Raw genomic sequence first — 57,671 nt, 5'->3', positions numbered from 1 at the left:
CTTCGAGGTCCCGCCGTCCGTCTCGTACTAAGCAGGTGCGCACGTAAAGCTCGTACACCGCATCTCCGACATAGGCCAGGACACCCGCAGGAAGTCTTTCCACGCTCTCAGCGCTGGACGAATTCAAAGGCACCATCATCTCTCACGTTTCCAAAGAGTGCCCGAGCTCGTGTCCTCAAGGACGAACCCCATCTCGCGCAGGCCGTCTCGTATGCTGTCAGCAAGCGCCCACTCCTTCTTGGCTCGCAGCTCCCCACGCACTCGCACGAGCAGCTCGACTAGCCCTCCTATCGTCTCCGCGTCGGCCGCAGCCTCCCCCTCCTCGCGGAAGAGGCCAAGAATGTCGCCGGTCTCCTGCATCACATCTACGGCTCGATTGAGCCCCTCGAGGCTGACCTCACGGCCCATCGAGTGCAGGGCTTCATTGACAGTCCTCGCCAGATCGTGGATGGCCGCGAGTCCTACGGCGGTATTGAAGTCGTCGTCCATGCCCTGGATGAATTTGTCCCGCGTTTGGCTCGCTGCGGCTGCGAGAACGTCTCCACCGGCGCTTCTCGACGGACCAGAGTCCTTTCCACTCGACGGTTGCCCGGACGCCGTATCGGACCCGAAAGATCCCCTCGTCCCATCGCCGCAACGCTCCCCGGCTTCCGCGACGCGTCGCTTCGCCGCCTGGAATGTAGACCGCAGCCTTTCGTAGGACCGCCGGGCCGCCTCGAGTTCCTCCGCGCTGTAGCTCGCGGGGCTTCGATAGTGCTTCGATGCGAAGTAGTACCGGATGACCCCGGGCTCGTATTGGCGCAGTACATCCCGCACGGCGAAGAAATTCCCGAGCGACTTGGACATCTTGGCGTCCCCGACGTTCAGCATGGCGTGGTGGACGAAGTAGCGTGCGAAAGGCGCCTCGCCCGTGTACGCCTCGGACTGAGCTATCTCGTTCTCATGGTGGGGGAACATGAGCTCGTCGCCGCCCCCGTGGAAGTCGAATCCGTTCCCGAGGTACTTCAGGGCTAACGCCGAACACTCGATGTGCCACCCCGGTCGCCCGTGGCCCCACGGGCTATCCCACGCGGGCTCCCCTGGCTTCGACGCTTTCCAGAGCGCGAAGTCCATGGCGTTCCTCTTCCTGGGGTCAACCTCGACCCGCGCCCCCGCTAGCATTTCGTCGAGTGACCGCCTCGACAACTTACCGTAGCCGGGAAAACGCGTCACCTCGAAGAACACGTCGCCATCCACTTGGTAGGCGTAGCCCTTCTCCACCAGACCCTCGATGACGTGGATTATGTCCTGTATGTGCTCGGTGACTTTGGGGAATGCGTCGGGCCGCAGGACGCCGAGCCTATCCATGACGTCGAGGAAATCCTCGTGATACTCGGCGGCGATATCAGCGGGTGAGGTGCCTCGCTCGTTCGCTTTGGCGATTATCTTGTCGTCCACGTCCGTTACGTTCTGAACGCAGAACACCTCGAAGCCCCGCCACTTGAGATACCGTCGCACCGTGTCCCAAAACACGTACTGCCTCGCGTGACCCATGTGAGTGTAATCATACGGCGTGATACCACATTGGTATAGATCAACCCGCCCCGGAGTACGTGGAATGAAGTCCTCTTTCGTCCTGGTAAGCGTGTTGTACACGCGCAACCCCATGCTGGCACCTCCTCGCGTGCCCTCTAGTTTTCAACCCACGGATTTGAGTTGGCGAATACTACAGGGATCCGGGAATTCCTCCTGCGCCGTTTCGTCGCCTCGCGTCCAGACGTCATCTCCCGGCCAGTACTTCGATGGTCACCGGCGCAACCCCCGGCTCGATGAGATCGATGGCCGCGGCTGCGGCTCTTGACAGATCGATGTCACGGCCGGCAACGTAAGGGCCTCTATTGTTGATCCTCACCGTAACTTGCTTTCCGTTGACGAGGTTGGTGACTCTGACGAGGGTACCGAACGGGAGCGTCCGGTGGGCGGCGGTAAGACTGTTCTGGTCATAGATCTCGCCGGTCGCCGTCGGCCTTCCATGCCACCGCCCCCCGTACCACGACGCCCTTCCCACGAGCGCCGAGCGCGCCCGCTCTCCGTCGAGGGATAGCAGATGGCCTCCCTGCCGGGACAACACCGGGGCACCTAGCGCCTCTCTGATATTGTTCGCCCATCGAAGGGCCAGCTCATAGCGAGAGCTTCTGTTCATCTCGGCGTGGTGAGAATCGACCGTGACGATAAGCCCGTCGCCAGCCGCCACCGCGAAATTCCCTCTCACAACGGCCGGCATGACCGCGTCAGCTCCAACCGTTTTCAGCCTGACGCGAAGTCTATCGACCACGGCGAGAGCTCTCTCCCTAGCGGAGATTCCCCCGGACGCCGCTCGTATGCGCATCACCACCTGGCCGCCAATCGTCACGTCCCACGCTCCAACGCAGACTGTCGACTCACGAGCCCGCACGTCGACTGCTGCGGGACCGGTAGGTCCGGCCGCTGATGCCTTGGGAGCGGTGAGGCCGGCCGCGATGAAGAGCACTGCCGCAACCAGGCACCCTGCCACCCTGCGTCCTGAGCGTCTCGGCGCCGCCACCGCCTGGCCTTGCTCAATACGGCGATGGTCACGCAAGCGCCCCGCACACCCACTTCCTGCATCACCACTCTGCCTCACGGATCATCCCCGTCCTTGAACCTTTTCACATTGGCCCCCAGCGACGCCAGCTTGACCTCGATACGGTCGTAGCCCCTATCTATGTGATGCACCTCGCGTATCTCCGTGTCACCCTCTGCGACCAGGCCGGCGAGCAAGAGCGCGACCCCGCCGCGTATGTCCCTTGGGCACTCTACCGGGGCGCCCGTGAGTTTCTCGACGCCGCGCACGATTATCGTGTCCCTGTCCACTTGAAGATCAGCGCCCAGCCTGCGGAGTTCATCCGCATACCCGAACCTGTTCTCGAATCGTGTTTCAGTGATAGCGCTGACCCCAGCGGCGCGCGTCATCATCGCGACAAACTGCGGTTGGAGGTCCGTGGGAAACCCCGGGTACGGCTGCGTCTCAACGTTGACCGCCTTGCAGCGCTCCGGGCCGCGCACTCGCACAACCGCCTGGCTCTCGTCGACCGTGACCCCAGCCGCCTGGAGCTGGATGATCACTGTCCTAAGGTGCTCCGGAACGGCGTTCTCGATGGTCACGTCTCCGCCCGTCATGGCTGCCGCGATAGCCAGCGTGCCCGCTTCCAGCCTGTCGGGGATGATCTCGTGTCTTGCGGAAGACAGGCGATCGACTCCGTCGATCCTTATGGTGCTCGTGCCCGCGCCCCGTATGCGCGCACCCATGGAGTTCAGAAGGATCGCGAGATCCACGATCTCCGGGTCGCGAGCTGCGTTTTCCAGGATGGTGGTGCCCTCTGCGAGGGTCGCGGCAAGCATCATGTTGACGGTCGTGCCGTGGCTCGCCTTGCCCACGTAAAAACTAGTGCCCCGAAGCCTCTTCGCGCGAAGCTTCACGTACCCGTGTTCGACCAAGACTTCTGCGCCCAGGGATCTGAAGCCCTCCAAATGGAAATTGATACCTCTAGTTCCTATCACGTCTCCACCAGGAAAAGGCACCTCCGCGATGCCAAGCCGCGCCAGCAACAATCCGGCGGCGTAAAACGACGCCCTCAGCCGACGCACGAGGTCGTATGAAGGTCGGTGGCCCGTTATGCTGGAGCCGTCTATCTCCGCCCTCCCCGGTCCCAAGAACCGGACCTTGGCCCCAAGTTCCTCCAGAATCTGGCATTGAGCCAGGACGTCGGTATAGTTGGGCACGTTGTCGAGAACGCATGGCTCAGCCCCCAGCGCAGCTCCGGCAAGGATCGCGAGCGCGCTGTTCTTCGAGCCGGTCAGCCGAACTGAACCGGAGAGCTTCCTTCCTCCGCTTACGACCAGTCTTGCCACCCGAACCCCTCCAGAGCCCAGCAGACTCCGCCGTCATCGCGCTCGCGATTCACGGCCCGAGCCAGCTCTCGGCCGCTTCAGAACAGGCACCCACAGAGCAGGCGCCCAGGCGCGTCTACAAAGCCTTGCGAGGCAGCCATTGAGCGCGTCCCGCCTGACGTCACACTACACTCAGATTACACTGTAGCCCACGGCAAGCTGCTCCGGTCCGTCGACCAGCGCGTGACCGAAGCGTCCGAATATGGCCACGGAGACCCGTCCATCGCCTCTCACGACTGCCATCTTGAACCCGCCACCGAGCCCGGGGTTGATCATGGAAAGCTGAATGTAAGCGTCCCTGACGGCGTTGGAGACCGCGATCTTCTCCCGCGCATCCTCGGAGATCACGCCGAGGGCCACGGCAGCCGCGATCATGCTCTCGCGCAGTTTCGCAGCGAGACGGTCGGAGCTCGCCCCCACTTGCGTTATGGCGCCTCTGTATCCATAACCTCGTACTTTCTCGAGCCAGTACTTTTCGTACTCCCGGCTTCGGGTCATCACGAGGTATATCGACGCAGCCTCCACCGAGATCTTGGTAACATCCTCGTCACCGGCCATTCCCTTGACAACGTCTCTCGGAGACACCACTCCCGCCAGTTCTCCCTCGCTGTCCAGCACTACCAAGGCAGGGGCATTTGAGTCACCGAGGAAGGAGCATGCTTCAGACACGGTGCATTCATCAGACACCTTTATCACGTTCGTATCCATCACGTCCCGAGCAGCCAGCCCTTCCCTCACCGGAGTGAGGAGATCCCTATCGGATATGATGCCAACCACCGTTCCGAGCTCGGTCACGAGAAGGAAGTTGGTGCCGCTGTTCAGCATCACCCTCCGAAGCTCTCCGACAGGCGTGTCAGGCCCGACCGTGACCGGATTCGCGTTCATTATCCGTCTTACTACCACGTGCTCTACCTCCCGGGTCTCTTGTATCGTGTCCGGACGAAGATCCACCGGTTCCTCCCAGTTTTTCACGCGCTCAACTCTTCCTTAGACATTCGGGTGTTTCCCTCGCCGCGCGAACTACCCTTCAACGCCCGTTTCAGACGGCTCCCGTGTCTCCCAGACACCGCAGGTTGCGAAACAAGCCATGCCCTCGCCACGCCCGACAAACCCCATCCCTTCCGCAGTCGTCGCCTTGATGCCCACCCTCTCCACCGGCAAGCGCAGGATGCGCGCCACGGTCGCGCGCATCTCGCCAATGTACCGGGATACCTTGGGGCGATCCGCGACGAGCGTGGCGTCCACGTTGATGACCGCGAACCCGGCCTCGCTGGAAACGTCTCGTACTTTCTCCAAGATGACGGCGCTGGATATCCCGGCGAACGCAGGGTCGGTGTCCGGAAAGAAGTGCCCGATGTCACCGAGCCCGCATGCCCCCAAGATCGCGTCGGCAATGGCATGGAGGATGACGTCCGCGTCGGAGTGACCCTCGAGTCCCAGGTCAAAGGGGATCTCGACCCCGGCCAGAACGAGCGGCCTACCTGCGACGAGCCTGTGCACGTCAAACCCGAGTCCGACCCTGATCGCAGGCACTCTACCAGGGCCAGGGCGTCGTTCCGGTGTCCACGGCTCTGCACCGGCCAGTCCACTCAACGGTCGCGACGGGCTCGCGTCGACCATGCGAGGCTGCTCGACGAATGCTCCTCGCGTGCTTTGTGAGTCCCGAGCTCCGAGGAGCGCTTCGGCGACGATCAGATCCTCCGGCGTGGTGATCTTGATGTTATCGCTTTCTCCCCTCACCACCCTGACCCTCGTCCCTGTCTTCTCCACCAACGAGGAGTCATCAGTCGCCTGGATGCCCTCGCGCGCAGCGGCCCTGTGCGCATCCTCGATTGTCTGCCTGAGGAACGCCTGGGGAGTTGCAGCCGCCCACAAGCTCTCGCGATCCAACGTGGCTACGACCTCCCCGTCGCGCACGGACTTCGTCGTATCCGTGACCGGGACCGCGACCACGGCTGCCCCGAACGTGCGCGCCGCCTCCACTACGCGCGCGATTGTTCGGGGACAAATCAAAGGCCGCGCGCCGTCGTGGATGGCCACGATCTCGCACGCGGCATCGAGATGCTGAATCCCGAGCCGAATCGATTCCTGTCGCGTGGCGCCTCCCGCCACGACCTTTCTGACCTTGGAGATCTCTCCCCAGCCGCCGATGACGGCCTGTGCCCACTTCACCTCGGCGGGGGCCGCTATGACGATGACGTCGTCAATGCGGTCACACACTTCGAACGCGCGAAGAGTGTGGCGCAGCACCGGCTCACCGCGAAGAGTCAGATACACTTTGTTGACGCCCGCCCCCATCCTGCGCCCGGCCCCTGCCGCAGCTATCAATGCGCACACGCTCACATGTCCACACCCTCACCTCATCGAGTCCGGTCATGCTTCCGGGGATGCCCCCGTCCCTGAAAGGGGTTGCCAGAGCCGGCGACTGCGTGAAAGGCGTTGAAGACGGGTCACCGGCCTGATGGACGGCATTCCCGCTGCTGTCACGTCGCTTTCGGTTTCGCGAATATCATCCTACCGGCGGCGGTCTGCAAGACGCTCGTGACGGTGACTCCGACATCCTCACCTATGTAGCGCCTTCCCCCGTCAATCACGATCATCGTACCGTCGTCGAGGTACCCCACGCCCTGGCCGATTTCCTTCCCGTCGCGGATAACGCGCACCGTCATCTCTTCACCGGGCAAGACCACAGGTTTCAGTGCGTTCGCGAGCTCGTTGATGTTAAGCACTTTCACGCCCCGTAGCTCCGCGACTTTATTCAGGTTGAAGTCGTTTGTGATGATCTTCGCACCGAAATCCGCCGCAAGTCTCAAGAGTCTCGAGTCGACGTCAGACCCATCGCCGGGCTCCGTGTCCACTATCTGTACGTGGACGTTCTCCTCCTTCTGCATGCTGTTTAGGACATCGAGTCCCCGGCGTCCCCTATTGCGCTTGAGTGGATCCGATGAGTCCGCTATGCGCTGTAGCTCCTCCAGAACAAATGTCGGGACAATGATGGTCCCTTCTATGAAGCCGCTCTTACAGATATCTAGGATCCGGCCGTCGATGATTACGCTGGTGTCGAGCACTTTCCAGCCGCACGCGCCCTGGTGCTTGACACTGCGTTCCCTCGACGTAGTCATGGCCCGCTCGACCGAACGCGGGACCGCCATGAATAGGTTCAAGAGGTCCTCCCTCTTCTTTATCGCCACATGCATCCCGAGGTACCCCATGAACAGCGTGAAACCTATTGGCAGATACACCCCTATGTAAGGTAGCTGCGAGAACGGCAAAGTCAAGAGGACAGCTATGAGAAGCCCGACTATGGCACCAAACGCGCCGACCACGAGGTCTTGAGTGGGGGTCTTGTGGAGATTAGACTCCAGCTTTGATGTGACCCTCCGAATCCACTGGGTGATCACGGGCGCGACTAGGAGACCGACCAGCCCGCCGCCTGAAGCCATGAGAACGAACGCACCCGCATCGCCGCTGCCGCCGAGAGTCGCTGGCGTTGACCCACCCGCTACGTTGTACACGAACACACCGAGGAATGACCCGCCTGCAAGGAGTAGTAGACGGATTATCCAATCAAGCACGAAGGTTCTCACCTCCATTCCGCTTGAAACAGTTGATCGCCCCCTGGGGCTCCGGGGGCGCAGGCAGTCTTCTGACGACTCATGCTGGTTTTCGAGGATATTATGGGGATTTCGCGTCATCGATATCCGCGCCTCTTTCTGAGGCCAAATGGCCCCTCGGCTGGGAGCCGCCACGATCGCGCCGGTTACCACCTCATCGTTCGTTCCGACCCAAATGAGCCTAGCAGGACGCGTTCATTTCGATGGATGGACTCGTCTTTGGGCTTGCCCGCCTGACTTGCCCGCCTCAAGGTCAATGCCTCGTCCCAAATTGAGAACGCGCGAAGGCGCTCCTAGGTTCCTCCGGATGTCCGTATGCTTACTGCAAAACCTGTTCGATCGCCTTTTGAACCTCGGCCTCTTCGGCCTCTTGAGCCACGACGAGCTCACTTATGAGGATCTGTTTCGCGTTGTCGAGCATGCGCCGCTCGCCGGTGGACAGACCTTTCTCTCTGTCCCGGTACGCAAGGTTCCTTACGACCTCTGCGACTGCGAACACATCGCCGCTTTTCATCTTCTCGAGGTTGGCCCGATACCTGCGGTTCCAGTTCGAGGACATCTTCGTCTTGGCCCCGCCGAGTATCTCGTATACCTTCTTGACGTCCTCTTCGCTTATCACGCTGCGCAAGCCCACTTCTCGCGCGCTATTGAGTGGAACCATGACTCTCATGTCGCCAAGAGGGATCCGGAGGATGTAGTACTTTTGTCTCTCACCGAGTACCTCCCTCTCTTCGACTGCCTCGATGACGCCAGCCCCGTGCATTGGGTAGACCACCTTGTCGCCGACATTGAACACGGCCATGCTCCCCCCAATCACACGTCGCTGCCACGATGCTCGCCGGCGCAGTCCGAAGATCGTCACCCTCATCCTGATCCATCTTGCGCGCCTCGCGCTTGCACATGCAACTCGCGCCGGCAGCCGAAAGCCTGCTCAACGCCAAATACGGCGATATCAGGCTGCTTCCGAGCTCTCATCGCTTTTCTTATTCTAACACGGACGCCCTTAATGTGTCAATTGAATGACATGTGCTACCATTACTAGCATATGTTGTCAGCCATCCGCATAGTTCCGGCTCCCCTCCAAGATTGACAACCTGCGAAACGCGCCGGTATAATTAAGTCGTGGCTGCCAGGCCGCGGCGCCTTTTGTGACATTCCACGAGGTGAGGTGACACGCGTGGAGCACGTCGATGTGCCATCCTTCCAGGAAGCGGTCTCGGAATACCTGATCAGGCACAGAAGCATTCTCGACTGCATCTCCAAGTTCGACGAGGCATCCGCGCGGGTGAACCGTGCCATAATCAAGGCGGTCACGACGTGCGGTTGCGTGAGGATCTCGGCCTCCCGTCAGACTTTCCCTCCGGACGCTTCCCTCGCAGACCTCAAGAAGTACACCACCTCGCATCTCGATGGAAGCCTGTGCCCCGAATGTCGTGAGGTGGTCGAGAGCGAATTCGGCAGGGCGTTGTTCTATATCGCTGCCCTATGTGATCTCCTGAGCCTCGATATGGAGCAAATCATGGAGATAGAACGCAGGAGACTATCGACCCTCGGAATCTTCAGCCTCACCTGAACCTCACGCGACAGCAACATGCGCGCTCGGAGATCCCTGTGACACGATCGGACAGCTTCAGCTTCCTCGTCCTTCAGCTTCCTCGTCGCAAGCCGTCCAGGAGAGCTTGGTCGCGCAACCGTTGGAGACCGTGCTTTATGGCTTGCGCCCGGGCAGCACCGATCCCGTCCACCTGGTCGAGCTCTTCGGTTGACGCCTCGAGAATCCCTTGAAGGCTCTTGAACCTAGTCACCAGATTGTCCGCGACTGATTTCGGAATCCTGCCGATCCTGGCGAGAGTCCGGTAGCCCCGAGGCGATACCGACGTGTCCAGGCCCGCGCCGCCCGTCGGATATCCAAGTATCCTTGCAACGGCGCCGGGGTCAAGAATCTCGTCCTGAGGTGAGGCACACAGCTCGCGTCTCGCGGCTTCCAAGGAACGCACGTCCAGCTTGGCGATGTAGTCTTCTACCAGAAGATCCCCCTCGTCTTCGATGTTCGCCACGAGCTCGGCAAGCTGCATCCGGACGAGACGGCCTTCGCTTCCAAGCTCGCAGATGTATTTCTCGATTTCTCTCGCCACGCAGCGCACCATGACCGTCCGGAGCAGAGCCACAGCGACATCCGCTAGCGTCACCATGTCCTCGAATTCCAAGGCGCTCAGGCTCTCCATGGCCTGGTCGCGCACGCTGCGGTACTTCTCCAACGTCTGAAGGGCTTGGTTCGCTCTAGCAAGGGTCACGCTGATTTCGGGGATCACGTACCTTATGCTCCCCTTGTAGAGTGTGATGACGTTCCTCTTCTGCGAGATCGCTATGACGAGTTCCCCTGTCTGCCTCGCGACTCTGTCAGCCGTCTTGTGTCGGGTGCCGGTCTCGCCGGATGGAATCAAAGGGTCCGGGACGAGGAGGGCGTTGGCCAAGAGTATCCTGCGCGCGTCGCCGCTCAGAATGATCGCCCCGTCCATTTTTGACAGCTCGTACAGGCGCGCCGGCGTAAGCTCGCAGTCGAGGCGAAATCCCCCGTCCGCGAGGGCCGTCACCTCGGGTGAGTCACCTACGACTATGAGAGCTCCCGTTCTTGCGCTGATGATGCCGTCCAAGCCTTCGCGAAGGGCGGTTCCCGGTGCAACCGTCTTTAGCATCTTGAGGAGCGTATCTTCAGAAGCCTTCGCATCCGATGCAGGCACTGGCCTATCCCCCCAACGCGATCTCGAGAGCTTCGCCGATGGTGGCTACACCCTCCACACGCAAGCCGTCGCGGCTCCTCACGGACCTGGCGTTGGCAAGCGGCACTATGCAGCGCTCGAAGCCAAGCTTGGCCGACTCCGCCAGGCGGGCATCCACGCGGCTCGCAGCGCGGACTTCGCCGGAGAGTCCTACCTCCCCTATGATAACCGTCTTCGGATCGCAGACCGCGTTCCTGAAGCTCGACGCGATAGCGCACGCGATTGCCAGATCGCTTGCTCGCTCATCAAGCCTCGCCCCGCCCGCCACGCTCACGTACACGTCGTGTGAAGAGAGGAGAAGGCCCGCGCGCTTCTCGAGCACGGCCAGGATGATGGCTACACGGCTTGCGTCAACCCCCGTCGTGGTGCGTCTCGGCGTTCCGAAAGGCGCGGAGCACACGAGAGCCTCTATCTCAACCAGGATCGGCCTCGACCCCTCCATGCTTGCGGTGACGCAAAGGCCGCTCACCTCGCGTACCCGGCCGGACAGGAAGAGCTCCGAAGGGTTCTCCACCTCGGCAAGGCCCAGATCGCCCATCTCAAACACGCCGATCTCGTTGGTGGAACCGAACCTGTTCTTCACCGCCCTTAGGATCCTGAAGCTGTGATGCCGCTCGCCTTCGAAGTATAGGACAGTATCGACCACGTGCTCCAGGACGCGAGGACCCGCAAGCATGCCAGATTTCGTGACGTGACCTACCAGGAACACGGGCACCTGCGCCTCTTTCGCTTTCCTGAGGAGGCGAGCAGCGCATTCTCTGACCTGGGACACGCTACCTGGAGCCGACTCAAGCTCACTGCTGTACACTGTCTGTATCGAATCCACTACTACGAGGCCGGGCCGGACGTCGTCAATGTGTCGCTCTATCCTGTCCATGTCTACTTCCGCCACGACGAGAAGCCCTGGCGAGCATACCCTGAGCCTCTCCGCCCGAAGCTTTATCTGCCTCGCTGACTCCTCGCCGGACACGTAAAGCACGGGAAAGCCCGCGCTCACGGCGTTCGAGACTTGTAAGAGCAAAGTGGACTTGCCTATGCCTGGATCGCCGCCCAAAAGAACCACGGAACCCGGAACGATGCCGCCGCCGAGGACCCTGTCAAGCTCCGAAGACCCGCTCGAGAACCGGTACTCCGATGCCGACTCTATCTCCGTTATCGGTAGAGGAGAGCTCGCTGCGAGCCCGCCTGCAGGCGAGGCAAAGACGGGTTTTGTCACGACTTCCTCCGCAAGGGAGCCCCACGCCCCGCACCCAGGGCATTTCCCGAGCCACCTCGGCGTCTCGTACCCGCATTCCTGGCACACGTACTTCGTTCTTGGCTTCGCCACGTTCCCCACCACTTCTCCCGCGTTCGATCTCCAAGCGTCGGCTCAGGTCGCCTTCGCCAGCTCTCACCGACCAACCTGGAGAGCGCGCCTATCCGTCGTCATTCGCCGCAGACGGCCTTCGTGAGGTCCCCCGGCGTCACGCCGGGCGAGTCGATGCCGGAGTCTTCATAGAAACGACACAGGGCCTCTTCCACCTCGAACGCTTCGTGCCTAACTCCAACCAACGCTTGTTCCAGACTGCCCAGCATTTCGCGGGGATAAAACGTAAAGTCCCCGGAAACTGAGATGTCGCGTATGGTCCCGTTCGAGACCGCGCACGTCACCGTTATGAGGCCGCCAGGGGCCTTGTAGTTCCTCTCGAGCACCGAGGCGCCTTCCGCGATCTTCACTCGATCGCCGGCGCTCCTGCCCTTCTTGAAGAGAAAGTCATCGGACATGAACTCGCTCTCCAGGTCGCGGGCGGCCGCCGTCACATCCGCATCGAGCGGCGACTCATCAAGCTGTCCGATCCGCTTGGCGAAGTGTTTGGCGAGTAGATCCTCGACCGTGTCTCGAGGCGGCACCGCCCCAGTCTCTCGAAGCACCGTCGTCAGATTCTCCTCGAGGGACTTGAAGACCTTGTCGCGGAACTTCTCGCTTGGAACCTTCAGGATGCTTACCATGGTCTTGTAGTCGAAATCCAGGATTATGTTCCCCACAAACACCATACATTCTCCGATGTCTGCGCCGCCCAGTCCCGACACCTTACGTCCTTCCCTCGTGACTACGTCGTTCACCGGACGGAAGACCGCGTCCACACCAAGATCCCGGTACGTGTCCACACATGGGCCCGCCACAAGCTCGTATAGGGCCGCGATTCTCCTGGGAAACTCGGGATTATCTCGTCTCACGACGAGTTGGAAGAAGACCTGGTTTTCGTCAAGCAGCGTGGTGCCGCCCCCGACCTCCCGCCGCATCACCGAAATGCCGTGTGCCCGGCAGTACTCGAGATCGGCCACCTTCCGGGCGTCCTGGAAGTAACCGATGCTTACTATCGGTTCCGACGGCGACACGAGTACGAGGCCCTCGCGCCCCATCCTCGCCATCGCGTGAAAGATGAGCATCGATTGCTGTCCTCGCAGGCTGCCGAGACGGTAAAGGCGCATGGTCAAGTCCCCTCCCTCGGTGCGACTTCCATCACTTCCTCGCCTTGAAGAACGCCCTCAAGGTCTCCACGACCTCGGCGGGCGAGCTCAGCCCATCCGTCATCTTCTCAAACGGGCACCTATCCGTGCCATCCCTGTTCAGAATCGCGGGCGCGGTGCCATCCACGATCACGGGAATGCCCGCAGCAGCCAACTCACCAAGAGCCGTCTCCGACGCGAGCGGAGTATAAACCGCTCTCACGCCGCAGTAGATGCAAAGCATCGCAGACGCCCTCCCCACGACCCGGTCTCCTATGACCGCTCCGCTAAGGTTCTCTCCGACGCTGGTAACAGCATCCAGAAGGGGACGCACCCCGTGCTCCCGCGAGCTTGCGATGACCTTGCCATGCTTGACAGCCGCCAGGCCGAGCCCCTCAGCGAGAATCATTCGGCGTGCGATATCGATGTCTCTCTGGACTTCAGAATCATGCCACGTGTACTTCAATCTCCAAACACCCCTATCAGACAGAACGATGGTCCGCGGGGACGGTCGCGTGACTCCCGTCCACCCACGAACCAATTCTACCACACATGCAGCGAATAGGGGCAGTTCCCGGACGCGTGTCAACAGGCTTTCGCGGTGCGCGCCGCTCATTCCGGATCTCCGACGTCGGGCTCTCTCACCGAACCTCGACAAGAGGCAATAAGCCGCCCGCCTCCGTCATGCTGAACGGCGGCGCACCTGACGCTCAGGCTCTGTGGATCATCGCAAGCCCTCACCCGAACAAAAGAGCCCGCAAGACTGGGACGGATATCTCCATCCAAGTGCGGAGCGTCCTTCCCAGGATCCTTTCTCCCGCCACGATGCCTGCGCCGTACGATTCCGGTTCGAGCAACCTGTTGTCGCCGAGTAGGAAGAAAGATCCCTCAGGCACGTTCACGGGCTTCACCGAGATGTCTCCCGCGACCTTCACGTACGGCTCGTCCAGCTCCTTGCCGTTCAACACCACCCTGCCGCTCCTCACTTCCACGGTGTCCCCGCCCAAGCCCACCACCCGCGCGATCCCGACATCCGCAACGAAATCCGAAGCGCCTCTTCCGAAGCCAATGCCCATGGAGATGAGCCTGGCGCTATGCTTGAGGTCGCTACGCGTGTGGTCGTCGCGGCAGAACACGACCATGTCTCCTCTTCTTGGCGGGTGCGCTCTCGCGTTAATCGGAACGTTCATCGTCCCGTCGTCGGAGCCCAGTCGAACAGCAAGGGACATCTGACCCTCGGAGATCGCGCGAACGTCGCGAGCCAAGCGCGGATCCATGGGGTCCATGAGCGCGGCCATGATTGGAGCCCTCACGCCCACGGTCTGCACGGCAAACTGCGCTGCTCCTCCCAAGACGCCGCTCGCAATTCCGAACAGGATCAGGACTATCGTGCACGTCAGCACACCGCGGTCGTATACCACCTTAACCGCCTGGATCCGCAAGATGATGGACCAAAGCGCGGTGATGAGAGCGACGACAACAATCCCGATGAGCCAGCCCACACCGGGACTGCGTTGTGCCAATCCGCTGAAAACCGTGACCTTCAGAATTGCTGCAAGGATCACGCCGGTCACCATTTCAGGCAGGTGGGTGTACCCCCAAACCCGGGCGAGGTCACGTATGTCGCCGCGCCCGCCCAGCACGCGGGCGACCACGTGAAGCACCGCGAGCAACGCCACAGCGATTGCTGCGCCCACTACCAAGCCCGAGGCGATGTAGGCGGGCAACCAGCTCACGTCGGGCGCTAGAGCTTCCGAAAGGTAGACGCCCGTTCCCCAGTGAGCAAGCGCCGCTATCGATAGGGAAGGCCAGACCGGCGAGCCCGCCTTCACGTCATGGAAGAAAACGTCGGGGTGCAGCACGAACCTGGTCAGCCAGAGCCGGACGCCCCGCATTCCTCGAACCCCTCCTCTTTTGTCTAGAACCCCGGCAGGCCAACGCGGACGAGCGCGAGCGCAGCCAGCCTTCCCGCGAGCTGATTGAGGCTCAAGGCGTGCGCCATGCCGGCCGCAGCAAGCCAGAGCACCAGCCCCGAGGCCACGAGCGCCTCAGCGGGGCATTCCACCACGGGGCCTATGACGTCATCTGCCCAACGGCTCACTTTCGCGGCCAAGCTGCGAAGCCCTCGCCCTTCCTCAGCCCTCCGCCGGGCGAGCCGTGCGATTTGCGCGGCGTCGAGCGCCGCAGGCGGCTCACTGCGCAGCGCCCTCACCGCAAGGGTCACCTCTCTCAGGTGCTCCGCAGCCTGCCTGCACGTCTCGCACGTCCTGATGTGAGCCTCCACAACCTCGCGCTCTGGTCCGCCGAGCCCTTCCTCCGCGTATGCCAGGACCGCTCGCTGGAGGTCGCGGCAACGCAGACGACTGCGTTTCCGCTGAATGAATCCGCCCACGCACTATCACCCTTGTACGTAACTTCGAAGTTTCTCTCGCAAAGCCTTCTTGGCATAGAACAACCTCGACATGACCGTGCCCTCCGGGCAGCCCAGCGCCAACGCTATCTCCCTGTAGGATAGACCCTCGATGTCGCGCAGGACGACTACAGACCGGTAGTACTCAGGCAGCGACAGCAGGGCCTGCTTTAGCCTGGCACGAAGCTCAGCAGCTTCCGCCTCCCGCAGCGGGCTCCCGGAAGGGTTATGCGTACCTGCGGGACTGCCCGAAGCGATCGGGATCTGCCTCCCCTGAACGCGGCCTTCCACGTCAACCGAGTCCAAAGACACCGTGTCAGGACGCCTTCGGCGCCGCCTCAGATAGTCGGCGCACAGGTTGATCGTGATTCGGTAGAGCCACGTAGAGAACGCCGACTCCTCACGGAACTTGTGAACCGACCGGTAGACCCTCACGAACGCTTCCTGCGTGATGTCATCGGCGTCATCAGGGTCCCCGCTCATCTGATACGCGATGCTCCACACTCGCCGGTGATAGGCCGCGACCACCTCCTCGAACGCCGCCTCGTCCCCGGCACGACATCGCCGTATGAGGGCTCCGTCGGGTGTTTCCACTCCCGCGACCCTCCCCACTCCTGCCCCACACCGCACCCATTTGTTTGGACGCAACGGGAGCCAGGTTATTCAAGAAAAGGGGGATCGGTCACGAGGTTCGCCGCTTCGAACAAGATCCCTGTCGCCAAAAAGCGCGAACCAGCGGGGCGACTCCTCACCCACAGAGGTGAGCGCGTGCCCGGCTGGTCCGCCTGGCGTCTCGCAGCGCGTTACGTGTCCAGATGTGTCGTGGTTCGTCGCGGCATGTCAGAAGCTGTCCCGCCTGGTCGGGAGGTGCGAACGGCCCTGGCTTCCCGAGACACGCCTTGTCCAGCGGACCCCCTCTTGGGCCCCGCCGGTTTCGAAGCGGCCCTCGCCGTCCGACCGACGAGCAGGCCGTCGTCCCTGCCTCACTCTACTCGCGGCCCACCGCAACCCCTTGCTTCTTCTCCACGACGATGGCCCCTTCTTTGACCGTCACTCTCACGGTGTCGCCGTCCTTGACGTACCCTTGGAGCAGCTCTTCCGACAGCCTGTTCTCGACCATGCGCTCGATGGTCCTCCTGAGCGGACGCGCTCCGAACTCCCTGCTGAAGCCCTCCTTGGCGAGAAGCTCCTTGGCTTCGTCTGTCACCTCCAGGTGAATGTCGTGATCTCTGAGCCTCGCTTCTACGTCTTTGAGCTGCAGGTCCACGATCTGCCTGATCTGCTCCGGCGTCAGCGCACGGAACACTATGACCTCATCCACCCTGTTCAGGAACTCGGGCCTGAAGGTCCGCCTGAGCTCCGACGTGATCTTCTCCTTCATCCGTTCGTAGCTGTAATCCTCGTCCTCGCGTGCGGTGAACCCCAGCTTGGACTCCCGGTCTATGAGGTTTGCGCCGACGTTCGAGGTCATTATGACGACGGTGTTGCGAAAGTCCACGGTCCGTCCCTTGCCGTCGGTAAGCCTCCCGTCTTCGAGCACTTGGAGCAAGACGTTGAAGACATCCGGGTGTGCCTTCTCGATCTCGTCGAACAGAACCACGGAGTACGGTCGTCTGCGCACCCTTTCCGTCAGTTGACCTGCCTCCTCGTAGCCGACGTAGCCCGGAGGAGCGCCGATCAGCCTGGAGACAGTGTGCCTCTCCATATACTCGGACATGTCGAAGGCTATCATGGCGTCCTCGTCCCCGAAGAGCGCCTCGGCGAGCGCCCTAGCTAGCTCCGTCTTGCCCACGCCCGTCGGACCGAGGAAGATGAACGATCCGATCGGGCGTCTGGGGTCCTTCAGCCCGGCACGCGCTCTGCGGATCGCCCTCGCGAGAGCCTCAACCGGCTCGTCCTGGCCGATGACCCTCTTGTGCAGAATCTCCTCCAGCTTGAGCAGGCGTCGGGTCTCTTCCTCCGCCAGCTGCGCGACGGGGACACCCGTCCACGAGGACACGACCTGGGCGATGTGCTCGGCCGTGACCGTGGCCTCTGCCATGCCGCGCTTGCTCTGCCATTCGTTCTTCCTCGCGTCGATCTCTTCCTTGATCTTCTGTTCCTTGTCCCTTAGGTTCGCCGCCTTCTCGAACTCCTCGTTCTTGATGGCCGCTTCCTTTTCCGTCCTTATCCTGTTGAACTCGTCCTCGAGCTTCTTCAGATCCGGCGGCTCTATCGTGGTCGCAAGCCTGACCTTCGAGGAAGCCTCGTCCACCAGGTCGATGGCCTTGTCGGGCAGGAACCTGTCTGTGATGTAGCGATCCGCAAGACGCGCCGCTGCCCGAAGCGCCTCATCGGTGATCTTCACGCGATGGTGGGCTTCATACCTGTCCCGGAGTCCTTCCAAGATGGCTATGGTCTCATCCACCGTCGGCTCACCGACCATGATTGGCTGGAACCGCCTCTCGAGGGCGGCGTCCTTCTCCACGTACTTGCGGTACTCATCGATGGTCGTCGCGCCGATGCACTGAAGCTCACCCCTGGCAAGCGCGGGCTTGAGGATGTTCGCGGCGTCAATGGCCCCTTCGGCGGCTCCCGCGCCGACTATCGTGTGCATCTCGTCTATGAAGAGCACGACATCCCCCGATGCCCTGATCTCGTCCACCACGCGCTTGAGACGTTCCTCGAACTCCCCCCTGAACTTCGTGCCAGCCACCATCGATCCCATGTCGAGGGCGATGACGCGCTTCCCGCGCAGCACTTCGGGCACGTCGCCGCGGGCCACGTTCTGAGCCAAGCCCTCAACGATGGCGGTTTTGCCGACTCCAGGATCGCCTATGAGGACCGGGTTGTTCTTGGTCCTCCGGCTCAAGACCTGAATGACCCGTTCGATCTCCTTGGCTCGGCCGATGACTGGGTCCAACTTACCCTCTTCCGCCATTGCAGTAAGGTCCCGCCCATACTGATCGAGGGTGGGCGTCTTGTGCGCCTTCCGCCCCTTCGCCGCGGCACCAGGGGCCTCTCCTAGGAGACCCACGACCTCCTTGCGGACTTTCTCAAGGTCCGCCCCGAGGCTGGTGAGCACCTGCGCGGCCACACCCTCGCCCTCCCGGATCAGCCCTAGGAGGATGTGCTCAGTGCCGATATACCCCTGGCCGAGCTGCCGTGCTTCCGCCATGGCGAGCTCGAGCACTTTCTTCGCGCGTGGTGTGAGCGTCAGCATGCGCACGCGTTCCGGATCGCCCCGGCCCACCATGCTCTCCACCGCTTCCCGCACGTTGTCGAGGTTTATGCCCAAGTTTTGAAGGGCACGGGCGGCGATACCCTGACCCTCTCCGACCAGCCCGAGCAGGAGGTGTTCCGTGCCGACGACATCGTGGCCGAGTCGTCTCGCCTCCTCCTGGGAGAGTTGAAGGACCCGCTGCGCTCTTTCGGTGAGTCCTCCGAACATCATCATATCTATCTCCCTTCCTTCCTGGCCCTTATCTTCTCTCTTATCAACGCGGCCCGTCGCACGTCTCTCTCATGCGGTGCAAGCTCCCTACCCATAATCCTTTGAAGATAGGCCGGTTGAGTGATGACCATGAGCTCGTTCAAGGTCTTCGCCTCAACGTCGGGGAGCAGCCCGGCCTCAACCCCAAGCCTGACGTCCGAGAGAAGCCCCAGAGCCTCCTGGGATGTCATGAGCCGAGCGTGGGACAGGAGTCCGTACGCCCTGTTCACCTTGTCCTCGAGCTGGTCTCTCCTCTCGCGCACCAGCTTCTCGCGGACGCTGCGTTCTTGATCGATGATCTGCTTGGTGACGCCCGCGAGGTTGTCCACCAACTCGACTTCGGGCCGGCCGAGGGTCACCTGATTTGAGAGTTGAAAGACATTCCCCGTTGCCTCAGAGCCTTCACCGTACAAGCCTCTCACCGCCACCCCGACATTGGAGACAGTGGCCAGCACCCGCCCCACTTGACCCGTGGTGGTGAGGGCGGGCAGATGCACCATGACCGAGGCGCGAAGCCCTGTGCCCACGTTGGTGGGACAGGCGGTGATGTACCCCAGCCTGTCGTCGAATGCGTAATCCACGGCGCCCTCGAACGCGTCGTCCACCTGGCTCGCCAACCGGAGGGCCTCCTTGAGCTGCAGCCCCGGCAGAAGCGCCTGGATGCGAAGATGGTCTTCCTCGTTTACCATCACGCTCACCGTCTCGTCAGGGCGTATCGCGACCAGGCGATGCTTCGCCCCCTGCGCATGCTGCGGACTGATGAGGTGCTTTTCCACCAGGATCTGCCGGTCGAGGGCGGGTGTCTCGGACAAGCGGATCACCACGAGGTCCGTCAGGCCCTTCGATACCCGGATCGCCTTTTGGGCATATTCCACGACCTTCGCGAGGTCCGCCTCGGATGCTTGATGCGGAAAGGGAACGCCCGCGATATTCCTGGCGAGCCGTACGCGCGAGCTCAGTACCACGTCGGCGGACGGGGCGTCCGCTTGCATCCACGCACTGGACGTCCTGTCTATTATGTCTCCGAGTGACACGTTCGCACCTCCCTAGGATTCGTCCGCGAGGGCTTTCTCAAGGGATCGGATCCTGTCGCGGACTTTCGCAGCCTCTTCGTACTGCTCCTTGGCGACCAGCCTGGCTAGCTCCGCACGCAGGTTCTCGAGCTCCCGTCTCTTGCCAGTCACGGCACCCGTCCTTCCCGGGACCTTCCCAGTATGGCGAACGCTGCCGTGAACTCGCCTGAGCAGCGGCTCGAGCCGCGGCCGGAACTCGTCGTAGCACTCAGGGCATCCAAGAAACCCCGTGTTGCGGAATTCGGAGAAGTCCAGGCCGCATCCCCTGCAGCGGTTCGTTACGCTGCTCGGAAGGCTCACGGGCCCCGCGAAACCCGGGTCATGCTGCAGAAGTCCCGCGAGAAGGCTCGGGAACGAGAACTTCGGCTCGGTAAAGAAGTCGAGCTCGCCCTTCTCGCGCGCGCATTGCTCGCAGAGGTGCGATTCGGTCTTCGTTCCATTGACAATCTTGGTCAGATGGACGTTCGCCGGCCTCTTTCCGCACTCGTCGCACACCATAGTCTACACCTCCATCCCACGCACGTCGCCTGCCTGCACCGGCGGCAGGCCACCGGTTCCACACCAGTTCTACTCCTTGAGCAACAACATCACCATGGCCTTTAGCAGGCTGGCCCTGACCGTCCCTCGGTAACTCGGGTGGAGCCTAGCCGTCTCGCGCTCGAGCACGGCTTTCACGAACGCACGCTCCCCCTCGTCGAGAAGGCCTTCGTCCTCAAGTCTCACAAGTATTGCGTCTGCGCGCCTCTCCGTGATCTCGTCGCCGATCTCCTCTTCGATCAGCGACGCTCGGTCCTGGCTCGGCCGGAAGGACAGTCGGACTATTCGAATGTAACCGCCGCCTCCCCTGCGGGTCTCCACGACGTAGCCCCTATCAGGGGTGAACCTCGTGGTGAGCACGTAATTGATCTGCGAGGGAACGCACCTGAACATCTCCGCCAGCTCGCGCCTCTGCAGCTCTATGATGCCCTCCTCGGCGCGCTCGAGAAGTCTCTTGAGATACGCTTCGATGTAATCTGCGAGGTTGCCCACGGATTTCCCTTCTCGAACTCGAAGTGCCGCAAGCTCGATGCGCCGCGAAGTTACCTCGTCTACCGCACCGTACCGGCAGGAACAACTAGGGAACGACTTTGACCTTTCCTGACCTTTCGAGCATATTATAACACCTCCGCTCCCGTACAATGCATCCTCAGACACCGGCCTTCTAGCGCCATGGGAAGCCGTGATCAAGGGTCTTTCCTTAAGCGGTCGTCACTGTGTTCCCTATCGCCTTCGCGCGCCCGCGCATGCGCTCGCACATTAGGATCGATCACGCCGGCCTTGGGAGCTGGGTGCTTGACAGAGAAGAGAAAGGCTGTGCGGCGTCTCATGTGACCGTCAGGCGCCCGTCTAGCCTCGTCCAGGCCTAGACGGGCACGGAGTCTCGCCGCAAGGACGAGGAAACGCGCCGCTCGTGGGCTAGGAGCCACTCCTTGAGGTCGAGACCTCCTCCGAACCCCACGAGCGCCCCGTTCTTTCCAACCACGCGATGACACGGGATCACGATGGGCAGCGGATTCAGGGCGAGGGCTCTCCCCACTGCCCTCGCAGCACGGGGTCTTCCTATCGCCGCCGCGACCTCTCCATATGACGCCGTTGCTCCGTACGGGATCCTTCGGGTCTCCTCCAGGACTCGTCTGACGAATCCGCTCGAAACGAGGTTGATCCTGAAGTCGAAGATTTCCCGAACGCCGCCGAAATACTCGTCAAGCTGATGGTGGAACGCCGCGTGCTCGGTCGTGGCGGGGACGAGAGCAGCATTCGGGAACGAAAGCGCCAGCCATGCCAAGAACCCGGTCTCTCCCTCGGCAGGCAGGCTCACCTTCACGAGGCCATCGATGCTCGACGCGAGCCGCAGGACCCCCACAGGAGACTCCGCCACGGAGTAGAAAACGCGCTCGACCCTGCAGCATTTGGTGGATGGCGAATCCATGGACATGCCCCCCAAGAGGCAGCGCCTCAACTTCGGTCTAGATCGTCATTCGACTCGGAAGCCCTTCTCCCTTCCGACGCGTGAGCAAACGCAAGTCAACTATCGTCCTTTCCGATCGTGTCACGTCACCAGGCGGCGAAGGGCATCCTCGTCCCTGATGACCACCCGCTTGTCGTCCCCGACGCTCACGAGCCGGCTCTCCTCGAGCTCGGCGAGCACCCTGGTGACCGTCTCTCTCGTTACCCCGGCGTAGTTCGCAAGCTCCTGGTGAGTTAGCCTCAGCTTGATGCGCACTCCCACGCCCGCCTTTTCACCGTGGGCTTTGGCGAGTTGCAGCAGGGCATCGAAGATCCTGCCCCGAGCGTCGCGGAACGCGAGGCGCTCCAAGTCCTCGTTGGTCCTGCGCAGGCGTTCGGCGAGCGCGAGTGCGATGTCGGTGGCCAGCTCGGGGGCGCTTTTCATCAAGGCAAGGAACGCCTCTCTGTCTATGACCAGCACCTCGCAGCTCGATAGAGCTTGCGCCGCCGCCGACCTTGGCGCCCCGTCGAAAATGCTCATCTCGCCGAAGAAATCCCCGGCCTTGAGGATGGCGAGGGTTTTCTCGCGTCCGTCTTCAGACACCTTGAAGATCTTTACCGCACCTGCGGCGATTATCAAGAGAGAACCACCAGGCTCGCCCTCGAAGAAGATGGGGCAGCCTCGGTCGTAACGACGCCTGCGCGCTATTCCTGAGATCCTCTCCAGGCTTTCCCGATCCAGGCCGCTGAAGAGGGGCACGGCGCCCAGAATCCCCACTGCCTCCACGCGTTGACCCACCACACACGACCCCCCTGCCCCCCGGCCTGCGCCAGTCGCGCCATTCGCAAGACACGTTCGTCCGCTGCCGCGTCGCTAGTTCTCAGCCTGCGACTTTCCGCCAGGATGACTGCCCGCTGAGCTGGGGGCATTCCCTCTGTGCTGGCCCTGTTTGCCCGCCTTGCCACCGGCCCCGCCGCCGTCATTCCCGAAGCTCTCATCCTCGTCATCGCCTTCGTCCTCGTCCTTGAACCGCTCGCGTTTCTCCGCCCATGCCCGCTTCTCTTCGCTGTCCATAGGCTCCGGCTTCTCGGGAACCCGGCCGCGTTTCACACGCGTGGCGTACCCCTCCGGGACGGTCACAGCCACGCCGCTCCCGAACACACTTACGGCTCCTGATGCCACAGATACCGTAGTGCAAAGCTGATCGTGAACCCACACACTGAAGTGCGTCCCGCGCACCCCGACCACGGCACTGGGCGTTTCGATGATGAGCCCCGCACCGCCCGGCATCACAACCGGCTTCACCTTCGCCCACAACCTGCCTATGAGCAGTCGCAAGTATAGGAGCGAGTCGAATCGAACCTCGCAGTCAGGCCCGAGAGTCACAAAGCCACCACCCACCAGGCCGAGCGACGCCCATGAGCCGGCGCCGCATCTAACGCGGTCTCCAGGGCGAACGAGGCAGCCCACCGCGGCAGGAACCCACTCTGAGCACCTTGCGGGAAGACGCTCGCACGTTCCCTCTATCCTGGTTACCACAGCGACGGCCCCTGTTCCCGCGGTTTGCGCATGAGCCCCTGCCCAGTGCTCGCCGCCCAACAGCGCGCAAACGGACGCGAGCACGAGGACGAGACCAACCGCCCTCGTCCGGCAGCGGGCGCGTGGCGTTCCGTTTGAGCGCGTCATCGTCCCCCTCCCCCTCCCCCTCCCGGTCCCCATCCCATTCCATTCCATTCCATCCCATCCTAGCCCAGCCCAGCCCAGCCCAGCCCAGCGAGGTGTCGCCCGCGTCGCCGCGCCGTCTCGCACGGACCGGAGCCGAGCCAGAACCTCGCCTCCAGGTGTCACCCACCCAGCGTGCCGGTCTCGAGGCGAGCACCCCGGCTTCGCGCCGGAAAACGAAGGGAAAACGCAGGGCCCCCGACGCAGACCCTCCCACTTGTACAATGGCTCCACAGGGTTGCCGCATCTGTGATCGTCATCACCAAACCATCCTGAATCGCCTTTTCCCGCCGTCACACGAGTTCGTACACCTCAACCGGCGCCGACCGCCCCCGTATTTCAAGAGAACCGACTCTGCGAGAGGCCATCTCCCCGCGTATGGCCCTCTGCGCTCGTTCGCACACGAGGACTTGCCCGGGCAACGCCATGCCTTCCAATCTTGCGGCAAGGTTCGCTACGTCGCCGATCGCGGTGTAATCCATCCGGGCGACCGTGCCAATGTTGCCGACCACGGCCTCGCCCGAGGCAACCCCAACCCCCACGCTCAACCTGACATCATTGCGGCACTCCCCGGCTCCGTCTTCAGCCCCTGCCGCTTTCGCAGCCACCCGAGGGCACGCCTTGACGATGGCAGCCGCGGCCCTGGCCGCCCGCACGGCGTGATCCGGCTGAGGCACGGGAGCCCCGAAGACGGCCATGACCCCGTCCCCCGTGAATTTGTCGAGCATGCCCCCCTCTCTGAATATGGCCTCCACCATCACCGAGAGGTAGGCATTGAGGACCTCCACCACCCGTTCAGGGCTCTCTCTCTCCGCAAAGGAAGTGAAGCCGCGGATATCCGCGAACAAGATCGTCACTTCGAGCCGCCTTCCCCCGAGGGCTTCCTCGCCCTTGGCTCTCAGAATCACGTCCACCACTGCGGGCGAGAGGTATCTGCCGAGCGCAGCCCTGACCCTAGCTCTTTCAGCTTCGGCGCGCGCGTAGGATGCCACAAGATGGCGCCCTAGCACAAGGAACAGGATCGCCAGGAAGGGCACGGGGTCTATCCAGGCGTTCGCTTTAGCGAAGAGGACCACACACGAGGACACGATGCAGGCCGCTCCGGCGCCCGCTACTGCAGCCGCGGTTTCGGGCCGGAGTCCCTGGAACGCCGCCGCCAACGCAGCTGAGAGCACCAGCAAGGGCAGCGCTCCGAGCGGCTCGAGAGGCTCGCGCACGAGGAGGCCTTCGAGAATCGCCTGAACTGTATTGGCGTGTATCTCCACCCCCGGAAGCGGGCTCCCCGCCGTCGCGAGAGGCGTGAAGTAGAAGTCATGCAGGCCTTGCGCCGTCACTCCCACGAGGACGATCTTTCCCTGGAGCTCTCCCGGCGCGAACTCGCCGCGAAGGACCTGGTAGTAGGGAAGCGTCGTGTAGCGAGCGCCTCCGGGCGAGCCGGACGAATATCGAACGAGAACGCGACCGGTCAAGTCCGTTGGAATGGTCATGGAGCCGAGCCGGACGCCACACGAACCAAGGGATACCTGGGATGAGGAAAGTCCTAAAAAGATCCTGACGACCTCCACGTCAAGGGAATAGCGAACCCGTCCCCCGTCCACGACGGCCGGAACGTGGCGACGCAGAACGCCGTCCACGTCTGGAACCGCTATCACGCTGCCCATCGCCGCCGCACTCGCGAGAGCGGCGTACGGCGGTTTTCGTGCTCCGGCGACGTGAAAGACTCGGGACCCAACCGGCAGGACCTTGCTCTCGGCGTAGAAGGGAAACACAGCCAATCCAAAGGCTTTGGCTGCTCTCGCCAAAGCCTCGTCGGCCTCGGAGTCACCGGACTCATCCGGCATCAAGACATCGAACCCTACAGCTCCCACTCTCTCCCGCGTCAGGATCTCGAGTAGCTTCGCATGGTGAGATCGCGGCCACGGCCACGGCCCGAGCTCCTCGATGGACCTCTCGTCTATGGCGACGATGACGACGCGGGGCGTCGGTCCCGGCCCTGGCGCCAGGCGGTGGCATAGATCATACGCCGCAAGCCCCGAGCGCTCCCCGACAGGCATGCGGTCTAGAACGAAGACGACCGCTGCCATGAGGAGCCCCGCGGCTACGGCGCGCAAGCGCTGACGCGTATTGCCATCAGCCCGTGATGAGACTCTCATAACTGGGGTTTTCTACGGCCCTGCTCTTCACTCCTGCCGGGTCACACTTCCCCTTGCCCTTCCCGACGCTCCGCGCTCCCTACGGTGAGGCTTTCATCCCAGCGAAGCGGCCAACCAGCTCTCTGGGGAAGAGCGATTCCGGAAGTCTGCCCATCCCGGACTACACTCTGATGAAACTCTCGACTCTCGTGACGAACACTATGGCGCCTCCTGCCTGTACTTCGACCGGCACCCCGGCAAGCGGCATTTGACCCGTCACCGGAGTGAACTGCGGGGCAGCCTCGATCCTCCTAGGGCAACACTCGGCGATGACGTCGATGACTTCCTGAACCCTTTCATCCGCGACTCCTATCAGGAACGTGGTGTTGCCCTCACGCAGGAAGCCGCCCGTGGACGCGAGCCGGGTGGCACCGATGTGCCTTTCAGCAAAAGCGTCGAGGAGAGCAGGAACATCACCGTCTCTCACAATTGCGAACACCAGCTTCATGACTCGGACCCCTTCCTGCCGGAGCTTGCCGCGAGCCCACGACTGGCCCATCGCACCCGCGGCACCCTCGGAACCACGCGGATCGGGAGATCCATGATCCTGGATAGGAAGAGCAGAGACACCAGGCGCACACAAGTCCCCGCGTAGAAAGTCGAGTGGACATCGAACGTCCTGTAGAACAGATCGCCCAGGAAGGGCGCCACGAAGGACGCCACGTTGATCATCATGTTGAACGCCGCGACCGCGCTCGCGCTCCTGCCGGGCTTTGCGTAGGCAAGAGCGAGGTTGAACACGGTGAGGTTGAGCCCGCCTAGGCAGAATCCTGATATAGCCTGCATCAAGTATAGGTATGACACGGACCTCGAGAGCATGTAGGTCGCGGGGAAGACCGCCAGCCCGGTCATGCAGATGAGCAAGACCACCCTGTTGCCGTGGCGGGACACCACTTTCCCCCAATAAACCGAGCTTACAACCGTGGCGATCCCCGCGAGCGTCGCAAACGCGCCTATGGTGGCGTTGGAGAGCGACAAGACCTCAACGTGGTATATCGGCCACATGGCCGCGGTGAACCCGAATCCGAACCACAGCATGAAGCAACTGAGTGAGAAGAACTTGAACTTCTGTCCATATTCCTCGTCGCAGAGGAGGTCTTTCACGCGAGAGACGATTCCCAGTCCCTTGCCGGCTGCACCCTTCTCGGGCGGCACCACTTCCCGCATCCGCGACATGAACCCTATCCCGATCGCGGCGAAACAGGCTGCCGCCAGGAACAAGATCATGTAGTTGGCTGGAAAGGTCACCATGTCCAGGAGATACCCTGCAGCTAGGGTCCCGAGAACGCCGGTGACACCTACGTACATGTTCCGAAGGCCGAATACCTCGCCCCGCCGGTTCTCGGGAAACATGTCACCCATCATCGCGGTCCAAGCCACGCCGGCTATCGCACCAGGGAGCGACATGAGTGTGACGACGGCGACGAGCGCCCCTGCCTTCACTCCGGGAGGGGCGGGCAAGAGCGGGATGAACGCAAGAGGCACGTACAGCAGCCTGTGCAGCCCCGCCCAAACGAGAACCACCGGCAGACGGGCTCTACACCTCTCGACCAGGCTCGCGGCAGGAAGAAAGACGATGGCGTTCGCCAGGGCTGGCGCGGAGGTAAGGAGGGCAACGAGAAAGCTCGACGCCCCCAAGGCGAGCGCGTACACGCCCAGGAAGGGGTTCACGAGGCCGAATGCCATGTTCGTGGCCATCCCCTCCAGCGTCGTGTAGATGAAGTTGTGGCGGACCAGGCTCACCGGCCGCGCCCGCCGGCCGAGCGCCGGGGGCACCGACCCGCGTCGAACCACCCGCGGTCCGTCGAGCGCCCGCCCTTCCCGCTCCGCGGCGGGCCCGCTGAAGCCAAGCGTTCTACCGATAGCCATGTTACCCTGCACCTTCAGCCAGTAGACTTTGTCTTTCCGCGACCCCCACGGGCGCGCCCGTGAAGGCAGCTTGCCGCGACCGTCACGGCTCCGACGAGGAGGGTGAGGTAGTACGTGAGGCCCCTCCACAGGAGCACGAACACACCGAGAAGCCTGAAAGGCACTATGGACCCGAAGAGCACCGCCAGGCTCGCTTCGGCAGCTCCGCTCGAGCCAGGGGTGGGTGCGTACGCCGCCGCGAGATAGAATATCCCGGCTATGCCCGCCGTCTGGGCGAAGGGCGGATCCACTCCCAGGCCACGCAGCAGGAGAACGGGTATGGAAAATACCATCGCCCAGCTGAGCAGGCTCAATATGGAGACGGCGATCAGAGCGGGCCGCCGCTGTCGAACAAACATCCTGAACGCCGCCTGGAAGTCCCGGACTTCCGTCTTCACCCTCTCAAGGAAAGAGTCCGCGGCATGAGCAGGAACGAGTCGCCTCGCGTACCTGCTGCGCACTACGCGGCCGAGGACTGCACCGACCGACGCGGGATACACCGCGAAAAAACCCATCAGCGCCAGTACCAAGACGTAGAGCGTCACGCCGACGAACAGCGCGGCCTCCACCCCTCCGGGAAGGTCCCACGATCTCCTGCCCACAACGTACCACACTGGGAACACGAGCGCCAGAGCAAGCCTGGCGAGGGAACTGACTATCGTCTTCATCGCGACGACCGCGGTGGATTCACCTGCCCCGATGCCGTGACGATGCAAGAGATACACTTGGAGCGGCTCGCCTCCCGTCTCAAACGGCGTCACGCACGAGACGAACGCTCCCATGAGGGTTATCCGAAGGGCGCTCCACAACCCAAGCCTGCCGCCGAGCGCTCTCACGAGCGTCTCCAAGCGGACCGCCTCGAGGATCCAGCCGACCGCCACCAACAGTCCGGCAGCGGCAAGAGACACGCGGTCCACGCGAAACAGGTTTGACCAACCTTCGCGCCCTCCGGTGATGCGCATGATGAGAAAGACGGCAATAGAACTGAGAAGGACGGCACCGGCTGCTCCGCGCACAAGGCTTCGTGTGCTTCTCGGCTTCATCGGCTCAGCCATTTCCTCCCGCCTTTCGTGCGTGACTCCTCAAGACGTGAGACCTCCTCGCGCGACGGCGTGAAACTGCCCACCCGTAGCCCTGGGCACCTCTCCCTGAGCTCCTTGATGAAAGCGCCTATTCCGAGCACACGCCCCTTCGGACTCGGGAGCGCGGTAGTGAGTACGTCGGGATCGATGTTCAGGTTTCGCAGCTGAACCATGTCCACTTCGGCCCCTGCGATGAGGCCGCACAAGGCGTCCAGCTCTTCCTCACGATCTGTGAGGCCGGGAAACACGAGGAGGTTGAGCGACACGAAGACTCCGCTGGCCTTCGCGACACGGATCGAAGCCTCGACGTCCGACATGTCATAGCCGCGGGGCCGGTGATACGCATTGTATACCTCATGCCTCGCGCTGATGATGCTCACTCTCATGCTGTCAATGCCCGCTTTGCACAACTTCGCCACGCCGTCCGTGAGCCCTGCGCTTGTGTTCACGTTTATGAGACCTCTCCCTTGTACCTCCGCCCTGACGCGCGCGACGGAGCGGGCTATGAGATCCGCCTGAAGCAGGGGCTCCCCCTCACACCCCTGTCCGAAACTCACTATGGCGTGAGGAGAGTCGCAAAGATGGGTCATTGCGACCTCGACTATCTCGTCTTCCGTCGGAATGAAGTCGATTCGGTTCTGGGGAGACGGACAGCACTCCGCAGGCTGGAGTGAAATGCACCCGATGCACGAAGCCGGGCAATCGGGCGACACCGGTATCCCTGCTTCCCAGCGGCGATAGAACACGTTCTGCGCCGTGAAACAGCTGTATTCCATGGAGCACTTGGCGAGCTGCCTCAGGATTCTGTTGTCCGGGTGAGCCTGGAGCCTTTCCTCGACGAGCGACTTGAGCTCTCCCGTATTGTAGTTGCTAGGGTCCCACCTCCAAGGGTCGTCCGTCTTCAGCGCTGCCACCCATAACCCTCTCTCTCCCATTCCCACGGCGGCGTATCCATAGAGCGGAAGAACCCTGCCCATCCGTCCGTTGGGCCCACCATCTACCACATAGGCTGGCAGAAGCGTGCGCGTGAAACCGGCCGGTAGAAGCGCCGCCACCGCCCACCCAGGGATCTCGTCGCCCCGCCCCCGCGACGTCTCAGGCTCGAGCCACAGCGCCAGCGCCTCACCCGAGGCCGGGTCCATCCCGACAGCCTGACGCCCCGGTAGCTCGACAAGGGAGGATCCGCGCGGCAGCGGAGTTGTGTCTTCCTTCCGTACCTCCCACATCTCGTCCCACGAGCGGCCGAGGGCCGCGAGATCCCTTTCGTCGAACATGTTTCCCGAGCCGTCTGCGTAGAGAGCTCTAATCACTGAGCCAGATCCTCTGTTTCGATCCGGGCAACCAGGCCACTTCACCGAGGCCGCACTCGAACGTCCTGATCCCCCGGGTAGTCTCGCGGGACAATTATACCTTCACGGATGATGTCCCGCAAGGACGCCCCGACCAACGTATCGTCGTCCCGTACCGCCCCGTACACGAAAAGGCCACCCAGGGCGATGACGTCGAGGGCGCTCACCATCGCGCCTCGCGCTCGCTCGCCCGGGCGTCCTGGACGCTGCTTCGAACCTAACTCAGCGCTCTCACGTTCTCGGCGAACGACGACTTCACCACTAGCTGGCGAAACTCTTCGTTGTTCTTCGTGTGGTGGAGCCTTTCCAGCATGAGCTCGGTCATCTCCGCCGTGCCGAGGTTCCCCATCGCCCTGCGGAGGAGGTACATCATGTCCAGCTCTTCCTCGGTCAAAAGAAGCTCCTCCTTACGCGTTCCGGACCTGTTTATGTCGATAGCGGGAAAGATCCGTCGCTCCGCAAGTTTTCGATCTAGATGGAGCTCCATGTTGCCGGTGCCCTTGAACTCCTCGTAGATCACGTCGTCCATTCGGCTCCCCGTCTCGACGAGGGCCGTCGCAAGGATCGTGAGGCTGCCCCCCTCCTCGATGTTGCGCGCCGCGCCGAAGAACCTCTTCGGGCTCCGGAGCGCGTTTGGATCAAGGCCTCCCGACAGCGTGCGCCCGCTCGGCGGCTCTACCAGGTTGTACGCTCGTGCCAGCCGCGTGACGCTGTCCATGAGGATCACGACGTCCTTGCCGTGCTCCACCAGCCTCTTCGCGCGCTCGAGGACCATTTCAGCTACACGGATGTGATTCTCCGGGGGGAGATCGAAGGTCGAGCTCGTTACGAGGCCCTTGACCGACCTCTCCATGTCGGTGACCTCCTCGGGACGCTCATCGACGAGCAGCACCAAGAGCTCGACTTCGGGGTGATTGGCCGTTATGGCGTTGGCAATCTTCTTGAGGACCGTGGTCTTGCCGGCCTTGGGAGGTGATACTATGAGGCCTCGCTGGCCCTTGCCCAATGGGGCTATGAGGTCGATCATCCGGGTGGTTATCTCCCTCGGAGTCGTCTCCAATCGCATCCGCTCGTTTGGGTATATGGGCGTGAGGTCCTCGAAGAACAATCTCCTCGTCGCCATCTCGGGGTCTGTTCCGTTCACCGCCTCCACTCGCAACAGCGCGAAGTACTTCTCGCTTTCCTTGGGCGGCCTCACCTGGCCTGATATCATGTCGCCCGTACGCAAGGCGAATCGCCTGATTTGTGATGGAGACACGTATATGTCATCTGGACTCGGGTTGAGACCGGCCACTCTAAGAAAACCAAAGCCCTCGGCCATGATTTCGAGAATCCCCTCGGCGAAAATGAGGCCTTCCTTCTCGGCTCGGACTTTCAGGATCTCGAAGATGAGCTCCTTCTTCCTGAGCTTGGTTGGGCTCGCGATCCCGAGGTCTCTGGCGATCTCATAGAGATCGTGGATGGTTTTCGCCTCTAGGTCGCTGATGTTCATGGGCTCCTCGGGAACACCCTGTCCGTTTCGTGCCATCGGGTTATCCAGTCCTTTCGTTGCGGATTCTTGCAGCCCCGTCCCGTTTTGAGCGCCGGACGCCGCCCGGCTTCGGAACCGCGCCACACCATGGGAACAACCCTTTGGGTGTCGCATTACTGGAAAGGTCTCAGCAGGATACAATTAAGGAATCACTTGAAAAGGATGACAATGTCAACAGCATGGTGCCTGATGAAAACACGCAGCGTCAAAGGAGGCCTGGTCACATCGGTACTATAGCATTGCCAAGGGGACCATGCAAAATCCGAGTGTGCCTCTTGTGACACCAGGGCACCCGCCCATTCGCCATGGGGCCGGAAGGCCCGAAACGTAAATCGTGGGGTGGAATGAAGAACCCACGCTGTTATTTCGCCTCGCCGACGGAAGTTCCTGCCGCCTCGCGCCCGGCATGTTCCCGAGCCTGGCCTCAGCCCTTCACGCCGCGTCTGGCTGCCGACCTCTCGAGCGCCGCAGCCAGAAAGCCTTTGAACAAGGGATGTGGCCGGTTCGGCCTGGACTTGAACTCCGGATGGAATTGGGTGGCCAAGAACCACGGGTGGTCTCTGGCCTCGACTATCTCCACCAGACGTCCGTCGGGAGACAGGCCCGTCGCCCACAGCCCCGCTTTCTCGAGAACGTCCCTGTACCCGTTGTTCACCTCAAACCTGTGGCGGTGCCTTTCGTACACCAGTTCCTTGCCGTACGCCGCCATGGCGAGGGATCCCGGCACCAGCCTGCACGGGTATGCACCCAGCCTCATCGTGCCACCCATCTCCTCCACGCCTTTCTGCTCCGGCAGCAGATCTATCACGGCGTGAGGGGTGTCGGGGTCGAACTCGAAGCTGTGAGCCCTCTCCAGACCGCACACGGATCGAGCGAACTCGATGACCGCGCACTGGAGACCCAAGCACAAGCCGAGGTACGGGACGCCGTTCTCCCTCGCGTACGTCGCCGCCAGGATCTTGCCCTCAACCCCCCTGCATCCAAATCCGCCGGGGACGAGGATTCCGTCGGCCGCGCGAAGCTCCTTCTCGACGCTCTCGGCCTCGAGGCGCTCTGAGTTGACCCACACGACCTTGACTTCTGCCTGGTGAGCGATGCCGGCATGGCGCAAGGCCTCCACGACACTAAGATATGCATCCGGGAGGGTGACGTACTTGCCCACGATCGCGACGGACACTTGTCGACTGGGGTTCAAGAACGTATGGACCATCTCGCGCCATTCTCTGAGGTCACTTTGGCCGGCAACGCTTGCGAGGTTGAGCCTGTCTATGACAATGTCGTCCAGTCCCTCGCGCTCGAAGATGAGGGGGACCTCGTATATAGTCGCGGCGTCCACGTCTGGGATCACCGCCTGTTCATCTATGTCGCAAAACAGTGCGATCTTGGACTTGATCTCGTCGGAGAGAGGACGCTCGGACCTACACACGATGACGTCTGGCTGAATTCCTATGCTCCGCAGCTCCTTCACACTGTGCTGGGTGGGTTTCGTCTTGAGCTCGCCCACGGCGCCGATGTAGGGGACGAGCGTTACGTGGATGTACATCACGTTCTCACGGCCAAGATCGCTGCGAAGCTGCCTTATTGCTTCCAGGAAGGGGAGTCCCTCGATGTCTCCTACCGTCCCTCCCACTTCGACGAGCACCACGTCGGCTTGAGACTCCTTGCCGACTTTCGTTATCCTTGACTTGATCTCGTTGGTGATGTGCGGTATGACCTGCACCGTGCCTCCGAGGAAGTCGCCCTTGCGCTCGCGGCTTATCACCGACCAGTAGATCATACCCGTGGTGACGTTGTTCGGCCTGCCCAGATCCACGTCGATGAATCTTTCGTAATGGCCCAGGTCGAGGTCTGTCTCGGCGCCGTCTTCCGTCACGAACACCTCACCGTGCTGATAAGGGCTCATAGTGCCGGGATCGACGTTGATGTAGGGATCCAACTTTATCGCGGTCACTTGGAGGCCCCTGCTCTTGAGAAGGCGCCCGATGGACGCGGCGGTGACGCCTTTGCCAAGGCCGGAGACGACCCCGCCGGTTACGAACACGTACTTTGCCAAGTCCCTTGCTCCCTTCCGCATCTGGTCCACTAGCTATTCGTAGTTGAGCACGTATACCGCAGTGCTCTCAGGCAGCGAGCTCGCCCTGAACCCTACCTCGTTCGTATCCAGCCTGGTCACGTTCGCGAAGCTCGCCACGAATTTGTCTACGGTCGCGATGGGAAAGCCCACAACAGGCGTCTTGTAGTGCATGGGTATGACCACCTTGGGCGACGTCGCCTCCACCAGCCGTTTGGCGCCCGCGGCATCGATGGTGTACGTGCCACCCACGGGCACCAGAAGGACGTCCACCCTCCCGATCTCGCTCAATTGCTGCTTCGACAGGTCGTGGCCGATGTCGCCCATGTGCACCAGCCTGATGCCGTCCGCTTCCACCACGAATATCCCGTTTGGCCCGCGTTTCGCTCCTCCCTCGGTGTCATGGAAGCTCGCCACGGAGTAGATCCTGCCGCCAGCCTTCTCCCACCTGCCCCCACCTTTCAGAACGACCGGATTCCCTCGGGCGACCTTTACGTTGTTGTGATCGAAGTGGTCGTGGCTCGAGGTCACGACGTCCGCCTCGACCTGCGGCAAGGGATATCCCACGGTTGCATCGAAGGGGTCTGTCAGGATCCTCACGCCACTCGACGTGGTGATGAGGAAACACGCGTGCCCGAACCATCTCACCTTGAGCTCGCCGCCCGACGCAGCTCGAGCCCTCGCAGCACCTGCCAAGAGGCATGCTGCCGAGACAATCGCCGCTCCCAGCAAAACGATCTTCTCAACCACAGGCACACCTCCTCACATGGGGAACTCCTCGCGATCTGGTGGATCCTCTTCGGAGAGTCGCTCGTCGTCAGCAATCCCATACTTATCGAAAAGCACCCGGGTGGCGCGAACGCGTGTCAGGGCGATCAATCCCATGTACATCAGACATAAGGCCGGAGCGATCACCACGCATAGGACCGTGACAGCCGCCTCGAATACCATGACGATCAGCGAGTAAAAGGGGTTCGCGAGCGCAAGGAGCGCCGCTCTCTTGAACACCTTGCGGAACCCGGTATCTTGCTGGACCATTATGGCGAGCAGGTACGGCGTCATCATGACGAGGAAAAGCAAGGCGTACAGCCACAATCCGCCAATGAGCTTGAATACGGCACCCGGCCTTGAGACGAACCAGATGATATCGATCACGATTACCGCCAGCAGCCCGACGTGGGCGGCCTGGATGGCCAGAGAGCGCAGGGCGAACCTTCTCAGGCCTTCCAGGAAATCGCGGACCGAGACGTCGCGTCCTCTTACGATAAGCGACATCACGTGAAAGGCCGCCCCTTGAGGCGGGGCGGCAAGCACTACGATCGCTGGCACCATGAGAATGAGGGACTTCACGATTGGGCTCAAGAGGAGCGCACAAATGGCGAACCACCCAAACCACGCAAGGCTCACGAGCACCGCAGTGCCGAGGTATCCGTAGGCGTCCTTCACCGACGTCCCCACGACGGCACCTGCCCTCAATACCTCGTCTCTTGGTCCTGACATCGTGACCTCCATGTGCCGGCACGTCGTCCGCCTACATCTTCTCTGGAGCGGAGATGCCGAGGATGCCGAGGCAGTTCCGAAGGACGATGCCCACCGCCCCGGAAAGCGCGAGCCTTGCCGATGTCAGGCCGGCGTCGTCACCCATCACCCTACAACTATTGTAGAATGAATGGAACAATCCTGCAAGGTCCAGAGCGTACTTTGCCAGCCTGTTCGGGGCGCGGTCCTCGGCGCTCATGACGAGCTCGTCCGGGTACGCCGCGATCTTCCGGGCGATATCCAACTCGATCTCTTCCTGGAGACGTGATAGGTCCGCGCTCGCAGCCATATCGAGTTCGAAGCCGTTCTCCTTCGCCTGCCTGAAAATGCTGCAGATCCGCGCGTGAGCGTACTGTACGTAATAGACCGGGTTCTCTTGTGACTGACGTTTGGCGAGCTCGAGGTCGAAATCGAGATGACTTTCGATGTTGCGCATGAGCATGAAATACCGCACCGCATCGCGCCCGACCTCGTCGACGAGGTCGTCCATGGTCACGAACTCCCCGGCGCGTTTGGACATCTTCACTCGCTCGCCGCCCGACAGGATCGAGAGGAATTGCAGCAACAAGACCTCGAGACGTTCACCGGCGTACCCGAGTGCCTGGATTCCAGCTCTCGTCGGGACGACATGTCCGTGATGGTCAGGGCCCCAGATGTCAATGACGAGGTCGAATCCTCGGTCCAGCTTGTTCCTGTGGTACGCAATGTCGCCTGCCAAATACGTGTACTCGCCATCGCTCTTGACGAGCACCCTGTCCTTGTCGTCTCCAAACTTCGTGCTGCAAAGCCAGGTCGCGCCGTCCTTTTCGTAGACCATGCCTCTCTCACGAAGGATCCTCAGCACTTCCTGCTGGGCGCCGGCCTCAATCAACTTCCGCTCGCTGAACCATACGTCGAAGTCCACCCCAAAGCGCGCGAGCGACGCTTTCTGGCTCTCGAGCATTCTTGACAGTGCGAACTCACGGAAGAACCGAGTCCGCTCGGACGGAGTCATCGCACTCAACTCATCGCCGTGTTCCGCAGCCGCCTCGCGGGCTATGTCGATTATGTAGGAGCCTTGATAGCACCGCTCTGGGAAATCGACGTTCTCCCCCTGAAGCTGTCTGTATCGAAGTTCCACCGATTCTCCGAGCACCGCCACTTGATTCCCTGCATCGTTGATGTAGTACTCGGTGCTCACATCGTATCCTACCGTCTTCAGGATATTCGCGAGCGTGGCTCCGACCGCGGCCGCCCGAGCGTTCACCACGTTCATGGGGCCTGTGGGGTTGGCGCTCACGAACTCCAGTTGAACCTTCCTACCCCGCCCCACGTCGCTCTTCCCGAAGGCGGCTCCCGCCGCGAGCACGGCGCGGACGGTGTCTTCGAGCCACAGCCGAGACAACGAGAAGTTCATGAAGCCGGGCCCTGCGACCTCAACCCGCTGGATGTATCGAGTATTGCCGAGGCCATGCCGCAAGGACGCGGCTATGGCCTCTGCGATCTGTCTCGGAGGTCGACCCAGCCGCTTTGCGAGCACCATTGCAATAGTGGTTGCGAAGTCGCCGTGGGACTTGTCCCTGGCCATCTCCACGGGAACCTCGTGGTCTTGGACCCGCCCCACTTCGGCCCCGAGCTCGCTCGACGCTATCGCTCTCGCAACAGCGGCCCGGATCTCTCGTCGTACGTCTTCCGCTACGTTGTGCAAGGCTCCGTGTCCCTCCCCCGACTGCCCGTCGCCTGAAGCGTAACCGGCCGCGTGCGTGTCTTCCCTGCCCCGGACCGAACATCGGGCCCGAGAATTGCACCCCGCCTTCACCGCAGAGCATTCCGGGCTCAGACACACCCGTTTTCGTATTATAGCACAGACGACTTGAGCGCAGCAGCCATGTCATCCTCCTTTTCGAAGGGTCCAACCGCGGCAAGACAAATGTTCTCCTTCTTGAACAGGTCGGACGCGACCTCGGCGATGTCTTGGGCCGTCACCGCGTCTACCTTTGCGAGCACCTCGTCGACGGGAACGATCTGTCCCGTGAGCACCATGTGTTCTCCGTTTCTGAGAGCCAGGTTGAGGGTGTCCTCCAGCCGGAGTGCAAGCGCTCCCTTGTAGAAGTCTTTGGCCTTGCGAAGCTCCTCATCGGCGATGGCCTCGTCACGCATCCGGGCAAGCTGTTCAAGGATCACGCTCACCGCCGTGGCGCCCTTCGATGGGTCGACACCCGCATACACCCTGACGATCCCGGTGTCGAGGTAAGCGGAGTACTGAGACCCCACCGAGTACGCGAGACTCCTCTTCACCCTCACCTCCTGAAACAGCCTCGAACTCATCCCCCATCCGAGGATCACGTTGAGGATCTCCAACACGTAGCGCCGAGGGTGCAATCTCTCGTACCCGGGAAGACCGAGCGCGAGGTTGGCCTGTTTCGTGTCGCGCCGCTCGACCCTCGCGACAGGCCCCTTTGGGGCCGGCCGTGCAGGGACCAAGCCGCCTGGCTTTCCACCCGTTCGAGCCCCGAAACTTGCCTCCACCGCATCTCGTACGTCCTTCGCGCTCACCTTTCCCGCGACCGAGACAACCATGTTCCCCGGTCGGTACTGGGCTTCGAAGTATTCCAGCACCTGTTCACGGCTCATCGCGCTGATGACGTCCTCGGTGCCCGCCACGCTCCTGCCAAGCGGCTGGTCGGGCCAGACCATCTCCTCTAGAAGGATGTGGACCCACGAGTCAGGCCTGTCCCTAACCATCTTGATCTCCTCGATGACCACGCCGCGTTCTCGCTCCAAGGCTTCAGGGTCGAAGCGCGAGTGAAGGACCATGTCCGCGAGGACATCGAGGCCGAGCCCGAAGCTCTCCGAGGGCACTTTCACCAGGAAACACGTGGTCTCCTTGTTGGTGAAACCGTTTATCGTTCCTCCCACGCCCTCGATGGCCGCAGAGATCTTGAGATTGCTGTCCCGCTTCGCAGTCCCCTTGAAAAGCATGTGCTCTATGAAATGGGACACCCCGTTTACGCGGGCTTCTTCGTACCGGGCCCCAGCGCCGATCCAGATCGTCACTGCGGCGGATCTCATGTGGCCCATTTCCTCAGTCGTCACGCGAAGGCCGTTGTCTAGGGTTTCGACTGTCACCACAGCCACCGCTCCCCAGTTCCTTGTTCTCGGTCGATCATCACATGTCGCCGCGAGGGCGCGATTCCGCGGTCAACTGATTCCCTGAAACACGCCACACACGAAACGTGACCGTGCGCGCCTTGCGACCTATCGCCGAGTTGCCTGTGTCGTCTCTTAGGTTTTCCACTTCCGACAGGGATAACGCAGGGTCTCCCGGGTTTCACGTCGCAACACGCGTACACAGTGTTTCGACGTCCTGTCTGCATTCCCTCCACTCCCGGAGGAGTGTCAAAACTTGCTCAGCCAGAAGGAAATGCCCTCTAAACGCAGAATATTGATTGAAGTGGACACAATCTACGCTTACATTGATGTGTCTCGCCAGTGAAGGGAGGTGGATGCCGGCCGGGGCGTGAACCGATAATCGTTCCCGAGACAAGTTCCCAAGCTAGAGTGGCATCTTGAGTCTAGAGGGAATCTCAAGAGAGCGTATGCGAGTGATGAAGGAGGTAAAGCAATGTTCCGTAGAGGCCGCGTAGTAACCATACTGTTGCTGGTGGCTGTCCTCGTGTTGGGCGTGACGGCCCTGGCCGGCGGACAGGAGCAGAAGCCTAAGTACGGCGGCATCTGGAAGGACGCCCTCAACGCAGATCCCCCCGATCTCGATCCGGTCATGGCAACCGACACGACCTCAGCTGAGGTGGGGTACCAAATCTTCGAGACCCTTGTGGCCATCGACCCTGACGGAGAGATAGTGCCGCTCCTCGCTGAGTCCTGGAAGGCCTCTCCAGACGGCAAGACCTTCACGTTCAAGTTGCGCAAGGGTGTCCACTTCCACAAGACCACCGAGGGCGGCAAGCCCACCGCCAACGGAGGCCGGGAAGTCACCGCGGACGACTGGGTATGGACGTTCAACTACATATGCGACCCGAAGACCAACTCACCGAGAGCGTACTTCATAGACATGGTCAAGGGTTACAAGGAATTCCGCGAGGGCAAGGCCAGCTCCATCTCGGGCATCAAGGCCCTCGACAAGTACACGCTTCAGATTGAGACCACATACGCGTTCGCCCCGTTCGTAGCGGTTCTGAGCTACAACACCTTCGTCGTCCTTCCCAAGGAAGACGTGCTGAAGTGGGGCAAGGACTGGAACTTCCACGTCGTCGGCACGGGGCCGTTCAAGTTCGAGTCCTGGAGGCACGACGACAAGCTCGTGTTGTCCCGCAACGAGAATTACTGGATGAAGGACAAGTGGGGCAATAGACTTCCCTATCTCGACGGCATCGAGTTCAGGATCATCACCGACTTCACCATAGAGTGGACAGAGTACAAACTGGGCAATCTCTATGCCTCCCACGTGGATGACCCGTACTACCCCGAGGCGTCCAAAGGCCTCAAGGTCATCAACGGCGTGAAGACCGCCGTGAACGAGCTGGGCACATACCTCGAAAGGCCACAGCTCGGCACGTACTACTACGGCATGAACCAGACCCTTCCTCCGTTCAAGGACAACAAGTACTTGCGGCAGGCGTTCAACTACGCTATCAATAGACAGGCGCTCATCGACTTCGTCCTCAACGGCCGGGCGATGCCCGCCAAGGGCGTGCTCCCGCCGGGCATGTTCGCTTACAACGAGAACCTGAAGGGCTACAATTACGATCCGAAGATGGCCAAGAACCTGCTTGCGAAGGCCGGTTATCCGAAGGGACTGCAAGTGACGCTCCAGTACAACACCAGCCAGGGCCACAAGAGGATAGCCGAAGCCCTGCAGGCTCAGTTCGGACAGGTCGGCATCAAGATCGACCTCAAGAACGTTGACTGGGGTGCGCACCTCGATACGGCCGGCACCCAGGGTACGGTGCCCTTCTTCCGCATGGGTTGGGTTGTTGACTATCCCGACCCGGACAACTTCCTCTACGTGCTCCTCAACTCCGACAACTTCGGAGACCCGGGCAACTACACAAGGTATCACAACCCGCTCTTCGACGACCTGACGAAACAGGCCAGGTTGGCGACGGATCAGGAGGTCAGGAGGAAGCTGTACCAGAAGGCCGAGCAGATCGTGGTCGAAGACGCGCCGTGGGTGTTCATCTACCACTATACCAGCCACAACATGCTGAAGCCCTTCGTCCGCGGCTACAGGCTGCCGTCCTTCGGCCAGTACTGCAACAAGTTCACGGAGGTCTGGCTCGACCTGTAATCGGCTAGTTGCATCTTGTGGTCCCCAGGAGGTCGTCGCCTGCGATCCGTGCATCGAACCTGGCCTCTTGGGAGACGCGGAAGTTGGACGCGCCCCGCCGATGGGGAGGTCGATCCCACCCGTCGGCGGGGCATCACCCGAGGTCAGGTGGGCTTGGGCGTGCGACGGAAACAGGCCGCACCTGTGAGGGACCTGTGAGGGAAGGTGGTCCTCGCCGTGGGAAAGTACGTGATTCGAAGGCTCATCGCGGCGATTCCCGTGCTCGTTGGAGTGATCCTCGTCGTGTTCATCCTGAGCACTATCGTACCGGGCGATCCCGCGAGGATTCTGTCGGGGCAAAGGGGGGATCCCGAGACGATCGAGAGGATCAGGCGGGAGATGGGCCTCGACAAGCCGTGGTACATCCAGATGCTCAAGTTCTACAAAGACGCCGTCACCCTCGACCTGGGACGGTCGTACCGAAACAACATGAGGGTCACTCAGGCTATAGCGGAGAGGATACCCGCTTCCGCTAAGCTGGCGGGGGCGGCTTTGTTGGTCGCGGTCCCCTTGGGGATCGTTCTCGGAATAGTGTCAGCTGTAAAGCAGTACTCCATCTGGGACTACGCGAGCATGGTCATCGCACTGCTCGGGGTATCGATGCCGGTCTTCTTCGTCGGCCTCCTAGGGATAGTGGTGTTCTGTGTTACCCTGAAGTGGCTCCCCGGCACGGGTTACGGTGGAATCCGCTATCTCATCCTTCCCGCGTTGGCGCTGGGCCTGCGACCCGCGGCCCTCATCGCCCGGATAACGCGGTCTAGCATGCTCGAGGTCATACGCCAGGACTACGTCAGGACAGCGCGATCCAAAGGACTTCCCGAAAGGAAGGTCGTCTGGAAACATGCCTTCCGAAACGCGATGATCCCCGTGGTGACCGTCATAGGTGTGGACACAGCGAACCTGCTGAGCGGCGCGGTGCTCACCGAAACCATATTCTGTTGGCCGGGCATCGGGCGCATGGCCGTGGAGGCGGTGGTGAACAGAGACTTCCCCATCCTCCGCGGAGAGGTGCTCTTCATGGCGGTCATTTTCGTGGCGGTCAACATCATCGTTGACCTATCCTACGCGCTGTTCGACCCCAGAATTCGGTACGAGTAGGAGTGTGCGAAGAGATGGGAGGAACGAGCTCCGCTTCGGCGAACACGAACACCCCCGCATCGCCCGCGGCACGGCCCGTGGCCCGCGAACGACGGGCCCGCGAAGAGGCCGGAAAGAGCCTCTGGTATTACGCCTGGCTGCGCCTGAAGAGGAACAAGTCCGCGATGTTCGGCTTGTCTCTGGTGCTCCTCGTGGTACTCTGCGCGGTCTTCGCACCGTGGATCGCCCCCTACGATCCTATCGAGCAGCTCATGTGGACGGAAGGAGCTTCCGCGCAGCTCGCGCCCCCGAGTGCCAAACACTGGTTCGGGACGGACTTGTACGGAAGGGACGTGTTCTCTAGGGTAGTGTACGGCACCAGAATATCGCTCAGACTGGCCGTGGCGGCCACGATAATCTCGGTGGCGATCGGCACTACGCTCGGCGCTCTCGCTGGCTACTACGGTGGGTTCGTGGACGATGTCGTGTCGTGGCTCATAAACGTCATCTTCGCCTTCCCGTTCCTGCTGTTCGTTATAACTGTAGTCGCGTACCTGCCGCCCAGCGACACACTGGTGTACACCGTGATTGGAGCCATCTCCTGGATACAGATAGGGAGGATCGTGAGGGGCCAGGTGATGGCCATAAAGGAAACCGAGTTCGTTCAGGCCGCGATAGCCTCCGGTGCCAGCGATGCCAGGGTGATCTTCAGGCATATCCTGCCCAACGTCATCGCCCCTGTCATCGTGTCTGCAACCCTCGGCATGGGCGGCATTGTGATGCTCGAGGCGGGCCTCACCTTCCTCGGGTTTGGCACGCAGCCCCCCACTCCGAGCTGGGGTTACGAGATATCGCGCGGTCAGGAGTACCTGCTAGCGGGCAAGTGGTGGTGGTCGATGTTCCCAGGTATTGCCATCTGCCTTACCGTGCTCGGGTTCAACCTGTTCGGCGACGGGCTGCGTGATGCTCTGGATCCGAGGCTCAAGCAGTGAACACGGATAGCGACGGCTCAGGAGAGATCGCAGACGTCTATTTCGCGCGGACCATGTCCTTCACCTTCATGAGACGGGTGAGGTTTCCGCGCTCCATCTCGTCGAGCTTCATTGTGATGTACTTGGCTGCGTTCCTTAGGTTAGGTATGAGGACGTACTCAAGTGCGTTCACACGACGCCGTGTCTTTTCGATCTCGTCGGCCAGGAGCTCGATGGCCCTCTCCGCCTCGGCGAGCTCCGCCAACTTGGGCAGCAGCTCCGCGAGACCGGCGACAGCGTCGTCCAGAGACGCGCTCGTCCCGCCGAACCCGTAGGGGTATACGTCCCGCACCTCTTCACCACGCCAAGTGAACTCGGGCACCTTGACGTTCATGATCGTCGCGGTGGACACGTCGACGCCGCATGACACCTTCGGCACCATGAAGGCCTCTTCGAGAGCTTCTCCTGACATGGCGGCGCGGGCTCTGACAAAGGCAGGTAGAACTCTCTCGAGGCCCTCCTCAACGCGTCCGCGCAACACCTGTTCCTGCCTGATGAGATCCAGGAACTTCTTCATGAGTTCATCGCGCTTGTCCTTCAGCAGCTTGTGCCCACGCTCCGCCATGGCAAGGCGCTTCTTGAGCCTCAGAAGCTGCATGCGGGTCGGGCTTACCCTGACCTCCATGACATCGCCGCGCAGGCGCCCCGCCCCTATTCAGGGTTCCTGTCCTGCTCAGAGCGCCTCGCGGCTCCCTCCCTCTCGTATAATCCCGCCTATTCCTGGTCCCCCGGCACCCCGGGGACTGTGGCCCCGGGTTCCTATGCTGTCCGAGCCTTCGGCATGTATTTCTGGATGTACTCCTCCCTGACCCTCTTGAGCTCCCTCGTGGGAAGCATCGCCAGAAGCTCCCAGCCTATGCCGAGAGTCTGTTCGATCGCGCGGTTCTCCTCGGCGCCTTGCCTCACGTAGCGCGCTTCGAACTCGTCGGCAAACCTGGAGAACTGCTTATCCACGTCAGATAGGGCGGCCTCTCCCAGGATCACCGCGAGTTCCTTGGCTTCCTTGCCTCGCGCGTACGCCGCGTAGAGCTGGTTCATCGTATCTGCGTGGTCCTCCCGCGTCTTGCCCTTGCCTATCCCCTTGTCTTTCAGTCTGGACAGGGAGGGCAGGACGTCGATGGGCGGATATATCCCCTTCCGATGGAGTTCCCGCGACAGGAATATCTGCCCTTCCGTGATGTAGCCGGTGAGATCCACGATGGGATGGGTCTTGTCATCCTCGGGCATGGTCAGGATGGGAATCTGGGTGATGGAGCCGTTCCGTCCCTTGATCCTTCCGGCCCTCTCGTAGATGGTGGCAAGGTCGGTGTAAAGGTACCCGGGATACCCGCGCCGTCCCGGGACCTCCTTGCGTGCCGCGGACACTTCGCGCAGGGCCTCGCAGTAATTCGTCATGTCCGTGAGAATGACGAGCACGTGCATATCCCTCTCGTACGCGAGGTACTCCGCGGCCGTGAGCGCCATTCTGGGCGTGGATATCCGCTCTATGGCCGGATCGTTGGCAAGGTTCAGGAAGAGGACCGCCCGCTCTATGGCTCCAGTGCGCCTGAAGTCTCTGATGAAGTAGTCCGCCTCCTCGAACGTTATGCCCATGGCGCCGAACACCACGGAGAACTTCTCATCGGTTCCCAGCACCCGGGCCTGCCTCGCGATCTGCGCCGCGAGCGCGGCGTGCGGAAGGCCAGACCCGGAGAAGATGGGAAGCTTCTGCCCACGCACCAGGGTGTTCATGCCGTCGATCGCGGAGACTCCAGTCTGAATGAACTCCGATGGGTAGTTCCGGGCATAAGGGTTTATGGGACTCCCGTTTATGTCGAGTCTCTTCTCGGGGATCACAGGCGGCCCCCCATCACGCGGGCGACCAAACCCGTCGAAAACCCGTCCAAGCATCTCCGGGGCCACCGCCAGCTCGATGCCCCTTCCGAGGAACCTGACCCTGGCCTTGGCGAGGTTGAGCCCGGCCGACCCCTCGAAGAGCTGCACGAGCGCCCTCGACCCGGACGCCTCGAGCACTCTCCCCCGCCGGGTCTCGCCTGAAGCGATCTCTATCTCAACGAGCTCTCCGTATTTCACGTCCCGAACCTGCTCCACCATCATCAGCGGCCCGACGACTTCGGAGACCGTAAGGTACTCTTTAAGCAACCTCTTCACCCCCAGCCTGAGCAAGGTCGGCAAACGCCTTCGCCACATCCTCGCCGATCTTGTCTAGCCTCGTCGTGTCGCTTTCCGGCACGTATTTCATCCTCGCTATGGCGTCCCTCACAGGGAGCTCGAGGATGCGTTCGAGGCTCACGCCTTGCTCCACCGCGGCGAGCGCCGCGTGATGGAAGTCGAGGATGGCCTTGAGCATCAGCCGCTGTTTCTTAAGTGAGGTGTACGTATCCACTTCGTGGAAAGCGTTTTGATGGAGGAAGTCCTCGCGCAGGCTCTTAGCGGTCTCGAGAGTGAGCCTGTCCTTCACCGAGAGCGCGTCCACGCCCACCAACCTCACTATCTCCTCCAGTTCCGCCTCTTCCTGAAGGATCTTCATGGCTTCCGCCCGCAGCGAACCGAAATCGGAGGCGACCGTGTCGGTTATGTGCTCCTCAAGCCTCTCGAGGTACAACGAGTAGCTGATGAGCCAGTTGATAGCCGGGAAGTGACGGCGCGCCGCCAGCGAGTCGTCGAGGCCCCAGAAGACCTTGACTATGCGCAAAGTGGCTTGGGTTACCGGCTCAGAGAGGTCGCCGCCCGGAGGCGACACCGCGCCGACTACAGTGAGCGTGCCCTCACGGTCGTCGCTGCCCAGACACCTCACGCGGCCGGCTCTCTCATAGAACTCCGCAGCCCGTGAGCTGAGGTACGCCGGGTAGCCTTCCTCGCCGGGCATTTCCTCGAGCCTTCCGGATATCTCACGCAGCGCCTCCGCCCACCGCGACGTGGAGTCCGCCATGAGGGCGACGTTGTAACCCATGTCACGGAAGTACTCGGCGATCGTGATCCCGGTGTACACCGAGGCCTCCCTCGCCGCAACAGGCATGTCTGAAGTGTTCGCCACGAGTACTGTGCGCTTCATGAGCGGCTCGCCCGTGCGCGGGTCGGTGAGCTCTGGGAAGTCCATGAGCACTTCGGTCATCTCGTTCCCGCGCTCGCCGCATCCGACGTACACGATTATGTCGGCGTCCGCCCACCTCGCAAGTTGGTGCTGAACCACCGTCTTGCCGCTGCCGAAGGGACCTGGCACGCACGCTGTGCCGCCTTTCGCCACGGGGAAGAACGTGTCTATGATGCGCTGCCCGGTGACGAGCGGCTGGTAAGGAGCGAGTTTCTCCTTGTAGGGGCGGCCGCGCCTCACCGGCCACCTCGATACCATCGTGATGTCCCTCACGCCCGACACCGTATTGATCCTGGCGACGACGTCGAGCACGGTGAACTCCCCGGCGCGGATCTCGTCCACGACACCCTCCACGTCTCGGGGAACCATGATCCTGTGCTCCACGACACTGGTCTCCTGCACCACACCTAGCACGTCCCCCGGACCTACGCGGTCACCTGGCTTCACCCGAGGCTCGAACGACCACCTTCGCCCGCGGTCGAGACCAGGAAACTCCACGCCGCGCTCGATGCGGTCGCCCACCGCGGCCCGGATCTTGTCGAGAGGCCTCTGAATCCCATCGTAGATGGACTCGATGAGCCCCGGGCCCAATTCCACCGAGAGGGCCTCGCCCGTCGAGTACACGGGTTCCCCCGGCCCGAGCCCGGCGGTCTCCTCGTACACCTGGATCGAAGCCTTGTCGCCGCGCATCTCGATGATCTCGCCAATGAGCTTCTTCTCGCTCACGCGCACGACATCGTACATTCTGGCATCGCCCATGCCCTCCGCCACAACGAGCGGCCCCGAAACCTTGATGATCCTTCCCACGTCCATCGACGATCCTACCCTCTCTCTTGAAACAGGATGTCGGCTCCGACCGCCTTTTCGACGATCCTCTTCATCCTTTGCGAGGCAAGCCCCAGAGAGCCACCCACGCCTGGTATGATGAGCACCGCAGGCAGCGGCGTGTCCTGGAATCCCTCTATGACCTCGGGCACAGCCTTCGCCACATGCTCGGTGACGAAGATCACGGCATACCCTCCTTTGCGGGCGTCTTGAAGAACGGCCGCAGCGTCGTCCTCGGGTTTGACAACGAAGACGTCCACTCCGAGGGCGCGGAACCCGAACACTGAACCCTCTTCACCCACGGCTGCGAACTTAAACACTCACATCACGCAGCCTTTCTCTGATGGTATCCCTAGACACGCCCGAGAGCTTCTCGACGAGGATGAGCCTCACCAGTCTGAGCTCGTACAGTTTCGCGAAAATGTATCCAACGAGCGGCTCGGGTCCGAGTGGAACGTAGCGCGCTTTGCGGATGCGCTCCCACATCAATTCCTCCGACATCCTCTCCAACTCGGCGATGGGCCTTCCTTCTGCGAGCGCGCCCGCTGCCCGACCCGCCAAGGCCTCGTATCCGGTGCCCGCCACGCTCGTTGCCACGGCTTCAAGAGGCTGGTCGTACGACGCCATGAGCATGAGCGGGCTCAGCTTTCCGCCAGGCGCCATCGCTTGCTCCGCAAGCCGTCTGTCCCTCCCCATCCTCCTCGACCTGAAGTAAACCGCGAGGTTAAAGAGGTCTATCTCCGTTTGAATGAGGTCCACAAGGTACCGAATGCGGAGCGAGTTCGCCTTCGCCAGAAGGTAGCGATACATCTCGCGGTCCACCGCGATGTCGATGGTCTCAGGAGTGGGGCGCAGTTCGTGGGCAGCCCTGGCCACGCTGAGCGCCTCAGCGAGTTGAGCTGGCAGGCCCCTTCCGTCACCTTCCACCGCACGTTCGATCAAAGCCAGGTCGCAGGCGCCATGCCTCGCCACAGCCTTCTCCGGAGGAACTCGGTGCAGCTTCGCCTTCATCATCGCCTTCAGGTTGTGGAAGTCCCATCTCGCCGTGACCAACTCCACGAGCCCTGGCTCCGGAGCCGTCTCCTGAATCAGACGAGCAAGCCTGGCTTCCTCACTCGACGTTATCTCGTCAACGGTCATGAGGGATCTGCCCGAAACCTGAGCGCGGGCATAGCCCGCCTCGGCCAATACTTTCAGCGCCCCCTCGAGGTCGGGGGCCTCGATCATCCGGTCTATGCGACCCCGGTCGAGGAGCCTCGTCTCGAGCACCCTCACGCGCCCGGTAGCATATGCGTACCTGGATTCAAGCCCTAGCATCTCGCCGTCCGTCACCTCCCGGGATGCCCCTTCGGGTGCTGAGCCTCAGCCGAACAGGACCTTTGCTACCTCAACTACCAACGCTTCGCGCTCTCGCGCGAGGAGGGCATCGAACGTGGAGTTCACTTCCGTTCTTCCCGTCCGCAAGACGAAGCCTCCGGTGAATCCGCCGGGAACGCCGGAAAGTCGAAGCGCGCCCTTACGACCTTGCTTCGCCAGCTCCGCGTTCACCTCCGACACGACTTCAGGTCCGACGCTCTCGAGATCCCGTGCCGACAGGACGACCTCTTCCTCGCCGCTTTCCACGGCCTCGAGAATCGCCCGTTTCAAGTAAGCCCTGTACCGGCCCGGTTCCAGCGAAGTGAGCCGCTTCCGAGCTTCCTGGAATACCTCGTCGATGAGGGCAGCCTTCGTTGCAAGCAGTTGTTTGCGGGCATCAAGCTCCGCGAGTGTTAGGGCACGCCTCATCTCTTCGTCGGCGTTCTCCTTGCCCCGCGCCAGCACCTCATCTCGCTTTCTCGTAGCTTCTTCCCTGGCCTCGGCCACTATCGCCTGAGCCTCCGCCGTGGCCGCAGCCACGATCTCGTCAGCCTTGGCCTTCGCATCTTGCAGGATCTTCTCCTGCATCTTCTCGAGAGCCGACATTCACGCCACTCCTTTGAGAGGCAGGCCGAACATGATGAGAAGCAGCGACGCGAGGAACGCAAGCACCGCGTACGTTTCCACCATGGCCGCGAAGGTAACGGGCTTACCCAGCTCCTCAGGCCTCTTCGCCACGACCCCAACGCCAGCCGCCGCGACCTTTCCCTGGTGAATTGCGGAAAGCCAGCCGACCACGGCGATGGGGAGCACAGCCATTATGACGAGCAGCCCTTCGGACGTTGTCAGTCTGAGCACGCTCCCGCTGAACACCCCGAGCTTCATCATGAGGACGAACCCAGTGAGGAGCCCGTATATGCCCTGCGTTCCGGGAATGACCTGCAAGAGCAGTATCTGTCCGAACTTGTCCGGGTCCTCCGTGACGACCCCCGACCCCGCCGAGCCCACTAGCCCTACCCCCATGGCCGATCCGACGCCTGGCAGGGCCACCGCCAGGGCTATGCCGAGAAATCCCAGGATCATGCCTAGTGTGACGTCCATCGTGTGTTATGCCTCCCCTTCCTCCATGACTTCGATGTACTTCGTCCTCTTTCTGAAGGGCAGGAACCTTCGCCCGCCCCCTTCGAAGAACTTGCTGAAAAACTCCACGTATTGCAACCTGCTCGAATGCACGTACGAGCCCACCACGTTGATCGCGAGGTTGAACCCGTGTCCCACCAGGAGCAAAAGGAGCATGGGAATCCACCCCACGAACGGCACTCCGGCCATCCGCAAGGCCATGTCGTCGATCACCACCGCGATCACCGATGAGGCGAGCCCGAGCGCGAGAAGCCTGGAATACGACAGCACGTCGCTGAGATACCCTGTCACCCCGTAGAGGCTGAGGACTCCCGATCCAAGACGCTTGAGAGGGTTCTTGTGCGCGCGCCCCTGGGTAAGGATGAGCCCAGCCGCCCCGGCAAGAGAAGCCCACCGGCCTGCGGCCGCAAGCCCTTCGTTCCTCAAACTCGTGCCTCCCAGAAGGAGGAGAAGGCCCGTGAGGAATACGTACCAGAGCCCTTGGTCGAAGACAGCGTCAAGAGGCCTCCCGCGCTTTACGTTGGAGTAGAACTTGATTCCAAGACCCACGTAGATGTGGACTATGCCCAGGGCGAACGACACCCCCAGCATGAGCATGGGGTTGTCCATCGGGTTGAACCAGAGTGGCGGGATCTTGACGAGATTGCCCAACCAGCCTCCTGTCAGGACCCCCACGACCGCTGACGATACCCCGCACATGGCTAGGAGAGTGAAGAGCTTCTTTGCGAGACCAGCCATCTTGACCTTTTTCATGAGTAGGAGGGAAAGCGCAGTGAGGCCGAGCCCGTAGCCAACGTCACCGAGGGCTATGCCGAAGAATACCAGGAAGAACGGTGCCAACGCAGTTGTGGGGTCCACCGATCCGCCCTGAGGCATACTGTAGATCTCTGTCACGGCCTCAAAAGGAGTCACAGCCCCTGGGTTCTCCAGCGCAACAGGCGGGATCTCGCCCTCGATTGGGTCCCGCGTCTCAACATATACCAGCCCCGACTGCGGCGCGAGCGCTTTCTCAAGCTCAGGGAGATCGGAAGCGCGCACCCATCCCTCCAGGGCAAAGGCCGTCCGCGTCGTTGGACAGCCGCGCTCAAGCGCTCGCCTATCCCGCTCCAGAGACAGGCTATCGTACAGTGATAGTATCTTGACGCGTTCAGGGAGGACGCGTCTCACCTCACCCATTACCCGCTCCGTTTCGCGCGCGATGCGGGCGAGCTCCTCGCCGCACGCTCGGATCTCCTCGGCTGGCGCGCCGTCGGCCGCGGGCAACTGGGCGGGAGCGAGTCCTCTCTCCGCAAGCACGTCGAGCACGCTCTGCCTATCGGTGGCAGGGCATATCACCGCAACCGGCACTGTCCTCTTGTTCTCAGGTCCGCGCTCGATGTGCACGGCGTAGCAGGATTCCTCGAGCCGATCTATGACAGAGTCGAGCGCCCTCTTGGGGACCTCGCACAAGATGAGCGAGTGGAAATGCGTCCCCGAGATCCTAGCAAGCGGGACGTCGAGCCACGACCACGGCTCGAGCTGGCTGAGCGTGGAGTGAACGCGACTCTCCTCGTTGCGAAGCCTGGTGAGCTCCTCGTCCAGCTGTCGGCAGCGTTCGTACACCTCGTGGCCTTCTTCGTATAGCCCGCCGTATTCCTCGAACGCTGACTCGGAAAGGGGCACTTTCCCGCCGGCGAATTGCTGAATGAGGTTCTTCTTGACCTTCTCGAACCTGTCAAGGAACTCTATGCAGAACTTTAGCTCACTAAGGCGTTGGTCGATCTCCTCCAAGCCCCGGGCGTCGTCGGCCTGGCCTGCGCGGTCACCCTGAATACCTCCGACAGAAGCCCTGGAGGCGCCGGCGCCATCGTTAGGCATCACGCCATCGACCTGCAAATCTTCCCTCACGAGCTCGAGAACGCCCAATTCCTGGAGGGTCTCGGCGATCCCGCGAGCCTCCGAGACCGGTGCAACCAGGACGACCTTCTTCATTCTAGCGACTGCCACTTGCCGTCACGATCCTCTCCACCACTAGATCGACTGCCAGTGACATCCTGGCCCGGGCCTGGCTTGCCAGGTCGCGGCAGACGCTAGCCGCCCTTTCCGCTACGACGGCACAAGCCGCCTTGGCCTCGGCCTCCTGGGCCCTGGCGCTCGCTGCGGCCTGGGCGGCCGCCTCCGCGATCGCGTTCTCTATGATCATCCGTGCTGTGGTACGGGCATCCTGGACAATCGACCTCGCGCGCGTCTGAGCCTCTCTGAGGATCTCGTCCCCTCGTGCCTCGGCCGCCTCCAACTGCCTGAGGGCCTCGTAAGCCAAGCACCCCACCTCCCGACCATCACCTATTCTACTACAAGAACGCAAAGCACAACAACCCCTCAAGCAGGCCAAAACCCTGGCAGCGCTCTGACCAGGGCTCTTACGAGGCCCGAATTGAAGGTCTATGCAATGTTTTCTTCGCGACGCATGAGAGAGTTCCTCCACTGAAAGGCGACAAATGAGATCAAAAAGAAGTGGACGAGATCGTGTCTTGTTTGGGAACCGAGGAACGCGGTCTGCGTTATGACTTATTGGAAGATAGGCAAGGAGAAAGGCGAGAGGACCGGCGGGAGTCGGGCGGGGAGTCGGGTGCGAGGACGACGGCCTGACGAACGCCGGACGAAAGCTCAAGGTATCAGGGCATTCGAGGCGCGCGCCCTTTCACATACACCTCGGGTCCCGCAAGAGCGGGTAGGCGATGAGCAACCAGAGAGTCGTGCGCCTTCTCGCAGGCGACAACGACCCAAGTGGCGACGACTCAAGTAGCGACAACGACGACAACCGACCCACGCCAATAGACCACCCAAAACCCGGCGAGAGCCGCCGCGGGCCTTCTCCGAACCTGGGCCCGCCGGCGGTTCTCGCTGTGTATCCCGTGATGCCCTCTTGGAACGCGCCGGACACCCTCGCAGAACGCCTCGCAGACGCCAGGAGCGCGCACACGCCCCCGGGTGACCCGCGCGCCCCTTGAGTGAGTTCAGGTCGTCCCGCCAGTCAATGCCCGGATATGTGCCTTTCCGCCTCTATCGCGGCGATCGCCCCGTCCGCCACCGCCGTAACGATCTGCCGCACGGCCTTCGCACGCGCGTCTCCGGCCGCGAAAACGCCCGGGGTCCGCGTTCTCATCCTGTCATCAGTAAGTATGTAGCCCTGGGGGTCAAGATCCGCGAGCGGAGCGATGAAGCCGGTATCCGGCCGGCTGCCGACGGCCACGAAGACCCCGTCCGCTTCGAGCCGCCGCCTCTCGCCCGTCCGGACGTCCTTGACGATCACGCCTTCCACCTTGTCCTCGCCGAGTATCTCATCGACCACTGAATACCAGGCGAAGTCGATCCTCGGGTTCTTGAACGCGTCTTCCTGCACGACCTTCGTGGCCCGAAGCTCGCCGCGCCTGTGAACGACGGTCACCCGTGAAGCGAACCTGGTCAAGAAGAGAGCCTCGACTATCGCCGAATCACCACCGCCCACTACCAACACTCGCCTGTCTCGGAAGAAGGCACCGTCACACGTCGCGCAGTACGAAACGCCGGAACCACGCAGCCGGTCCTCACCCGGGACACCGAGCCTCACCGGTTCTGTTCCTGTTGCGACGATGACGGCAGCTGCGCGTAACTCGCCTTCGCTCGTGTGGACAACGAATCCTCGTGTATCCTGGCTCGCGACGACCGCGCGAACGTCCGCCGCGCGCCACTCGGCGCCGAACTTGCGCGCTTGCCGTTCCATCCTCTCCATTAGGTCTGGTCCGGAGATCCCGTCCGGGAACCCAGGGTAGTTCTCTATGAGGTGTGTTGTGGAAGCCTGTCCACCGACAATCGCTCGTTCCACCACGACCGTGGCAAGCCTCGCACGACCCGCGTACAGCGCTGCCGCGAGGCCGGCCGGGCCCGCTCCTATCACTATGACTTCAAAGTCCTTTGGTGTTCCTTCAGACACTGCGATCTCACTCCTCTAACGCTGCTTCGTCTTGGCGCCACCTGAACGGAGAGCCGCTCTTCCCTTCCGAAGGATTTCTTCAAGATTCCTCAGGAATGCGCGCGGGACGGATGGTCGAGGAACCGCTTCGGACGCCACGAGATCCACCGATGCCATCTCGTCTTTATCGAAGAGAACGACGAGCCTCCCGAGGGGTTCGCCACTCTTTATCGGTGCCCTGGGCACCCCGTCGATGAATATCCTCTCCTCGACGAGGTGAGCCAAGTCCTTACGAACCACGACGCGTAGGTCCTGCGCGGCTGCGAGATGGATCTCCCGGTCCAACCCCCCCTCGACGCGCGTCGCCGTGACGACCTGCCCCCTGCGGGCGAAGGTCATTACGTTGTGGTGGCTGAAGCCGTAGTCCAGCAGCTTCGCCGAATCCGTCCACCTCGACGCTGAGTCTAGCACCACCGAGATGAGCTGTACTCCGCCTCTTGTGGCCGAGGCGACCAGACAGTACCCAGCTGCCGCGGTCGTGCCGGTCTTCACTCCGTCGGCGCCCTCAAACGACCACAGTAGGGCGTTGGTATTCGCAAGCCGTCGGCGCTCTGACTCGTCGCCCTGGGCAACCTCGATGTCGGCCTCACGCGTGCTCACGATGTCAGCGAACAGCGGGTACTGCAACCCGTATCGCGCCATGAGCGCCAGGTCAAATGCCGTGGAATAATGGTTCGGCTCGGTCAGACCATGGGGATTCGCGAACCTCGTGCGTAAGGCCCCGATCTTCTGGGCTTTGACGTTCATCATCCGCACGAACCTCGGCACGGAGCCCGCGATGTGCTCGGCGATGGCCACGCAGCCGTCGTTTCCCGACCTCAGCATCGTCCCACGGACCAGGTCATCGAGCCTAAGCCTCTGGCCTCTGCGCAGCCACAGCGACGACCCTGGAACACCAGCGGCATTGGCGCTCACCACTACCTCGGAGTCCATGTCACCGAGCTCGATCGCGAGTATCGCCGTCATTATCTTCGTGGTGCTCGCCGGGTGCATCCGCACGTTCTCGTTCTTGCCGTAGAGAACCGTGCCTGTAGTGCTCTCGATGAGGACCGCGGATGCCGCCGTTATCCGCGGCCCCTCAGTGTAGTAAGGCGCGTACACTACCTCGGGGTATCCGCGCGTCCTGGTATAGACCCTCGCCGTGGTCGGAAGGATGTAAGCGCGGCCGAAGGCTGCTGCGCCCGCGAGCAACGCGGCGAATCCCAGGACCCAGCAATAAAGGGCTTTCTTGGGCACGAACACCTTCTCGCCACCCGCTTCGGGCAGTCGGGCTTCGTCGACCGGCCCTGCACTATCCCTATGCGGGAGGACATCCGACGATAACTGGGTCTCTCCCCGCGCCTCGCCCAGGCAGGCGGCGCACTCCGGGTCGGCCCCGTCCGTTACGAGGGCGAGACCCCGAGACCCGGAGCTTCTGGGAGCATGAGGTCGCCTCCATCTCGAACCGTCACGCCCTTCCAGGGATCCCGCGCCAACAGGAGGCTTCCGTCGAGATCGGCCCAGTCGACGAGCCCCGCTATCTGGGCAGCGGCGGTGATGCTTATCGACGTCTCCACCATGCAGCCCAGCATGATCCGGAGGCCACAGGCCCGAGCTGCCCTGATCATGCGCAAAGCGCCGGTGATTCCCCCACATTTCATGAGCTTGATGTTGATGCCGTCCACCGTGCCCGCAAGGCGAGGCACATCTTCGGCGCTCACTGCACTCTCATCCGCCACTACCGGCATGCGAGCCCGTTCCCGGACAAACCTCAGGCCGTCGATGTCGCCAGGAGGCACCGGCTGTTCCAGGAGTTCCACCCCGAACCCGCGGATCTCATGGGCGAGCGCCGCGGCATCTTTCGCCGTCCACGCAGCGTTCGCATCCACCCTTATCGTGGCGTCCGTTGAACGCCTCACCGCTTCCAAGGCCTTGAGGGAGTCGGGAGCCCCCATCTTGATTTTCAGTGCCGAGAACCTGCGCGCGGCCTCTACGGCACGCTCCGCCATGACCTCAGGGCTATCGATGCCGATCGTGAACGACGTCTTTGGCAACGCTAGGCCGGCCAGCCCGAGCATCCGATGGACCGGCAGCGAGCAGAGCTTGCCTGCAAGGTCCCACATGGCCATGTCGACGGCGGCCTTTGCGGCCGCGTTGAACCGCATCGCTCGGTTCATCCCGTCGAACACCCGCTCGATCGCGAAAGGATCATCGCCGAGACACTCTGCCAGGCGCGGCAGGGCGGCCATCACGTGTTCGGCTGACTCTCCGTAAAACAGGGACGGCGCTGCCGCGCCGAGACCTGTCACTCCGCGATGACTTATCTCAACTATGACGTTTCGAGCCACAGTCTGCGTGCCTCTTGCAATCGTAAAGGGCACGGAAAGCGGCATCTCGACTATGCGCGCGCGTAATTCCACTAGACCACCTCCTCCAACGCAAAAACCTCTCTACGCGCTTTCTACGCGCCCTCCCGATCTCCTGCAGGCGGTCCGATCACCAAGACCCCGCCGGAATCACCCCTTTTGATCACCCATAGGCCGGAAGGACGCCTGGACTCTCCCGAAGAACCATCCCGCGCGCCCACGAGCCCGAAGGGGAGCCGGGCGACAGAACTCTATGGTCGGAAAGGCCGGTGATATCATGGACTTCCGCTCTCGTGTCAGACGAGTGACAGTCGTCGCCACGGTCTCGCTCACCATCGCCGCAACAACTACGGCAAAGCTCAGCGTCCCGGCGAACGCCGGGGCCTCTAACCAAGCGACCGTTCCCGTTACATGCAAGGTAGTGCCAGCTCTCGAGGCGTCCTTCCCGGGTCCGGTCAGCCTTGGGAACCTCGACGTGGCCGCGCCTCCTGCGCTGTCCGCACCGCAAGTCGTGACCGTGCGCTCGAACGCGCCGTGGGCGCTCAAGATCCGCTCGGACGCTCAGGACGGACGCATGAAGCAGTGGACGGGAACAGGCTACGCTTCGCCCTCCCCCCACACCCTCGCCGCGCCGCTCGAATGGAAGCGGAGTGACGGAGCTGACTTCGCGCCGATCTCCGGAAACGATGCGGTGGTCGCGTCGGGCATGCCGCCGACGGGTTCCGCAGGCACGAGCGTGTCCGTGATCTTCCGGCAGAAGGTGAGCTACGACGACCAAGCTCTCTCTGACCCGGCTCACTCGTACAGAATCGAGGTGACGTACCTCGCGGCTCAGACATACTGAGCGCAGCGCGCGTACAGCGCGTGGTGGACGCGATGAACTGATGATCGACGCAGATGAGCTACTGTGGGTGAAGGAGTGATCCACGTGCGCACCCTGATGACACGTGCGAGAAACGCAAAGTCGGCGCTTGTTGCACTTGCTTGCGCGAGCATCGTCTCCACCGTGGCTGCGCGGGCCGAATCACAGGGGATTTCGATTCGCGTCAGTCCAGCGAGCATAACGGCGACCGTGAGGGACGGCGACACCATCGGTCCGCTGCTCGTCACCAATCGAGGAACGTTCCCTGTTGAGGTGCGTGGAACGTGTGGGCTGGGCGCGCATGACAAGGCTGGAGTGCCATTGCACCGCGAGGTGACGGATCCGGCTTCCGCTGACGCTTACCTGACTCTCGATCCTGTGGAGTTCCTGCTGCCGCCTGGTGGCTCTAGACCAGTGTACGCCCGCGTCCACTCGAGGAGCGGTTTCACCGGCGGCGCGTACCCCGTCGTCCTGTTCCGGGCGAGGCGCGCCGACAACCTCGAGCATGGGAGCATAGTTGCCGCCGCCTCCCAAGTGGCGGTGCTCACGTTTCTCACCGTGTCTCCCAGCGGCGCGACGGCCCCTCCGCAAGCCGAGGCCGTGCTCAAGTCTCTGACAGTGGAAGGAGATACCGGAGGAGGCCGCATCCGGGTCACAGCCGAGTGCGAGAACACGGGCGCGATTCACGCGAGTCTGTCCGGGTTGCTTCTCCTCAGAGACGGTGGTGGGAGAGTCGCTGCCCAAGGCGCTCTGGCGTCAGCCACGTGTCTACCTGGATATACGCGTGCTCTGACGGGCCTCATCGACGCAGAGCGCCTCCGAACAGGCACCTACATAGCGGAGGTCCGTCTCTCAACGGCTGGTAGACCGGCGGACTCCGCGCTCATCGCGTTCAAGGTCGAGCGAGGCGTGGCGGTGGCCTCCACCCACGTCGAGCTGAGGGGAAGCCCGGCTGCCTCAAGCGGGGGCGAACGCTTGGACACACCTAGGATAGCTCGCCTGGGCGTGCCGGTCGTAAGTGAAGGGCACGGCCTTCCGATGGAGGTCGTGCTCGAAGTCCCCTCCGGCGCGCTCCCCGACGCGCTCCTCGATCCCCTGGGCTACGTGGAGATCTGGGACTACCAGATGAAGCGGGTGGGAGTGGTCGCGCTTCAGGGTGCGAGTCCCGCGCAAGGGTGCCACACAGTCGTCCGCGTTACTTGGCCAGGGACACTGTCCCCCGGGTACTATATGGCCAGGGCGACATTGCAGTGGGAGGGCGAAGGGGTCTCGGCTTCCACTGCTTTCGTGGTCGGCAGCGGCATCCGAGTCCAGGTCAAGGGGTGACGGTGCGAATGGCCACCGGGTCGAAGCGTATCGCACTCGCGGGATCCATCCTGTGCATGGCAGCGGCGATGATGCTACAGCCGCAAGCGGCGACTCAGGCTATTCAACCTACCCTCGAGATGACAATGGA

The 57,671-nt window shown here is 62.0% G+C and carries 52 protein-coding genes and 1 pseudogene (2 of these 53 running past the window's edge); 7 read left to right on the top strand and 46 right to left on the bottom strand.

Annotated features, from left to right (window positions below; genetic code table 11):
• The 8 genes and pseudogenes from NUW12_07560 to NUW12_07525 all read right to left on the bottom strand — a co-directional run.
• Positions 1 to 136, bottom strand: partial view of a ribonuclease III gene (locus NUW12_07560; protein MCR4402628.1) — the beginning only. Its footprint begins 302 nt before the window's first position; the window shows 136 of its 438 coding nt (coding positions 1-136); it begins with the start codon at positions 134 to 136; its stop codon lies beyond the left edge, outside the window.
• A complete protein-coding gene (gene cysS, locus NUW12_07555; GenBank protein ID MCR4402627.1) occupies positions 136 to 1,647 on the bottom strand; it encodes a cysteine--tRNA ligase in 1,512 nt (503 codons plus the stop codon). Before cysS ends, NUW12_07560 begins: the two co-directional genes overlap by 1 nt.
• 112 nt (positions 1,648 to 1,759) lie before the next feature.
• Positions 1,760 to 2,050, bottom strand: a pseudogene (locus NUW12_07550) (septal ring lytic transglycosylase RlpA family protein).
• A gap of 587 nt (positions 2,051 to 2,637) precedes the next feature.
• Positions 2,638 to 3,909: a UDP-N-acetylglucosamine 1-carboxyvinyltransferase gene (murA, locus tag NUW12_07545; protein MCR4402626.1), complete on the bottom strand. Its 1,272-nt coding sequence runs from the start codon at positions 3,907 to 3,909 to the stop codon at positions 2,638 to 2,640.
• Between the two features lie 171 nt (positions 3,910 to 4,080).
• On the bottom strand, positions 4,081 to 4,851 hold the full coding sequence (locus NUW12_07540) for a CBS domain-containing protein (protein MCR4402625.1): 771 nt from the start codon (positions 4,849 to 4,851) through the stop codon (positions 4,081 to 4,083).
• A 117-nt stretch (positions 4,852 to 4,968) separates the two neighbouring features.
• A complete protein-coding gene (gene ispD / locus NUW12_07535; GenBank protein ID MCR4402624.1) occupies positions 4,969 to 6,291 on the bottom strand; it encodes a 2-C-methyl-D-erythritol 4-phosphate cytidylyltransferase in 1,323 nt (440 codons plus the stop codon).
• 140 nt (positions 6,292 to 6,431) lie between these two features.
• Positions 6,432 to 7,535, bottom strand: coding sequence for a PIN/TRAM domain-containing protein (locus NUW12_07530; GenBank protein ID MCR4402623.1), 1,104 nt, complete (start codon positions 7,533 to 7,535; stop codon positions 6,432 to 6,434).
• Between the two features lie 346 nt (positions 7,536 to 7,881).
• Complete coding sequence (locus NUW12_07525; GenBank protein MCR4402622.1) at positions 7,882 to 8,358, bottom strand: CarD family transcriptional regulator; 477 nt, start codon at positions 8,356 to 8,358, stop codon at positions 7,882 to 7,884.
• A 381-nt stretch (positions 8,359 to 8,739) separates the two neighbouring features.
• Here NUW12_07525 and NUW12_07520 point away from each other — a divergent pair, with 381 nt between their 5' ends.
• Complete coding sequence (locus NUW12_07520; protein ID MCR4402621.1) at positions 8,740 to 9,135, top strand: DUF1573 domain-containing protein; 396 nt, start codon at positions 8,740 to 8,742, stop codon at positions 9,133 to 9,135.
• Between the two features lie 73 nt (positions 9,136 to 9,208).
• On the opposite strand, the gene disA is transcribed toward NUW12_07520, so the two are convergent.
• The 26 genes from disA to NUW12_07390 form a co-directional block, all read right to left on the bottom strand.
• Positions 9,209 to 10,303, bottom strand: coding sequence for a DNA integrity scanning diadenylate cyclase DisA (disA, locus tag NUW12_07515; protein MCR4402620.1), 1,095 nt, complete (start codon positions 10,301 to 10,303; stop codon positions 9,209 to 9,211).
• Between the two features lie 4 nt (positions 10,304 to 10,307).
• Positions 10,308 to 11,669, bottom strand: coding sequence for a DNA repair protein RadA (radA, locus tag NUW12_07510; protein ID MCR4402619.1), 1,362 nt, complete (start codon positions 11,667 to 11,669; stop codon positions 10,308 to 10,310).
• A gap of 98 nt (positions 11,670 to 11,767) precedes the next feature.
• Complete coding sequence (locus NUW12_07505) at positions 11,768 to 12,814, bottom strand: lipoate--protein ligase (protein MCR4402618.1); 1,047 nt, start codon at positions 12,812 to 12,814, stop codon at positions 11,768 to 11,770.
• Positions 12,815 to 12,845: 31 nt separating this feature from the next.
• The gene (locus NUW12_07500; GenBank protein ID MCR4402617.1) at positions 12,846 to 13,298 is read right to left on the bottom strand and encodes a DUF1893 domain-containing protein; all 453 of its coding nucleotides are present in this window, start codon (positions 13,296 to 13,298) and stop codon (positions 12,846 to 12,848) included.
• Positions 13,299 to 13,569: 271 nt separating this feature from the next.
• A complete protein-coding gene (lepB, locus tag NUW12_07495; protein ID MCR4402616.1) occupies positions 13,570 to 14,727 on the bottom strand; it encodes a signal peptidase I in 1,158 nt (385 codons plus the stop codon).
• A gap of 23 nt (positions 14,728 to 14,750) precedes the next feature.
• Positions 14,751 to 15,224: a zf-HC2 domain-containing protein gene (locus NUW12_07490; GenBank protein ID MCR4402615.1), complete on the bottom strand. Its 474-nt coding sequence runs from the start codon at positions 15,222 to 15,224 to the stop codon at positions 14,751 to 14,753.
• Positions 15,225 to 15,230: 6 nt separating this feature from the next.
• The gene (locus tag NUW12_07485; GenBank protein ID MCR4402614.1) at positions 15,231 to 15,836 is read right to left on the bottom strand and encodes a sigma-70 family RNA polymerase sigma factor; all 606 of its coding nucleotides are present in this window, start codon (positions 15,834 to 15,836) and stop codon (positions 15,231 to 15,233) included.
• 394 nt (positions 15,837 to 16,230) lie between these two features.
• On the bottom strand, positions 16,231 to 18,675 hold the full coding sequence (locus NUW12_07480) for an ATP-dependent Clp protease ATP-binding subunit (GenBank protein MCR4402613.1): 2,445 nt from the start codon (positions 18,673 to 18,675) through the stop codon (positions 16,231 to 16,233).
• 5 nt (positions 18,676 to 18,680) lie between these two features.
• On the bottom strand, positions 18,681 to 19,748 hold the full coding sequence (locus NUW12_07475; protein ID MCR4402612.1) for a protein arginine kinase: 1,068 nt from the start codon (positions 19,746 to 19,748) through the stop codon (positions 18,681 to 18,683).
• 12 nt (positions 19,749 to 19,760) lie between these two features.
• Complete coding sequence (locus NUW12_07470) at positions 19,761 to 20,285, bottom strand: UvrB/UvrC motif-containing protein (GenBank protein ID MCR4402611.1); 525 nt, start codon at positions 20,283 to 20,285, stop codon at positions 19,761 to 19,763.
• A 69-nt stretch (positions 20,286 to 20,354) separates the two neighbouring features.
• Complete coding sequence (locus tag NUW12_07465) at positions 20,355 to 20,816, bottom strand: CtsR family transcriptional regulator (GenBank protein MCR4402610.1); 462 nt, start codon at positions 20,814 to 20,816, stop codon at positions 20,355 to 20,357.
• 373 nt (positions 20,817 to 21,189) lie between these two features.
• The gene (locus NUW12_07460; GenBank protein MCR4402609.1) at positions 21,190 to 21,756 is read right to left on the bottom strand and encodes a methylated-DNA--[protein]-cysteine S-methyltransferase; all 567 of its coding nucleotides are present in this window, start codon (positions 21,754 to 21,756) and stop codon (positions 21,190 to 21,192) included.
• 120 nt (positions 21,757 to 21,876) lie between these two features.
• The gene (locus tag NUW12_07455) at positions 21,877 to 22,575 is read right to left on the bottom strand and encodes a Crp/Fnr family transcriptional regulator (protein ID MCR4402608.1); all 699 of its coding nucleotides are present in this window, start codon (positions 22,573 to 22,575) and stop codon (positions 21,877 to 21,879) included.
• Between the two features lie 72 nt (positions 22,576 to 22,647).
• Entirely contained in the window at positions 22,648 to 23,460 is an 813-nt protein-coding gene (locus tag NUW12_07450; GenBank protein ID MCR4402607.1) for a FecR family protein, read from the bottom strand.
• Positions 23,461 to 23,789: 329 nt separating this feature from the next.
• A complete protein-coding gene (locus tag NUW12_07445) occupies positions 23,790 to 25,580 on the bottom strand; it encodes an adenylate/guanylate cyclase domain-containing protein (protein ID MCR4402606.1) in 1,791 nt (596 codons plus the stop codon).
• A 229-nt stretch (positions 25,581 to 25,809) separates the two neighbouring features.
• Positions 25,810 to 26,136 carry a cyclic-di-AMP receptor gene (locus NUW12_07440; protein ID MCR4402605.1) on the bottom strand — a complete coding sequence of 109 codons (327 nt, stop codon included), beginning with the start codon at positions 26,134 to 26,136 and terminating at the stop codon, positions 25,810 to 25,812.
• Positions 26,133 to 27,557 (bottom strand): MFS transporter, encoded by a 1,425-nt coding sequence (locus NUW12_07435; GenBank protein ID MCR4402604.1) that lies wholly within the window; start codon positions 27,555 to 27,557, stop codon positions 26,133 to 26,135. Before NUW12_07435 ends, NUW12_07440 begins: the two co-directional genes overlap by 4 nt.
• A 14-nt stretch (positions 27,558 to 27,571) precedes the next feature.
• Positions 27,572 to 28,639: a flippase-like domain-containing protein gene (locus NUW12_07430; GenBank protein ID MCR4402603.1), complete on the bottom strand. Its 1,068-nt coding sequence runs from the start codon at positions 28,637 to 28,639 to the stop codon at positions 27,572 to 27,574.
• The gene (locus NUW12_07425) at positions 28,636 to 29,988 is read right to left on the bottom strand and encodes a radical SAM protein (protein ID MCR4402602.1); all 1,353 of its coding nucleotides are present in this window, start codon (positions 29,986 to 29,988) and stop codon (positions 28,636 to 28,638) included. The genes NUW12_07430 and NUW12_07425 overlap by 4 nt, the downstream gene beginning before the upstream one ends.
• A gap of 41 nt (positions 29,989 to 30,029) precedes the next feature.
• A complete protein-coding gene (locus NUW12_07420) occupies positions 30,030 to 30,194 on the bottom strand; it encodes a hypothetical protein (protein ID MCR4402601.1) in 165 nt (54 codons plus the stop codon).
• 50 nt (positions 30,195 to 30,244) lie between these two features.
• Positions 30,245 to 31,519: a transcription termination factor Rho gene (gene rho, locus NUW12_07415; protein ID MCR4402600.1), complete on the bottom strand. Its 1,275-nt coding sequence runs from the start codon at positions 31,517 to 31,519 to the stop codon at positions 30,245 to 30,247.
• 463 nt (positions 31,520 to 31,982) lie between these two features.
• Entirely contained in the window at positions 31,983 to 33,611 is a 1,629-nt protein-coding gene (locus tag NUW12_07410; GenBank protein MCR4402599.1) for a CTP synthase, read from the bottom strand.
• 33 nt (positions 33,612 to 33,644) lie between these two features.
• Positions 33,645 to 34,379: an MBL fold metallo-hydrolase gene (locus NUW12_07405; protein MCR4402598.1), complete on the bottom strand. Its 735-nt coding sequence runs from the start codon at positions 34,377 to 34,379 to the stop codon at positions 33,645 to 33,647.
• A gap of 12 nt (positions 34,380 to 34,391) precedes the next feature.
• Positions 34,392 to 35,129, bottom strand: coding sequence for a hypothetical protein (locus tag NUW12_07400; GenBank protein MCR4402597.1), 738 nt, complete (start codon positions 35,127 to 35,129; stop codon positions 34,392 to 34,394).
• Between the two features lie 31 nt (positions 35,130 to 35,160).
• On the bottom strand, positions 35,161 to 36,855 hold the full coding sequence (argS, locus tag NUW12_07395) for an arginine--tRNA ligase (protein MCR4402596.1): 1,695 nt from the start codon (positions 36,853 to 36,855) through the stop codon (positions 35,161 to 35,163).
• Between the two features lie 149 nt (positions 36,856 to 37,004).
• Positions 37,005 to 38,276 (bottom strand): insulinase family protein, encoded by a 1,272-nt coding sequence (locus NUW12_07390; GenBank protein MCR4402595.1) that lies wholly within the window; start codon positions 38,274 to 38,276, stop codon positions 37,005 to 37,007.
• A gap of 496 nt (positions 38,277 to 38,772) precedes the next feature.
• Between NUW12_07390 and NUW12_07385 the strand changes: the two genes are divergently transcribed.
• The 3 genes from NUW12_07385 (at position 38,773) to NUW12_07375 (ending at position 42,563) form a co-directional block, all read left to right on the top strand.
• Positions 38,773 to 40,455, top strand: a complete 1,683-nt coding sequence (locus NUW12_07385) for an ABC transporter substrate-binding protein (GenBank protein MCR4402594.1) — start codon at positions 38,773 to 38,775, stop codon at positions 40,453 to 40,455.
• A gap of 216 nt (positions 40,456 to 40,671) precedes the next feature.
• On the top strand, positions 40,672 to 41,592 hold the full coding sequence (locus NUW12_07380; GenBank protein ID MCR4402593.1) for an ABC transporter permease: 921 nt from the start codon (positions 40,672 to 40,674) through the stop codon (positions 41,590 to 41,592).
• Positions 41,593 to 41,606: 14 nt separating this feature from the next.
• Positions 41,607 to 42,563 carry an ABC transporter permease gene (locus NUW12_07375; GenBank protein ID MCR4402592.1) on the top strand — a complete coding sequence of 319 codons (957 nt, stop codon included), beginning with the start codon at positions 41,607 to 41,609 and terminating at the stop codon, positions 42,561 to 42,563.
• 37 nt (positions 42,564 to 42,600) lie between these two features.
• Here the strand turns inward: NUW12_07375 and NUW12_07370 are convergent, their stop codons facing one another.
• From NUW12_07370 to NUW12_07315, 12 genes are all read right to left on the bottom strand, one after another.
• Positions 42,601 to 43,227 carry a V-type ATP synthase subunit D gene (locus tag NUW12_07370; protein MCR4402591.1) on the bottom strand — a complete coding sequence of 209 codons (627 nt, stop codon included), beginning with the start codon at positions 43,225 to 43,227 and terminating at the stop codon, positions 42,601 to 42,603.
• Between the two features lie 134 nt (positions 43,228 to 43,361).
• Complete coding sequence (locus NUW12_07365; GenBank protein ID MCR4402590.1) at positions 43,362 to 44,744, bottom strand: V-type ATP synthase subunit B; 1,383 nt, start codon at positions 44,742 to 44,744, stop codon at positions 43,362 to 43,364.
• Entirely contained in the window at positions 44,737 to 46,509 is a 1,773-nt protein-coding gene (locus tag NUW12_07360) for a V-type ATP synthase subunit A (protein ID MCR4402589.1), read from the bottom strand. Before NUW12_07360 ends, NUW12_07365 begins: the two co-directional genes overlap by 8 nt.
• A gap of 8 nt (positions 46,510 to 46,517) precedes the next feature.
• Entirely contained in the window at positions 46,518 to 46,841 is a 324-nt protein-coding gene (locus NUW12_07355) for a V-type ATP synthase subunit F (protein ID MCR4402588.1), read from the bottom strand.
• Positions 46,834 to 47,838 (bottom strand): V-type ATPase subunit, encoded by a 1,005-nt coding sequence (locus NUW12_07350; protein MCR4402587.1) that lies wholly within the window; start codon positions 47,836 to 47,838, stop codon positions 46,834 to 46,836. The genes NUW12_07355 and NUW12_07350 overlap by 8 nt, the downstream gene beginning before the upstream one ends.
• Positions 47,839 to 47,883: 45 nt before the next feature.
• A complete protein-coding gene (locus tag NUW12_07345) occupies positions 47,884 to 48,483 on the bottom strand; it encodes a V-type ATP synthase subunit E (GenBank protein ID MCR4402586.1) in 600 nt (199 codons plus the stop codon).
• A complete protein-coding gene (locus tag NUW12_07340) occupies positions 48,484 to 48,978 on the bottom strand; it encodes a V-type ATP synthase subunit K (GenBank protein MCR4402585.1) in 495 nt (164 codons plus the stop codon).
• Between the two features lie 6 nt (positions 48,979 to 48,984).
• Complete coding sequence (locus NUW12_07335) at positions 48,985 to 51,003, bottom strand: V-type ATP synthase subunit I (protein MCR4402584.1); 2,019 nt, start codon at positions 51,001 to 51,003, stop codon at positions 48,985 to 48,987.
• Positions 50,990 to 51,316, bottom strand: a complete 327-nt coding sequence (locus NUW12_07330) for a hypothetical protein (protein ID MCR4402583.1) — start codon at positions 51,314 to 51,316, stop codon at positions 50,990 to 50,992. Before NUW12_07330 ends, NUW12_07335 begins: the two co-directional genes overlap by 14 nt.
• Before the next feature lie 714 nt (positions 51,317 to 52,030).
• Positions 52,031 to 52,969: a thioredoxin-disulfide reductase gene (gene trxB / locus NUW12_07325; GenBank protein MCR4402582.1), complete on the bottom strand. Its 939-nt coding sequence runs from the start codon at positions 52,967 to 52,969 to the stop codon at positions 52,031 to 52,033.
• Positions 52,970 to 52,984: 15 nt separating this feature from the next.
• A complete protein-coding gene (locus NUW12_07320; protein ID MCR4402581.1) occupies positions 52,985 to 54,250 on the bottom strand; it encodes a D-alanyl-D-alanine carboxypeptidase in 1,266 nt (421 codons plus the stop codon).
• A 140-nt stretch (positions 54,251 to 54,390) separates the two neighbouring features.
• Positions 54,391 to 55,407, bottom strand: a complete 1,017-nt coding sequence (locus NUW12_07315) for a dipeptide epimerase (GenBank protein ID MCR4402580.1) — start codon at positions 55,405 to 55,407, stop codon at positions 54,391 to 54,393.
• A 199-nt stretch (positions 55,408 to 55,606) separates the two neighbouring features.
• Between NUW12_07315 and NUW12_07310 the strand changes: the two genes are divergently transcribed.
• The 3 genes from NUW12_07310 to NUW12_07300 form a co-directional block, all read left to right on the top strand.
• A complete protein-coding gene (locus tag NUW12_07310) occupies positions 55,607 to 56,197 on the top strand; it encodes a hypothetical protein (protein ID MCR4402579.1) in 591 nt (196 codons plus the stop codon).
• 84 nt (positions 56,198 to 56,281) lie between these two features.
• Positions 56,282 to 57,541, top strand: a complete 1,260-nt coding sequence (locus tag NUW12_07305) for a hypothetical protein (protein MCR4402578.1) — start codon at positions 56,282 to 56,284, stop codon at positions 57,539 to 57,541.
• Between the two features lie 8 nt (positions 57,542 to 57,549).
• A protein-coding gene (locus NUW12_07300; GenBank protein ID MCR4402577.1) for a hypothetical protein crosses the window boundary here: on the top strand, positions 57,550 to 57,671 show its start. The gene runs 2,815 nt beyond the window's last position; 122 of the gene's 2,937 nt are visible here — the first part of the coding sequence; it begins with the start codon at positions 57,550 to 57,552; the stop codon falls past the right edge of the window.

This window comes from Bacillota bacterium, assembly GCA_024653485.1.
In the GTDB taxonomy this organism is placed as follows: Bacteria; Bacillota; SHA-98; order UBA4971; family UBA4971; genus UBA6256.
The sequence above is the reverse complement of the archived record's forward strand: the minus strand, read 5'-3'. Positions and strand labels throughout refer to the sequence as shown.

Bases quoted from the DNA above. Each gene is read 5' to 3' on its own strand.
- NUW12_07470 (MCR4402611.1), bottom strand. From the start codon at position 20,285: ATGGTGTGCGACGAGTGCGGAAAGAGGCCGGCGAACGTCCATCTGACC.
- NUW12_07400 (MCR4402597.1), bottom strand. From the start codon at position 35,129: ATGTCAGGACCAAGAGACGAGGTATTGAGGGCAGGTGCCGTCGTGGGG.
- NUW12_07440 (MCR4402605.1), bottom strand. From the start codon at position 26,136: ATGAAGCTGGTGTTCGCAATTGTGAGAGACGGTGATGTTCCTGCTCTC.
- NUW12_07375 (MCR4402592.1), top strand. From the start codon at position 41,607: ATGGGAGGAACGAGCTCCGCTTCGGCGAACACGAACACCCCCGCATCG.
- rho (MCR4402600.1), bottom strand. From the start codon at position 31,519: ATGAACATCAGCGACCTAGAGGCGAAAACCATCCACGATCTCTATGAG.
- NUW12_07340 (MCR4402585.1), bottom strand. From the start codon at position 48,978: ATGGACGTCACACTAGGCATGATCCTGGGATTTCTCGGCATAGCCCTG.
- NUW12_07430 (MCR4402603.1), bottom strand. From the start codon at position 28,639: ATGAAGCCGAGAAGCACACGAAGCCTTGTGCGCGGAGCAGCCGGTGCC.
- NUW12_07350 (MCR4402587.1), bottom strand. From the start codon at position 47,838: ATGCTAGGGCTTGAATCCAGGTACGCATATGCTACCGGGCGCGTGAGG.
- NUW12_07450 (MCR4402607.1), bottom strand. From the start codon at position 23,460: ATGACGCGCTCAAACGGAACGCCACGCGCCCGCTGCCGGACGAGGGCG.
- NUW12_07505 (MCR4402618.1), bottom strand. From the start codon at position 12,814: ATGCGCCTTTACCGTCTCGGCAGCCTGCGAGGACAGCAATCGATGCTC.
- NUW12_07370 (MCR4402591.1), bottom strand. From the start codon at position 43,227: ATGGAGGTCAGGGTAAGCCCGACCCGCATGCAGCTTCTGAGGCTCAAG.
- NUW12_07435 (MCR4402604.1), bottom strand. From the start codon at position 27,557: ATGGCTATCGGTAGAACGCTTGGCTTCAGCGGGCCCGCCGCGGAGCGG.
- NUW12_07460 (MCR4402609.1), bottom strand. From the start codon at position 21,756: ATGGATTCGCCATCCACCAAATGCTGCAGGGTCGAGCGCGTTTTCTAC.
- NUW12_07345 (MCR4402586.1), bottom strand. From the start codon at position 48,483: ATGTCGGCTCTCGAGAAGATGCAGGAGAAGATCCTGCAAGATGCGAAG.
- lepB (MCR4402616.1), bottom strand. From the start codon at position 14,727: ATGCGGGGCGTCCGGCTCTGGCTGACCAGGTTCGTGCTGCACCCCGAC.
- NUW12_07310 (MCR4402579.1), top strand. From the start codon at position 55,607: ATGGTCGGAAAGGCCGGTGATATCATGGACTTCCGCTCTCGTGTCAGA.
- NUW12_07445 (MCR4402606.1), bottom strand. From the start codon at position 25,580: ATGGCAGCGGTCGTCTTCGTTCTAGACCGCATGCCTGTCGGGGAGCGC.
- NUW12_07480 (MCR4402613.1), bottom strand. From the start codon at position 18,675: ATGATGTTCGGAGGACTCACCGAAAGAGCGCAGCGGGTCCTTCAACTC.
- cysS (MCR4402627.1), bottom strand. From the start codon at position 1,647: ATGGGGTTGCGCGTGTACAACACGCTTACCAGGACGAAAGAGGACTTC.
- NUW12_07385 (MCR4402594.1), top strand. From the start codon at position 38,773: ATGTTCCGTAGAGGCCGCGTAGTAACCATACTGTTGCTGGTGGCTGTC.
- NUW12_07360 (MCR4402589.1), bottom strand. From the start codon at position 46,509: ATGGACGTGGGAAGGATCATCAAGGTTTCGGGGCCGCTCGTTGTGGCG.